This window comes from Agrobacterium sp. 10MFCol1.1 (assembly GCF_000381165.1).
Taxonomy (GTDB): domain Bacteria; phylum Pseudomonadota; class Alphaproteobacteria; order Rhizobiales; family Rhizobiaceae; genus Agrobacterium; species Agrobacterium tumefaciens.
The window spans coordinates 551,414-606,085 of the sequence record NZ_KB906072.1; the positions used below are offsets into that span (position 1 = coordinate 551,414).

Annotated in this window: 63 protein-coding genes, 1 tRNA gene and 1 pseudogene; 15 read left to right on the forward strand and 50 right to left on the reverse strand. The window is 57.2% G+C overall.

The features are described from left to right. Positions 1-19 precede the first annotated feature (19 nt). The gene (locus F617_RS28255; protein ID WP_019564348.1) at positions 20-247 is read left to right on the forward strand and encodes a hypothetical protein; all 228 of its coding nucleotides are present in this window, start codon (positions 20-22) and stop codon (positions 245-247) included. After that, a complete protein-coding gene (locus F617_RS0102830; RefSeq protein WP_019564349.1) occupies positions 247-999 on the forward strand; it encodes a hypothetical protein in 753 nt (250 codons plus the stop codon). The genes F617_RS28255 and F617_RS0102830 overlap by 1 nt, the downstream gene beginning before the upstream one ends. A gap of 60 nt (positions 1,000-1,059) precedes the next feature. Here F617_RS0102830 and F617_RS0102835 read toward each other — a convergent pair whose 3' ends face one another. Genes F617_RS0102835 through F617_RS28610 form a run of 6 tightly spaced genes read right to left on the reverse strand, consistent with a single transcriptional unit; the run spans position 1,060 to position 3,844 of the window. Beyond that, positions 1,060-1,347, reverse strand: a complete 288-nt coding sequence (locus tag F617_RS0102835) for a hypothetical protein (RefSeq protein ID WP_019564350.1) — start codon at positions 1,345-1,347, stop codon at positions 1,060-1,062. Continuing rightward, positions 1,344-1,910, reverse strand: a complete 567-nt coding sequence (locus F617_RS0102840; RefSeq protein WP_019564351.1) for a S24/S26 family peptidase — start codon at positions 1,908-1,910, stop codon at positions 1,344-1,346. Before F617_RS0102840 ends, F617_RS0102835 begins: the two co-directional genes overlap by 4 nt. Continuing rightward, positions 1,907-2,725, reverse strand: a complete 819-nt coding sequence (locus F617_RS26830) for a hypothetical protein (RefSeq protein WP_019564352.1) — start codon at positions 2,723-2,725, stop codon at positions 1,907-1,909. The genes F617_RS0102840 and F617_RS26830 overlap by 4 nt, the downstream gene beginning before the upstream one ends. Beyond that, complete coding sequence (locus F617_RS0102850) at positions 2,722-3,225, reverse strand: hypothetical protein (RefSeq protein WP_019564353.1); 504 nt, start codon at positions 3,223-3,225, stop codon at positions 2,722-2,724. Before F617_RS0102850 ends, F617_RS26830 begins: the two co-directional genes overlap by 4 nt. Before the next feature lie 31 nt (positions 3,226-3,256). Continuing rightward, positions 3,257-3,625 (reverse strand): hypothetical protein, encoded by a 369-nt coding sequence (locus F617_RS0102855; protein ID WP_019564354.1) that lies wholly within the window; start codon positions 3,623-3,625, stop codon positions 3,257-3,259. A 57-nt stretch (positions 3,626-3,682) separates the two neighbouring features. Continuing rightward, a complete protein-coding gene (locus F617_RS28610; protein WP_019564355.1) occupies positions 3,683-3,844 on the reverse strand; it encodes a hypothetical protein in 162 nt (53 codons plus the stop codon). Positions 3,845-3,951: 107 nt separating this feature from the next. Between F617_RS28610 and F617_RS26835 the strand changes: the two genes are divergently transcribed. From F617_RS26835 to F617_RS27505, 4 genes are all read left to right on the forward strand, one after another. Beyond that, the gene (locus F617_RS26835; protein ID WP_019564356.1) at positions 3,952-4,191 is read left to right on the forward strand and encodes a hypothetical protein; all 240 of its coding nucleotides are present in this window, start codon (positions 3,952-3,954) and stop codon (positions 4,189-4,191) included. 96 nt (positions 4,192-4,287) lie between these two features. Next, on the forward strand, positions 4,288-4,542 hold the full coding sequence (locus F617_RS0102870; protein WP_019564357.1) for a hypothetical protein: 255 nt from the start codon (positions 4,288-4,290) through the stop codon (positions 4,540-4,542). 135 nt (positions 4,543-4,677) lie between these two features. Beyond that, on the forward strand, positions 4,678-5,085 hold the full coding sequence (locus F617_RS27500; protein WP_019564358.1) for a site-specific integrase: 408 nt from the start codon (positions 4,678-4,680) through the stop codon (positions 5,083-5,085). After that, on the forward strand, positions 5,082-5,639 hold the full coding sequence (locus tag F617_RS27505) for a site-specific integrase (RefSeq protein WP_019564359.1): 558 nt from the start codon (positions 5,082-5,084) through the stop codon (positions 5,637-5,639). The genes F617_RS27500 and F617_RS27505 overlap by 4 nt, the downstream gene beginning before the upstream one ends. Here F617_RS27505 and F617_RS27510 read toward each other — a convergent pair whose 3' ends face one another. The 5 genes from F617_RS27510 to F617_RS0102905 all read right to left on the reverse strand — a co-directional run bounded on the left by F617_RS27510 (position 5,640) and on the right by F617_RS0102905 (position 8,745). Then, the gene (locus F617_RS27510; RefSeq protein WP_019564360.1) at positions 5,640-6,200 is read right to left on the reverse strand and encodes a hypothetical protein; all 561 of its coding nucleotides are present in this window, start codon (positions 6,198-6,200) and stop codon (positions 5,640-5,642) included. It lies immediately after the preceding gene. Further along, entirely contained in the window at positions 6,197-6,661 is a 465-nt protein-coding gene (locus tag F617_RS0102885) for a Panacea domain-containing protein (RefSeq protein WP_019564361.1), read from the reverse strand. Before F617_RS0102885 ends, F617_RS27510 begins: the two co-directional genes overlap by 4 nt. An 800-nt stretch (positions 6,662-7,461) precedes the next feature. Further along, positions 7,462-7,683 carry a hypothetical protein gene (locus tag F617_RS0102895; RefSeq protein ID WP_019564363.1) on the reverse strand — a complete coding sequence of 74 codons (222 nt, stop codon included), beginning with the start codon at positions 7,681-7,683 and terminating at the stop codon, positions 7,462-7,464. A 217-nt stretch (positions 7,684-7,900) separates the two neighbouring features. Beyond that, positions 7,901-8,191 (reverse strand): hypothetical protein, encoded by a 291-nt coding sequence (locus F617_RS0102900; protein WP_019564364.1) that lies wholly within the window; start codon positions 8,189-8,191, stop codon positions 7,901-7,903. Positions 8,192-8,241: 50 nt separating this feature from the next. Further along, positions 8,242-8,745 carry a DUF4145 domain-containing protein gene (locus F617_RS0102905; protein WP_236759201.1) on the reverse strand — a complete coding sequence of 168 codons (504 nt, stop codon included), beginning with the start codon at positions 8,743-8,745 and terminating at the stop codon, positions 8,242-8,244. A 307-nt stretch (positions 8,746-9,052) separates the two neighbouring features. Between F617_RS0102905 and F617_RS26850 the strand changes: the two genes are divergently transcribed. After that, complete coding sequence (locus F617_RS26850; RefSeq protein WP_245260753.1) at positions 9,053-9,241, forward strand: hypothetical protein; 189 nt, start codon at positions 9,053-9,055, stop codon at positions 9,239-9,241. Between the two features lie 3 nt (positions 9,242-9,244). Then, a pseudogene (locus F617_RS29130) lies at positions 9,245-9,517 on the forward strand (hypothetical protein); the annotation flags it as partial. Between the two features lie 296 nt (positions 9,518-9,813). Here F617_RS29130 and F617_RS26855 read toward each other — a convergent pair. After that, positions 9,814-10,638 carry a putative phage abortive infection protein gene (locus F617_RS26855; RefSeq protein ID WP_019564368.1) on the reverse strand — a complete coding sequence of 275 codons (825 nt, stop codon included), beginning with the start codon at positions 10,636-10,638 and terminating at the stop codon, positions 9,814-9,816. 48 nt (positions 10,639-10,686) lie between these two features. On the opposite strand from F617_RS26855, the gene F617_RS0102925 reads away from it, so the two are divergent. After that, positions 10,687-11,832 (forward strand): DUF2213 domain-containing protein, encoded by a 1,146-nt coding sequence (locus F617_RS0102925; RefSeq protein ID WP_019564369.1) that lies wholly within the window; start codon positions 10,687-10,689, stop codon positions 11,830-11,832. Next, positions 11,832-11,990: a hypothetical protein gene (locus F617_RS28620; protein ID WP_019564370.1), complete on the forward strand. Its 159-nt coding sequence runs from the start codon at positions 11,832-11,834 to the stop codon at positions 11,988-11,990. Before F617_RS0102925 ends, F617_RS28620 begins: the two co-directional genes overlap by 1 nt. 159 nt (positions 11,991-12,149) lie before the next feature. Here F617_RS28620 and F617_RS0102940 read toward each other — a convergent pair whose 3' ends face one another. The 16 genes from F617_RS0102940 to F617_RS0103025 form a co-directional block, all read right to left on the reverse strand. Next, on the reverse strand, positions 12,150-12,734 hold the full coding sequence (locus tag F617_RS0102940) for a hypothetical protein (protein ID WP_019564372.1): 585 nt from the start codon (positions 12,732-12,734) through the stop codon (positions 12,150-12,152). A gap of 79 nt (positions 12,735-12,813) precedes the next feature. After that, the gene (locus F617_RS0102945) at positions 12,814-13,251 is read right to left on the reverse strand and encodes a DUF3102 domain-containing protein (RefSeq protein WP_245260754.1); all 438 of its coding nucleotides are present in this window, start codon (positions 13,249-13,251) and stop codon (positions 12,814-12,816) included. Between the two features lie 261 nt (positions 13,252-13,512). Continuing rightward, positions 13,513-14,355 (reverse strand): hypothetical protein, encoded by an 843-nt coding sequence (locus F617_RS0102950; protein ID WP_019564374.1) that lies wholly within the window; start codon positions 14,353-14,355, stop codon positions 13,513-13,515. Further along, complete coding sequence (locus tag F617_RS0102955; RefSeq protein WP_155846252.1) at positions 14,348-15,103, reverse strand: hypothetical protein; 756 nt, start codon at positions 15,101-15,103, stop codon at positions 14,348-14,350. Before F617_RS0102955 ends, F617_RS0102950 begins: the two co-directional genes overlap by 8 nt. A gap of 210 nt (positions 15,104-15,313) precedes the next feature. After that, positions 15,314-17,470, reverse strand: a complete 2,157-nt coding sequence (locus F617_RS0102965) for a phage tail length tape measure family protein (RefSeq protein ID WP_019564377.1) — start codon at positions 17,468-17,470, stop codon at positions 15,314-15,316. Continuing rightward, positions 17,463-17,906 carry a hypothetical protein gene (locus F617_RS0102970; RefSeq protein ID WP_019564378.1) on the reverse strand — a complete coding sequence of 148 codons (444 nt, stop codon included), beginning with the start codon at positions 17,904-17,906 and terminating at the stop codon, positions 17,463-17,465. Before F617_RS0102970 ends, F617_RS0102965 begins: the two co-directional genes overlap by 8 nt. A gap of 448 nt (positions 17,907-18,354) precedes the next feature. After that, positions 18,355-18,594 (reverse strand): hypothetical protein, encoded by a 240-nt coding sequence (locus F617_RS0102985; protein ID WP_019564381.1) that lies wholly within the window; start codon positions 18,592-18,594, stop codon positions 18,355-18,357. A gap of 83 nt (positions 18,595-18,677) precedes the next feature. After that, on the reverse strand, positions 18,678-19,187 hold the full coding sequence (locus F617_RS0102990) for a hypothetical protein (protein ID WP_155846253.1): 510 nt from the start codon (positions 19,185-19,187) through the stop codon (positions 18,678-18,680). Between the two features lie 375 nt (positions 19,188-19,562). Continuing rightward, entirely contained in the window at positions 19,563-19,745 is a 183-nt protein-coding gene (locus tag F617_RS0103000) for a hypothetical protein (protein WP_019564384.1), read from the reverse strand. A 28-nt stretch (positions 19,746-19,773) separates the two neighbouring features. Continuing rightward, positions 19,774-19,965 carry a hypothetical protein gene (locus tag F617_RS0103005; RefSeq protein ID WP_019564385.1) on the reverse strand — a complete coding sequence of 64 codons (192 nt, stop codon included), beginning with the start codon at positions 19,963-19,965 and terminating at the stop codon, positions 19,774-19,776. Then, a complete protein-coding gene (locus F617_RS28260; protein ID WP_019564386.1) occupies positions 19,962-20,132 on the reverse strand; it encodes a hypothetical protein in 171 nt (56 codons plus the stop codon). The genes F617_RS0103005 and F617_RS28260 overlap by 4 nt, the downstream gene beginning before the upstream one ends. After that, entirely contained in the window at positions 20,129-21,034 is a 906-nt protein-coding gene (locus F617_RS0103015) for a hypothetical protein (RefSeq protein WP_196811683.1), read from the reverse strand. Before F617_RS0103015 ends, F617_RS28260 begins: the two co-directional genes overlap by 4 nt. Positions 21,035-21,057: 23 nt before the next feature. Beyond that, positions 21,058-21,246: a hypothetical protein gene (locus F617_RS27645; RefSeq protein WP_081626640.1), complete on the reverse strand. Its 189-nt coding sequence runs from the start codon at positions 21,244-21,246 to the stop codon at positions 21,058-21,060. After that, positions 21,243-21,458, reverse strand: a complete 216-nt coding sequence (locus F617_RS27650) for an AlpA family transcriptional regulator (protein ID WP_081626641.1) — start codon at positions 21,456-21,458, stop codon at positions 21,243-21,245. Before F617_RS27650 ends, F617_RS27645 begins: the two co-directional genes overlap by 4 nt. Before the next feature lie 79 nt (positions 21,459-21,537). Beyond that, positions 21,538-22,263: a hypothetical protein gene (locus F617_RS0103020; RefSeq protein WP_019564388.1), complete on the reverse strand. Its 726-nt coding sequence runs from the start codon at positions 22,261-22,263 to the stop codon at positions 21,538-21,540. After that, complete coding sequence (locus tag F617_RS0103025; RefSeq protein WP_019564389.1) at positions 22,263-23,459, reverse strand: site-specific integrase; 1,197 nt, start codon at positions 23,457-23,459, stop codon at positions 22,263-22,265. The genes F617_RS0103020 and F617_RS0103025 overlap by 1 nt, the downstream gene beginning before the upstream one ends. Before the next feature lie 338 nt (positions 23,460-23,797). On the opposite strand from F617_RS0103025, the gene F617_RS26860 reads away from it, so the two are divergent. After that, positions 23,798-23,956, forward strand: coding sequence for a YqaE/Pmp3 family membrane protein (locus F617_RS26860; protein WP_003514897.1), 159 nt, complete (start codon positions 23,798-23,800; stop codon positions 23,954-23,956). Between the two features lie 327 nt (positions 23,957-24,283). Continuing rightward, entirely contained in the window at positions 24,284-24,526 is a 243-nt protein-coding gene (locus tag F617_RS0103040) for a DUF982 domain-containing protein (protein ID WP_003514896.1), read from the forward strand. Between the two features lie 66 nt (positions 24,527-24,592). Here the strand turns inward: F617_RS0103040 and F617_RS0103045 are convergent, their stop codons facing one another. The 6 genes from F617_RS0103045 to F617_RS0103070 all read right to left on the reverse strand — a co-directional run bounded on the left by F617_RS0103045 (position 24,593) and on the right by F617_RS0103070 (position 32,428). Then, complete coding sequence (locus tag F617_RS0103045) at positions 24,593-24,985, reverse strand: PRC-barrel domain-containing protein (RefSeq protein WP_003514894.1); 393 nt, start codon at positions 24,983-24,985, stop codon at positions 24,593-24,595. Between the two features lie 127 nt (positions 24,986-25,112). Beyond that, positions 25,113-25,994, reverse strand: a complete 882-nt coding sequence (locus F617_RS0103050) for an AraC family transcriptional regulator (protein ID WP_019564391.1) — start codon at positions 25,992-25,994, stop codon at positions 25,113-25,115. A 102-nt stretch (positions 25,995-26,096) separates the two neighbouring features. Continuing rightward, positions 26,097-28,286, reverse strand: a complete 2,190-nt coding sequence (locus F617_RS0103055; RefSeq protein WP_081626642.1) for a TonB-dependent siderophore receptor — start codon at positions 28,284-28,286, stop codon at positions 26,097-26,099. Between the two features lie 172 nt (positions 28,287-28,458). After that, positions 28,459-30,135, reverse strand: a complete 1,677-nt coding sequence (locus F617_RS0103060; RefSeq protein ID WP_026330643.1) for an iron ABC transporter permease — start codon at positions 30,133-30,135, stop codon at positions 28,459-28,461. A gap of 72 nt (positions 30,136-30,207) precedes the next feature. Next, positions 30,208-31,224, reverse strand: coding sequence for an extracellular solute-binding protein (locus tag F617_RS0103065; protein WP_019564394.1), 1,017 nt, complete (start codon positions 31,222-31,224; stop codon positions 30,208-30,210). A gap of 154 nt (positions 31,225-31,378) precedes the next feature. Next, on the reverse strand, positions 31,379-32,428 hold the full coding sequence (locus F617_RS0103070; protein WP_003514885.1) for an ABC transporter ATP-binding protein: 1,050 nt from the start codon (positions 32,426-32,428) through the stop codon (positions 31,379-31,381). A 353-nt stretch (positions 32,429-32,781) separates the two neighbouring features. Here F617_RS0103070 and F617_RS0103075 point away from each other — a divergent pair, with 353 nt between their 5' ends. The 3 genes from F617_RS0103075 (at position 32,782) to F617_RS0103085 (ending at position 37,207) form a co-directional block, all read left to right on the forward strand. Beyond that, complete coding sequence (locus F617_RS0103075) at positions 32,782-34,494, forward strand: long-chain fatty acid--CoA ligase (RefSeq protein WP_003514883.1); 1,713 nt, start codon at positions 32,782-32,784, stop codon at positions 34,492-34,494. A gap of 127 nt (positions 34,495-34,621) precedes the next feature. Beyond that, positions 34,622-36,247, forward strand: a complete 1,626-nt coding sequence (gene pgi, locus F617_RS0103080; RefSeq protein ID WP_019564395.1) for a glucose-6-phosphate isomerase — start codon at positions 34,622-34,624, stop codon at positions 36,245-36,247. A 90-nt stretch (positions 36,248-36,337) separates the two neighbouring features. After that, a complete protein-coding gene (locus F617_RS0103085; RefSeq protein WP_019564396.1) occupies positions 36,338-37,207 on the forward strand; it encodes an ornithine carbamoyltransferase in 870 nt (289 codons plus the stop codon). 16 nt (positions 37,208-37,223) lie between these two features. Here F617_RS0103085 and F617_RS0103090 read toward each other — a convergent pair whose 3' ends face one another. The 16 genes from F617_RS0103090 to F617_RS0103170 all read right to left on the reverse strand — a co-directional run bounded on the left by F617_RS0103090 (position 37,224) and on the right by F617_RS0103170 (position 54,437). Further along, positions 37,224-37,952, reverse strand: coding sequence for an esterase family protein (locus F617_RS0103090; RefSeq protein WP_026330644.1), 729 nt, complete (start codon positions 37,950-37,952; stop codon positions 37,224-37,226). Then, positions 37,949-38,914: an acetylxylan esterase gene (locus F617_RS0103095; RefSeq protein ID WP_026330645.1), complete on the reverse strand. Its 966-nt coding sequence runs from the start codon at positions 38,912-38,914 to the stop codon at positions 37,949-37,951. The genes F617_RS0103090 and F617_RS0103095 overlap by 4 nt, the downstream gene beginning before the upstream one ends. Before the next feature lie 124 nt (positions 38,915-39,038). Continuing rightward, the gene (locus tag F617_RS0103100) at positions 39,039-39,965 is read right to left on the reverse strand and encodes a carbohydrate kinase (protein WP_003514875.1); all 927 of its coding nucleotides are present in this window, start codon (positions 39,963-39,965) and stop codon (positions 39,039-39,041) included. Positions 39,966-40,062: 97 nt separating this feature from the next. Continuing rightward, the gene (locus F617_RS0103105) at positions 40,063-40,761 is read right to left on the reverse strand and encodes an orotate phosphoribosyltransferase (RefSeq protein ID WP_019564399.1); all 699 of its coding nucleotides are present in this window, start codon (positions 40,759-40,761) and stop codon (positions 40,063-40,065) included. Between the two features lie 65 nt (positions 40,762-40,826). Then, positions 40,827-41,864 (reverse strand): dihydroorotase, encoded by a 1,038-nt coding sequence (pyrC, locus tag F617_RS0103110; protein WP_003514871.1) that lies wholly within the window; start codon positions 41,862-41,864, stop codon positions 40,827-40,829. Between the two features lie 113 nt (positions 41,865-41,977). Then, positions 41,978-43,015 carry a 4-hydroxyproline epimerase gene (locus F617_RS0103115; RefSeq protein ID WP_013635403.1) on the reverse strand — a complete coding sequence of 346 codons (1,038 nt, stop codon included), beginning with the start codon at positions 43,013-43,015 and terminating at the stop codon, positions 41,978-41,980. 128 nt (positions 43,016-43,143) lie between these two features. Continuing rightward, positions 43,144-44,466, reverse strand: coding sequence for an alpha/beta hydrolase (locus F617_RS0103120; protein WP_013635402.1), 1,323 nt, complete (start codon positions 44,464-44,466; stop codon positions 43,144-43,146). 189 nt (positions 44,467-44,655) lie between these two features. Next, positions 44,656-46,152 (reverse strand): acetyl-CoA hydrolase/transferase family protein, encoded by a 1,497-nt coding sequence (locus tag F617_RS0103125; protein WP_019564400.1) that lies wholly within the window; start codon positions 46,150-46,152, stop codon positions 44,656-44,658. A 277-nt stretch (positions 46,153-46,429) separates the two neighbouring features. Further along, positions 46,430-47,230 carry a phosphodiesterase gene (locus F617_RS0103130; RefSeq protein WP_026330646.1) on the reverse strand — a complete coding sequence of 267 codons (801 nt, stop codon included), beginning with the start codon at positions 47,228-47,230 and terminating at the stop codon, positions 46,430-46,432. Between the two features lie 65 nt (positions 47,231-47,295). Further along, on the reverse strand, positions 47,296-48,588 hold the full coding sequence (locus F617_RS0103135; RefSeq protein ID WP_019564402.1) for an ABC transporter substrate-binding protein: 1,293 nt from the start codon (positions 48,586-48,588) through the stop codon (positions 47,296-47,298). A gap of 42 nt (positions 48,589-48,630) precedes the next feature. Next, positions 48,631-49,452, reverse strand: a complete 822-nt coding sequence (locus F617_RS0103140) for a carbohydrate ABC transporter permease (protein ID WP_003514860.1) — start codon at positions 49,450-49,452, stop codon at positions 48,631-48,633. Beyond that, positions 49,452-50,378 carry a carbohydrate ABC transporter permease gene (locus tag F617_RS0103145; RefSeq protein WP_003514858.1) on the reverse strand — a complete coding sequence of 309 codons (927 nt, stop codon included), beginning with the start codon at positions 50,376-50,378 and terminating at the stop codon, positions 49,452-49,454. Before F617_RS0103145 ends, F617_RS0103140 begins: the two co-directional genes overlap by 1 nt. Next, a complete protein-coding gene (locus F617_RS0103150) occupies positions 50,375-51,520 on the reverse strand; it encodes an ABC transporter ATP-binding protein (RefSeq protein ID WP_019564403.1) in 1,146 nt (381 codons plus the stop codon). Before F617_RS0103150 ends, F617_RS0103145 begins: the two co-directional genes overlap by 4 nt. A 217-nt stretch (positions 51,521-51,737) precedes the next feature. Continuing rightward, positions 51,738-52,550 carry a class I SAM-dependent methyltransferase gene (locus tag F617_RS0103155; RefSeq protein ID WP_019564404.1) on the reverse strand — a complete coding sequence of 271 codons (813 nt, stop codon included), beginning with the start codon at positions 52,548-52,550 and terminating at the stop codon, positions 51,738-51,740. A gap of 174 nt (positions 52,551-52,724) precedes the next feature. Continuing rightward, positions 52,725-52,801 (reverse strand) — tRNA-Arg (locus F617_RS0103160). A 217-nt stretch (positions 52,802-53,018) separates the two neighbouring features. Further along, a complete protein-coding gene (locus tag F617_RS0103170; protein ID WP_034501842.1) occupies positions 53,019-54,437 on the reverse strand; it encodes a HAMP domain-containing sensor histidine kinase in 1,419 nt (472 codons plus the stop codon). Positions 54,438-54,672: the final 235 nt, after the last annotated feature.

The window sequence follows — 54,672 nt, forward strand, 5'->3', positions numbered from 1 at the left end:
CGGTACTGCCTGAAGGAGGATGGCGGAAAAAGTTACCTTAGGAAGTGACCTCGCCAAGCGACGGTTGGCGGATGAATATGATGCCGCCCAAGAGCGCGGCGAGGTGAAATCGATCGGTGCAGCACGAAGCTTCCACTCTCTTGCTGCTGAGCTGTCGTCGCAACAATTCGGTTGCGACAGTAATCAAATTCTAAGAACTTTTTACCAAAAATCACTCGAACTAAACAGCAGGATTCCGAAGCCCTAATGAAATTCGATCGTGAACTACTGGAAACAGGAATAGCTTCGGCATTTGAGAGATATTCAAAAAATCCTTGGATAAAAATCGGGAGCACAGTTGCAGCTCTCAGCGCGGCGTTCATTGCTGGCGTTCTTTACAGAATAGGGCCAGATCTACTTCCTCTTGTTGATCGAGGGGAACTGATAGGATCAATTGCTATTTCGACGGCTACGGCCGTGGTGATATTTAAGCTTGTGTCCGCACTAATTTCTTCATTGTATTCGTCAGATGGCGGCATTAATAGACTAAGGCGTAGAGGTTATGATTTCTTTGCGCTTCTAATGGATATGAGCACAAAGCAACAGATAGCATGCTTTGCCGCGACACTAATCCTGTCTATTTTCTTTCTGTTTCGTGCCTTAGTTTATGGGGAAATTCTTTCCCTGTTTGCGGCTGCTATAGTTGTATTCTTATCAGTGGCATACACTCAGGCTCGTCAGCATCATTGGCACAAGATGCTTAGCTCACTCGCATTACTCTGCCTTGTGGTCGCCTTTCTTTCGGGTAGCCTGTGGGTAGAAAGCAATAGGTACCTTAGCCCTGTATCAATAAAAATCGGCGATCAAGTGGAGACAAAGGCCCATCTCGTGCTGCGCGGTCAAAGTGGGCTGTTTCTGTTTATCAGAGACGAGAAATCAGTGACATTCGTACCGTGGGACGAAGTTAAGCTAATTAAGAGCAACGAAACCCCCTTACGCATTTTGGCGTCGCCGATTTAGGTCGTGAACCCATAAACGGGCGGCGAGGCGATTAAGGGCGGTCAGCCTTTAAATACCAAATTAACACATGCGGTCGCGGGCGTTGCCACCCGCGTCACGAGCACCTCCATTCCACGAAGAACACACATGTTCATCACGAGAGCATTCATGCTCGTCGCCGCTCTCCTCCAGTTCTTCCGGTTCCCGCTCGTCCTCGTCTTCCCGGTCCTCGTCGTTGGGGTCGGTGCCAGCAAGATAGGGCTCTAGGTTCTCGTCGCCGTCGAGAAGATCGAGGAGCGCGATAAGTTCCTCAATCCGCGCTTCCAGTTCAGCGCGGCGCATATTCAGTTCAGTCAGGGCTCTCGTCATGGCTGACTCCCATTAATGCGAATGATGATGGCGGCCAATCGCGCCTGCGCTGCTTCAGTGTCCTGCAACAGGGAGAGCTCTTCCTCGACAAATGTCGATGCAGGCGTCTCGCGGCTTGGCTTGTAGAGACCAATCACGGCGCCGACGAGCTTGCTTTCCAAATAGTCACGGTCGAACGGTCCTTCAGCCCATCCACCGCACCATTGAGGCGTCAAGCCTTTACGGGTCGCTTCATTTGAGGCAGCAAGCCATTCTTCGAACTCGGCGGGTGTGGTGGTCCGCATAGAGCCGACATGCCAGCGCGGCTCCTGTGCATCCCTCTGCCACGGTATGGCGCTGTGGCGGGCCTGACAGACATTGCGCCGTCCGCCAATCCATTCAATCACGTAGATATCGCCTACGCGCGGCGTGCGGTCTTCGGTATCGACCACCACCACCTCCCCGGGCTCGATAAAGGGGAGGCTGTGTCGGTCAGTGACTTCGAAGGCGATGCAGTGCGGCGGCAAGGTCCGGTAGACGTTCAGCGTGTTGTGCTGCAGGGGGCGGTTGATGAGAGCGCTCATACAGACACCCTCCCGCCCATATCGATTACTTGCTGGATGAAGCGGGCCATCTCGGCAACAATGCCTTCGCTTCGAGTGAAGCCGTCCATATAGCCGATCGCCTTGATGGCCTCTGCTTTGATAAGCAATCCTTCTGGACCGAATGCGGGTATCTTTGAGACATCACTGCATGCGGCAAAGAACTCTTCCTTTGCATCCTCGATACGGCGTTTTGCAGCATCGACGCCGGCGGCTTTACGCAGCCGGGCGGTTTCCTTCTCATAGGCGCGAGCAAGTTCAACGCGCTGGCTGTATTTCCGAATATTGCGGTCGATTACTTCCTGAGAGTGCGCAAGAGCTTCGGGCGTCCGGCCCCTTGGCTTACGCTGCTGAAAATCTTCCAGCCAGCTTTGGGCCTCCGTCGTAGTGATGATTGAAAAGCAGTCGTACCGGTCAATCTTTCGGAACTGTGGTGAAAGACGCGTGGTGAGGGTTGCGCAATCGCGAAGGATGAAATTGCCGACAATGTCCGTTTCGCCTACTGCGTGCCCCATATGGCGGTCGGCACCAGCAGGGCCAAGCAATTCCTCGGGAGCGAGCGGCCACAGGTGCCGCCACTCGTCAGCGATCCACTCCAACGCGTCCTTTGCTTCACGCAATTCGGCTTTAGCATCCTGCAGGCGAGCATATGCCACCAACAGATCGGGGTTTTCAGCGATGGGCGCAGGCGCGGCGGCCTCGCCCTGAATTGCTGTTACAGCAACGCAGGCGCCAGCAGCGACCGGCAGAGAGGCGACGGCAGCGCCGCCGAGAAAGGTGCGACGGGTCGTCTTCATGCCTTTGCCCTCAGATCGAACACGCCGACCTTGGTCAGCATGACTGTGTGACCGGCCGAGACGGAAGGAAGAACCACCGCTTGAAAGGCACCGTTCTGATACCGGCTCAAGGCGTCGGAAAGCTCCCACGACAGGCGCTCGACATGATCAACAGGCAATTCGTCGCGAGTCTCCCTCATAGGAAATGAAGCAAACCCATTGAAGGAGGCTGGAATCGGCGGCATTACGTGAGCCGACCACTTCGCGTTGTCGCAGTCAGCGAGGGTTTCCGAAAGTTCCTTCATCAAACGACGCGCCTTGACCCACGGATGTTCCTCGGTACCGGGAATGGTCAGGTTCGTGTAAATGCCATGCTTGTTGGCGCTGACGGACTCAATCATCAGATCGGGGTTATCGCGGATGATTTTCACTGCAGCTTCAAGAAGCGCGTCAAGCTGCTTTTTCGGGGATCTCATTTCGATGGCCATAGCTTCGCCAGCGGCCGGAATCGTGTTCGGCATGATGGTGTCTCCTGATTTTTGGTTGGTGCAGTCAGTGCGCCGTGAGGACGGCTATCTCGGATTTGATCGCAGCGCGGCGAGCGGCGGCGCTGTATCGGAGTGACAGGTAATTGGTATCGGCCAGAGCGGACTGGAGGGCGCGGAGACGTTCACCGGCAAGGGTTTCCATCACCTTGGCCACCTTCGCAGCCTGGCGGGCTTCCTCGCGGCGCTGCTTGGCAACGCGCCATGCGGTCTTAAGACAGGCCGAGAAAGAGGCGTCCACAATGCCGCGCTCGATCTGTTTGGCGGAGTATTGACGACGGATGTAACGGTAACGCTCCCATGCATCTGCCATGATGGCCTTGCGGTCGAATTTGGGCATGCCTTCGGCGCTGGCCGGAACTGTGCTGTTCGGCATTGTCATTCTCCAAATTGTCGAGAGGTTTTTGTCACTCCCTAAAAAGGGAGGCGGTCTTTATGCGAGTTCGAGAGCAGCGCCACCGGTTAGCTGCGGATCGCGAGGAGCCGGGACAACCAGAGCCGCGCCATTGTCGCGCTCTGTGCGTTCGAAGGCTGCCTTCAAAGCCGGGTTAGTGAAGAGGCTGGAGAGGCGGACGTTAACTGTGTTGCGTGTCATTGTTTGATTTCCCTTGTTATGATTTGCTTACAGGTGTATTCATAACTACAAGCGTAGTGAACGTCAAGCATTTAAATACAAGTGTATTCATTTTGGGAGAAAACAGCATGGCTGAACTGACACCAGAGGCTAATAGGGCGGCTCGGGCGATCCTGAAGTGGTCTGTCCGAGAACTGGCAGACAATGCCGGTATCGCTTTCTCGACCGTGCACAGGTTCGAGACCTCTGGCACCGCGACAGAGGCGACAAAGGATAAGATCAAGGCCGCCTACGCGGCGCATGGCGTCGAGATTACCAACGGGGAATATACCGGTGCGCGCCTGAAGCTGAACCGCTCAACAGAGTAACGGGAAACCCGATTATCGCTACTAATCGAAGCGCCAGGATGCTCCATGAGTGTGCGTAGACCGCCGACTTTCCCACCTGATACGTGGCCGCCTCGAATGATGGCCGACATGGCAGCTGCTTATTGCGGCGAACGGCACGTCGAGGATTTTCTTGAGCGGGTCGGGACGTCTTATCCGCCGCCGAGAGTCACCGAAACATCACGCCGGAAATTCTGGTACCGGGATGATTTGGACCGAGCCATGAATATTGGCGCTATTGATGCCGGCCCTAGTATGGGAGCGATCTTCCGCGCGAAGATGCAGGAGAAAAAGCGTTCGGCGGCGAAGGCAAAGCTTAAGGGCGAGGCTTGACGCCATCGTTCAGGGTATTCGTGTCACGCGAATACCTCTCGCACGTGCATAATACACATACCTCGGGGCGCCTGCGCCACACAGGCACCCAAGGTATGGTTGTCATGACCACACCTTTCGACAGGAGAGCATTGAATGTCCGCATTGACGTTGATCTCCTCGCAGCCGGGAATAGAGGCTGCCTCCGATCTCTCCGACGCTGCCCTCGACTATGGCCGCGCCGCGCTGTCCAGCAACACCATGCGGGCTTACAGAGGCGATTGGCAGGACTTTGCCGACTGGTGTGCTGATCGAGGTAGATCGCATCTGCCGGCGAACGCTGCGACCGTGGCGAATTATGCCTCCTCTCTTGCCGACGCCGGCAAGAAGGTTCCCACAATCGCCCGCAAGCTGGCTGCTATCCGCTTCTTTCACCGCGGCGCTGGTCTTGATAACCCGACCGACAATGCGGGCGTGGCGGCCATCCTGAAGGGTATAAGCCGTACAGTGGGGACAGCGGCCCGCCAAAAGGCTCCAGCGACGGTTGACGTTATCATGCCATGATGGCGAGGATCAACGCTGACAGCCTCAAGGGCAAGCGTGACAGGGCTTTGCTCTTGCTCGGGTTCGCTGGTGCGTTCCGTCGATCGGAGCTTGTGGCGATCACTGTTGAGGATCTGACTTTCAGCGATGAGGGCGTTGACGTGTTCCTGCCCAAGTCCAAGACCGACCAAGAGGCGAAAGGCCAATCGGTTGCAATCCTGAACGGCAAGGCCCTGAAACCCGCTGACAGGCTCAAGGAGTGGCTTCAGGCGTCCGGTATAACCTCGGGACCAATCTTCCGTCGCTTCAATCGTGGTGACCGCCTGACGGCCGAGACGCTGACTGATCAAGCCGTGACGCTTATTGTCAAGAAGTATGCCGACGCCGCCGGCCTCGATGTTGCAAACCTATCCGGTCACTCGTTGCGCGCGGGCTTTGTTACCTCGGCTGCAGAGAACAGAGCGAGCATATCCCGAATCATGGAAGTGACCAGACACCGCGACCCGCGCACCGTGGAAACCTATGTGCGCCGAGCTGACCGGTTCAAAGACCATGCAGGGGATGGATTTCTTTGATCAGTCGACGGGATAAATCTTATGCTCAGCATCCCACCAAACCATATTGAAAACGTGCCCGGTGCGGAAACCCCAAATACGCTGCTTGCCACCCGTTCGAAACCGGAAGAGCTCCTCTTCGACACGTTCAATCTCCATCCACCGCTCTTGGGCTTCAGGGCACAAGGTGTCCCAACTTTGTGCATGATGCTTCTTGTGACGGTCGTTCCCACCGGTCGTCTGGCTCATGATTTCATGCCAGTGGAGGCCGCTCATCGCAATCATGGTCGCCCGAACAACGCAGGCATTATCGGGTCCATATGAAGAGTGGCACCAGTTTCTTTGCTCACCCCAAGACCAGGCGCCTTCCCGGTCCGCATGTTCATGGATCCTGTATTCCATTCGCATCTGCATGATGCTGACGGGGTCTCTCTCTGATCGTGGTAGCTTCTCCGTTATCGGATTAGCTTCAGCGCGCGGAACTTGCTGCGACTCTACCTGCACTTTTAAGCGAGCAGATTTTTCTTGTTCTTTCAGCTGCTTGGCAAGCTTGCGTTCGATGCGAGCTTCCTTTTTGCTCATGGGTTTTGAGCATTCCCCGGCTGAATTCCAGAATAATACTCATGCATGTCGGAGAGGAGTATTTCTTCTTCGGAAGGCTCGCCGTCCTTTACGCCGGCCCGCTCCCGCGCAAGCAGCCAAGGTGCTTCCAGGTGTGTTAGATCACTCAACCATTGTGCTGACTGCTTCCCATAGAAATCCAGAACCGCATCAATGGTCGCGCGTGCGCGCTCATCGAGGTTCGGCTCAGCGGTCGGCGGTAGGATGCTGTTTGGAACCACGCTGAACTGCCGATGATGCCAAGAATAAAGGGAGCGACAAACCGGTCCATTCGCCCATGCCTGTATGGTCTCGTTGAACAGGGGGCGTTCGTCCCAAACGAGCGACCACGCCTGAGAGTAGTAGACCAGTTTCTGCAGCTTCATGGCGGTCATTTCGCCGTGCGACCGCAGTATGTACTCTGCGACGTCTCTTACGGACATGACGGTTCTCCAATGCGCGTTTAACGACAGCATAACACAGCGCGGCGCAATTCGTTTCGTATAATGCATGCTATACGTGATTTGCGAATGACATGTAAATAGATGCGACAACGTGCGGAAATAAGACATTCGGCGCATAAAGCCTTCGCGTTATGCATGTACATACGTGCGCTGGCAACTGAACAATAACTCACGATAAATGGTCTTCTCGCTACTCATCCCAAGCCGCCTCGAGGTGTCCACCGAGCGCCTTGACGCCTCGCTGGATGGCCTTGAAGTTCGGGTATTTGCTTCTGCAACCGCGAGATCGGAAGTAACGGCCTGTGCCAGCCTCGTCATCGACGTCTGGCATGTACCAACCGATTTCGTAAGCTCGCGACCGTAACTGGTCGAGAGATTGGACGCCGGTGATCTTGTAAGGCTTTCGCTTTCGACGGTAGCCGTAATAGTGGGCGACCTTCCGGATGCGCTCGATCTCAATCCCAGGAAACGCAGCGCAAAGCTCGTGGTGGCTAGCTTCAGGGTACAGTTTGCGTAACCGCTGCTTGTCGAGTGGGCCCCAGGTTCTTCTGGGTGAAGTCAGGCCGAGCTTCCTGCATCTGCTCCTGATGGCACATTCGGTCCTGTTGTAAAGGATCTGGCGAAGGGCGAACAGATCAGGGTGGAAAAGACGGCAGATGAAATCTTCGTCCTCGGTCCATAACTTCTGCCCGAAAAGCGTGAAGCCAGATCGCATCATCCTTTCACGGATACGCTCCGCAGACGCTGCGCCTCTGACAAACTGCGCGAGCGACATCACATCAAGCCGGCTTTTTCACTCTCAGAGTGCGATACGCGTTGAAGGTGCCGGCCTTGTCTGTGAACAGATCGACAAGCGAGGATGGCAGGGAATTGAGTTCCCGCAACTGCGTGGCTAGGTCAACAAACTGAAGCTTCAGGCGCTCGACCTCTGACGCCTTCACTTCCTCAATCTTCGCTTCGATCTCGGCTTTCGCTCTCAGCAATTCCTGCAGCTCACTCATGGCTCAGTCTCCGATTCTCGTGGGAATGGAATGACCTTAGTGAGGGCTGCGGAGCCTTGTCCACGCCTTCTCTATCGTACGCTTTCTGACAGGCTAACGGCGAGGATTTACTGTTTCGATATGGGCGCTATCGGCGCTTTTTGCGCTGACGATAACGGTCATCATCGCTTGAACAAAGTCGATGACCAGCACGGTGCAAGAGCGGGAGAGCGGGCAGTCACTTGAGGACTGATACGATTTGAACGACCAAGGCCACGGCCGCGATTATTGCCGTCACTAGAACGGCTATGGCAGATAACTTGGTCCAGTACGCCGTGTTGATCGTGGCGTCAGATGCTCTGATTTGAGCTTCGGCCGCCTGAATATTTGCCTCTGATGTCTTCTTGGCAAGAAGGTAATCGCGGCGCTTCATCTCGACTTCTCGCCAGTATGAGGCTTGAGAGCCTGGCTGCTCGCCCGCCCCTGAATAGACCTCCTCGTCCGATTTAGTCGTCCAATTCTCCGCCATCTCATCCCCCCAAGGTTACCCATGCCAGTACTCAAGAATGCACGATACGATTATTGCTTTTTCAAAGCTTGAAGACGAGCAACAAGGCTGGTGTACTGATAGACTGCTTTGAGTAGCTCTTTGGCCAATTCGATTGCTATCGCGCATTCATCGGCTCCGATTTGATCATAAGTTTTAGCCTCAATATGAGCTGCGTCGTTTCCAAGAAGTCTGAGTTCATCGGCGGCTGCCAACAGCTCGCCAGGGATTATGACTGTCCCTCCGAGCGCCTGCAGCCTTTGCATTAGGTTGCCGCCAGTGGCGTTCTTGTCCTCGCATAGTTCTTCCAGAACTCTACGCACCATAAGCGCGGAAGCTCTGTAGCATCCCGCCGCATGAGACTTTATTGCCTCTTCTAGTGATGAGAGAATTCTTGGGGGTAGGTTGGTAGCATCGAAGTCTATCACCTCAGGGGGGTATACGGCTTTGCCAGAGCGAATAGATTCTATAACGAAAACAAGAGCATGACATTCTACGTTCGGGCATTTCCTCATACTTGCCTTGTGGGGGTCCATGATTGGCGCTCCCCTGTCTTCGCCTAACTGGTTGCTCCAAGCCAAATCTGTCCCTGGGTGGACGTTTGAGAAGGCGCCAATGTGCCTACATGCTGGGCAGCGGAGATTGATGGGGTTGAAGTTATATGGTGCGACCTGCCCTTTTACGAAATGCATGATGTAGATATTCTCGCTCTTATTGATTGAATTGAATCAAAGGAAATCAAATTTGACGCGAGGTGGCAAGAGGACTGGTGCTGGTAGGCCCAAGGGAGCCGCTACGCGCAAAACTAAGGAAATTGCTGACAGGGCCGCATCAGCGGAAGGCGTGACCCCGCTAGAGGTCATGCTGAAGGCAATGCGAGAACATTACGGCAAGCGAGAATACGATGCGGCGGCGGCCATCGCAAAGGATGCGGCGCCGTACATGCACCCGAAGCTCGCGTCGGTTGAACATTCGGGGCTGGGTGGCAGCCCTATCGCCATCAGCATATCCGCAGAGGACGCCGAATTGTGACGCATGGTAATAGCAACGCTGACGGAGAAACAAAGACAGGCTAACCGGCTCTTTGCTAGCCCTGCGCGCAATATCATGCCGCGCGGCGGGTCTCGATCCGGAAAGACATTCTTGCTCGTCAGAGCGGTCATCCAGAGGGCTATCAATGCCCCAGGTTCTCGGCATGTCATATTCAGGTTCCGCTTCAATCACGCCAAGACATCGGTATGGTCGGACACTATCCCGAAGGTTCTATCGCTCTGCTTCCCCTCGCTGCGGGTGAAGACCTTTGACGAGATCGCTATCCGGTCAGCAACTGGGAGCCGTGATCCGAAGATCTATTACGAGTGGGCACCGCTCTACAGCCAGACCGAGAAGGAACGTGCCGAGGTGTTCAAGCTGAACGCTGAAGCTGCCCGCGCAATCGTAGGCACTGGGGCGGGCCAGGAGCTTATCACTCGTGAGGCCGTGTCGAAGGCGCTCATCTCGCGCATCGAGAAAGATGGAAATCTGCCTGGTCTCGCTGCTGCTGTGGATGCGTTCGGCTCGATTGATGAAAATGAGCCTTCCGAAGAGGAATCGCTTGCGGCTGCTCAAGGGTTTTCGTCGCGCCCCGAAAATAGCTTTGGGTCGTAAACTCTCTTGAGATCAACTTTACCGAAGTGTTCGGGTAGGTACTTGCCGATACGAAATTCTAACAGAAGTTGTTTAAAACTTCCTGATACTGCTGACAAACCGTTGTAACAACATAGAGCGACTTCATGACTGGTTAGCTGACTACGGAGAAGGTTCCCGAACCGATGCTTCTCCTTGTCGATGAGAACGCTATCTTCATGAATTCGCAGAAGAATAGTATATAGTAGGCGGTAGTACGGGGCAAAACTGCTCTCATACCTGAGATGAACTGCAGTCATGTACGTTTCCGCTAGTTGCTCGGCTAACTCTGCTTGTGTGGCAGGGTTCAATTTTCCGATGCAGTATATCATCTCGAAATTTGCATGGGCAAACGCTTCGGCACCTTGGAACTCTGAAGCCGAGTTTGGCATAGGCCCAGAAAATAGGGCCTTGTACTGATCGGTATGGCTAAAGCGGACATCCGAGCGGGCTTCCCTAAGAAGGCGAAGAAGTTCGTAAAACGTTTGCTCAAACCTTTGCACGTGCTGGTCTCTCTCGGCCGCCAGGATCTGTTTTTGCTGGCGCCCAAGTTCGTCCCGCTGCTGTTTGAGGGTGAATAGAACTGCGATAAACGCGAACGCAGAAAAAAGAGCGTTGAGTGCGCCGAAGGTGTCTCCCCAGGCGCCTAGATTTGTAACGCTCCAGTCCGCGCCAAACATCGCAAATATCCACTTCTGAGCTACCCATGCGGCCCATATCAGTGCAGCGGTGGTACCGAGAAGTATTACCCAAGATTTCTTCATATCTGCCCCCAAAACCTTGCGACCCCAAGTAGCAGGATAGTTAAAGCCATGCAATTCACCGACGCTGTAACGGTGTCCGGCACTCGTCGGACGGCCGACGGATACCTTATTGCCGACGCAAAGTCGGTTCGCACCGGCATCCAGCTTTATTCTGGCGATGAGGTGGGCAAGCCAGAGATGCAGGTGGTGCGAGTCTATCGCCCCGCTGAAGAAGTCTTCTCAAGAGACAGTTTGCAGAGCTTTTCTCACGCGCCAGTGACAATGGGCCACCCAGACGAACCAGTCACTGCGGACAACTGGAAAGAACTCTCTGTTGGCGAGGTCAGCACTGCGGCAAAGCCCAACGGCGTCTGGGTGGAACTGCCTCTGATCCTAAAGGACACGGCGGCTATTAAGGGCGTCGAGACTGATACTCGGGAACTTTCCGCCGGGTACACCTGCGAACTCGTTTGGGGTGATGGCGTAACGCCCGACGGCCAGCAGTTCAACGCCACACAGACCAACATCAAAATCAATCATCTCGCGATCGTGGATCGGGCGCGGGCTGGTTCTCAAGCTCGCATCGGTGACGGTGCGTCATGGGGCGCTGCCCCTTTCATCCCTGATCACAATCCAAAGAAGGAAACGATCATGACCCTGAAGACGGTTACCGTCGATGGCATCCCGGTTGAAGTAACCGATCAGGGTGCCGTGGTTATCAGCACCCTGCAGACGCGGCTCGCTGATGCCAATGCAAAGGCTGAAAAGGCCGAGGCAGCCCACACCGCGGCACTCGCGGCCAAGGACGCCGAACTGGCGAAGAAGGATGCTGAACTCGATGCCATCAAGGGCAAGGTTCTGTCCGACGCCGATCTCGACAAGCGTGTGCAGGAACGCGCCGATCTCATCACCGCGGCAAAAGCAATCGCCAAGGACGTGAAGACGGAAGGTCTCTCCGACGCGGCAATCCGCAAGGCTGTTGTCGTCGCCAAGATCGGTGATGCGGCAATCGCCGGCAAATCGGAAGCCTACATCGATGCGCGCTTCGATCATCTGGTCGAGGAAGCCGCCAAGGGTGCTCCAGATCCTTTTGCTGCCGTCGTCAAGGATGGCGTCAAGCAGAACGACACCAATTCCATCAGCACGGCCCACAAGGCCATGACCGATCATCTGACGTCGGCGTGGATGGGCTCTAACCAGAAGGGGGCCGCATAATGCCTGCGATCCAGACCACCTATACGGCCACTCACGCCCGCTGGGTTGAGGGCATGATCCCCAACATGGAGCCGAACGACATCGTCACCCGCATCGCGGAAGACGTTGAAGGCATCGGCTTCGGCAACGTCTGCGTGCAGGGCACGCTGGACAACTAGGTTGTGGACTCGGAAGCGACCGTCAAGTTTGCCGGCATCGCTGTTCTCGACACCACCCGGCCGACCGGCAAATACGAGCAGTATGACAATGTTGCCGTCATCAAGAAGGGCTGACATCGAATTTCAGGTCAGGAAAACTCACGATAAGGGTCATTATCATTACTGGATTGTGACCGTCTTTAGCAGCCATTCGGGATAGACGATCTTGTTCATCGTCCCGAGCATGGCGCTTGTGTCACCCATCAAAGATCCTGTGAAGGGCGGCGCCACCCTAGAGCCATCAGCGTAGTACGTCAGACTGTCGGCAAGCTCGCGCAAAAGGTGGATAGGGTTTTGTCCTCCTTCCGCACCCCAGACGAACTGGCAGCCAATGGCATGGATATCCTGATAGCTGACTTGGAACAGACCTTTGTCACCGTCAGCAAGTACCAGCTTGTCGTATCCAGGTTTCACCACTCGACCAAGCACTAGGAGCGAACGAAGAGACGCGATCACTGAGACTTGAGGCGGATATTGCACGATATCGAGCCAAACTTCCTTCCCGTTTATGGTCACGTCGAACTTGATTCCGTCTACCGCCGGCGATGTGTCGAGAAAGCTCTGAATGCCAGAAACCGGGATCTGGTCGATGGAATGTTCCGACCCGGTTCCTGCCCAATACTTTTCACCGCATGAGTTATCAGCGGCCATGGCAGGTGCGACACTGAGAAAGCCAGCGAAGACAGTTTGAACGAGTGTTTTCATGAAAGCCCCCAACGTATGCGCGTAGATGATCCGGTGGGGGATTGTGTGTCAACTATCGCTAAAGGACGCTTTCCGTCTTTTAGGCTACCACCTGAACCTTGGCCGCGCTCATGTACCGTTGCGCTTGGCTGTATGTGATGCCGCTCTTATCTTCTACCCATCGCCGGAAGTGACCATGCGGCAGCGAGGCTTTGACGTTTAGCAGCTGCCGCCCATAGCTTGCCTTCTCGGCCTCTGACAGCCTCTGCCATTCGCGTGGAGGCTTGCCGCCTGTTCCGTCGTCGGGGCTGCTGGGCGCGCCAGCACCAGGCGCTGTGAGGCGATTGTGAGCATCCCAGATTAGGCGCTGCTGATCGGCGCTGAGTTTCTTGAAATCCTGCACAGTCAATCCGATGCCAAATGCTGCCATTGCGATGGCCCGGTTTTTCCTGTCGGCAATGCGCAATGCTCTCCGCATCTGGAAAGCGTTCATGTGCCGCATGGTGCCGATGCCTTCGACTTCGATCTCTGTAATCATGATGGGAAACTCCAGACGCAAAGAAAGGCCGTTACCTCGGGAGGCCGGCCAATCCCTTGCGCCAGTTCATCCGTGGTCGCTGGCGAATATATAACAGGCGCTGATGGGTTGATACAATATCATCAGATTTTGTTTTGAATTGCTTTGCACATGCTTTATCGGCCGCGACCGGATAGATGCGCCATCATGTCGCGATGCTGACGCCCGATCTCGGCAATCTCCCTGCGGACTTCGATCATTTCGCATGTGAAACGACCGTGCTTATATGCGCCGTTCTTTTTCCCCTTTGGCGCTCCGGCGCGGGCTCCGTGGAACCGGCAGACTGTCTTTCCGCGCTCCGCCGGCGCCTGGCATTGGCACTTTGTCCGCTTCGACATAGCCGAGCACCGCGGCGCGAGCTGGTATGGATAAATCTTCTTGTCCATGGGATTGCGTACCTTTCTTATTTCCACCCCGCCCCCCGTGGGTGACGTTGCCGACGATGGCTTGGCCTCCGCTGTGGACGTGAACGTGTTCAACAACCACCTTCTGATTGCCGCCGTTGCGATGCTTGCGAAGGGCCTCCATCTGGATTGTGAAGGTCCGCATGAGCTTGTTGACTGTCCGTTCGTGGATATCGAGCTGCTCAAAGGTGTCTGAAGTCAGCATTGACCGCGAATGCCGCATCGCTGCCATGTGGACGGTTGCCATTTGGGTAGCAAGAAGAGCTTCGAGGTTATCTCGGGGCTCAATACTTGCAACGGTGGATATGGCCGCGTTGAGCTCTGCAAAGTCCGCACTCTGATCCTTCGAGACGGCGTTCGTAAGCTGACGGATTATCCCGTAGAAGAGTGTTTCATCACTGATCCCCATAGCTCGCATCAGGACAGCCATACCGACCTCCTGCCGAGGGTGATCAATCACCATCTTCATTATACCGCCAGCGGCCTTGTATTTCGGCAATGAAACGGCCTCAATAAACGCCTCTGCTGCCTCGACTTCATGCGGCTTCAGCTCGTAACTCTGCGCCAACTCGGCATCAATCTGCTCAGGCTTCATGCCCTGCGACATCCGTATGATGCGCTCAATTTTCTCCTGTCGAGAATTCCCGTTATCGCTAGCCATCTGTCCGGTTCTCCCTCAGTCTTTCCTTCCAGCCAGGGCCAGCGATCATCATGCCGTCATCGTCACGCTTGGGGTTGATGACCTTGCCGATGCGATCCGGCCATGTCTTGAGGTTCCGAGTATGGATGCCGTCGGCTGTAACAACCGTTTGCTGGCAGAAGCCCCCCACGTAGTGACCTCTCCACGCTGGATTGACGATTGCCTGAAGCTCCATGCGCCGCTGCGCTTCCATCAGCGCCAAGCCGTCGCGTTCGGCATGCTGTGGATCGAAAGGGAGCCCATCTGCGACAGGGTGTCGGAAATCCGTAATGTCTCTTGGGATGAAAGCTTTGCCGTTTTCGCTGTCGTACACGTCAACGATGGTGGCGGCTGGTCGACTGGACTTTTCCGACCAACCCATGAGAACCATGCTAGTCGAGCCCCAATCGCGCATCTGGGGTTGCTCGGCACTACGAATGACGGTCTCTCGCACCTGGCCTGCGAACGCTTCTCTCAGGTCGTCAAAGCATGAGAAGCGCTTCTCTCCGAGGTGCACATACAGCATGACGTTCGACCAGCCCACACCGACGAAGCCGACCACCGCGTTGTACTGAGGCAGGGCGAACACCTTGCTGCCGACGCCCATCACATGGCCGCCGGTGCTTTCGTCATAGGTCGCGCCGTCCGTATACAGGTAGCCGGCGCTGTCCGTGATGAAGCAGTTCAGCGCGCTCAACGTTTGCTGCCCTTCTTCTCGACTGGCTTGCATGCCGTGCCACCAAAGAGCGCGGCTCCGGCCAAACCTATAAGACTGAAAATCGCCATCGTCTTTTCTCCTCTATCGTTCCATCGCGATGGCTATCTGCCGCCGCTGCTTCCGTGCCGCATGCTTGACCCAGGCTTTCCGGCCGATTCCCTTGCCTCGCTTCGGTCCATTATGCTCTGTGGAGCGACTTTTTCGCGCCATATCTGTCTCTCCTTAAGCCACGTTCTCTCCGCCGTTGTAGCGGTCCTGTCTGCTACGCTGGTACTGCTTGAGGCCGGTTGCGGTGGCCTGCGCAGCTTCTCCTCGGGCCACGTCCTTGACGTAAGCCTGCAGGTTGCCGTTCTGGTCGACAGATACGCCGACCGTGACATGAACGTTCTGATTTGCAGCCTGCCCGGTTCCCTGCGCGGTGCTGCCCGAGAACGGCGTGACATAGCCGCCAGATTGATACCCCTTCTTGGCGCCCATGTGCATGCGATCGAGGTTGCCGACGCCAAGCCGCTTTGTTGCTGCCGCACTGAAAACGTATTCGCCAGCATGGACAATTCCGGCCGCTTTTGAAGCCGCGCCATCACCAGTATAGCCACCGGAGGCAAATAGGCCTGCACCGGGCATAGTCGGGAATAAGCCCTTGCCACCTCCGAAAAGCCCGCCAAACAGGCTCGACAGCAAGCCGCCGCCACCGGCGCCAGATCCCGCCCCGCCCACTTGGAACAGCGCATCCAACACATCGTTCAACAGTTTGTCTGTAATCCGGTCGAGCACCGACAGAGCGGCATTCCCAAAGGATTCCCAGAAGGATTCACCATTGCGCAGCCCATTGCGAAGCTCGTTCAGAAAACCGGCCGTCGCCTGCTTTGCGAAAGCCACAGCCTCTTGCGCTCTTTTCGTCGCCTCCGTGGCCTGGTTCTGGGCAACGACCTGAGCCGCATAGCCTTCAGCCATTGCGTTGATATCTGAGATCAACTGCGGGGTTATTGCGCGCTTGTCTCGTTCGGCTGCCAGCAGCAAATCAGTCGCCACCTTCACGCGCGCTTGCGAGTAGCCAAAATCTTCGACAAGCGGGTTCAATGCCGCCTGTGCTTGGGTCTGAGCCTGCAAGGCCCGTGTTTGTTCCTTGATCGACAGCGTGGCAGATTCGTAAGCCTTCTGCTTGGATGAGCTGCTCGTCTTGCTGGCGCCGGGAAGGCCTTCAAGCTCGATCAGTGGCCGGCTGGAAGGCGTTGGCGCATCACGCGGAGTGAAGTCCTCGCCAGAATAGAATTTACCGTTCTCAGAGAAGAGCGGCGATAGGCTGCCAAGCTGTGGACCGTTCTTTCCCACCAACAGCGCTTGAAGAGCGGCTTGCGTGTAGGTTTCAGCCTGTCTGGTTGCGCCGGCCATGGTCTGTGTGAGATCCGCAAACGCGGCCTGGAATGAAACCAGCGCCGGCACACCGGTTTGCGTTATCGCCGAAGCGAGCGTGTCTTGAACCTGCTTTACGGCGCTCAGGTTCTGTTCGCCTTTCGACACCGAAGCGGAGACGTCCTCCCACGCGGCGTGGAAAGCTTGAACAGTCGTGCTTTCGGTACCAGCCTGGTTCATGAGGCTGATCGTGTTGCTCAGTTCCACATTGAGATTGGCAACCTGTTGGCGGGCCAACTCCCATTGTTTGTCGGCCACGGATCGAGTGGATGTCAAAAGCTCCTCATTGCTTTTGGAAGCCTTGAGTGCTGCGACATAGGACTGAAGAGCTGGAACGGCTTTACCCCATTCTTCAGCAACTCGCTCGATCATATCGGCATGGTCTTTCAACGTCTTATCAGTCTCGACCCCGCTGCTCATCCACTCACTGAAGTAAGAAACCGCCGCGCTGCCAATAAGGACAAACGCGGTTGTTGCCAACCCGAGAGGGCTTATAAGACCGCTAATCGTCTGCTTCATTGCTGCGAAAACGCCATTCAGTTGCCCGCCGTTCTGGGTGACCTGCGGCAACTGCTGAGCAAGAAGCATGAAGGGAGCCTGCCCAGAGATGAGCATCGTGATGATGTCCTGCATCTGATACGACAGGTTCTGCACCTGCGCGCGCGCCGCACCGGATGCTTGACCTAGTGCCTTCACACCGGATGAACCAACAGAGCCAGCGCGCTGCGCAGCTAGAGAGGCAGCGGCTAGCGCCTTCCCAGCAGCCGTCGAGGCGCGCTCTACACCACCCATGGCAGCTTCCATGGCTTTAATTTCGGCCGAGGAAAACTTGCTCGAGGTATTCGACAGACCGGACGCTGCCCGCTCCGCAACCTTCGCAGCGTTCGAGAACTGCACGAATTCGTTCTTGGCCGACTTGAGATCCCTGGTGTCAACCGAAATCCCGAGAGCTGCTATGTCAGTCATGAGCTTGCTCCTCCTCGCTACGGGTCACTTGAATGCCGGCTGCTTGGATGAGCTTGGCGTGCTGCTCGGCCGATACGATGGTGCTGCCGCTTCCGGTCTCTGTGGCGGGGCATGCCTGGAAATACAAAGCCCTGCAGAAATCCTCAGTATCGATCACAGTCGAAGGATCGGTCTTGATCATCATCCGATGGAACTGGTTTCTCTCGACCATCACCCGCACAAGCACAAGCGTATAACCCTTGTGTTCATCAGCCACCCAGCCATCCCCCTCGAAAGGAATAGGCTTGCGCAAGAAGAAGCGGCGTTCCGGCTCCTTGCGAAGCATTACCAGCTCGCGCCGCTCGGCCTCGCGCTGCGCCCTCCTGATCCGCCATGCGTGCTGGGGATCGGAAACGCCGTATTCCGCGGGATCGATGCCAAGGGATGATTTAGTCATGAGTTCTCTTCCGAGAAAGACGGTTATCACTAGCGATGGCGCCGGGGTCGAAAGACGAAAACTCCCCCGGCGCCATTATTCTCAGCTATCGACCCGATAGCCTTGAACTCCGAAACCGACCTGATGCTGGCTCTCGGCCGCTGCAAGACGATCAACGATATCGTGGTGTGCATGAGGGGCCAAGGGTGCTGGTCCACCTTGTCGCGGGTGAGGGTTTCTCCCTCGCGCTTTTTCGCGAGAGGCAAATCAGCCTCAAGGGCTTGCCGTTCGACACGGAGGCGTCGGGCCACCGCGCCGCCGACCGCAGAGCCCACGGTTTCCGGTATGGTGATGGTGTGGCTCATGAGCTTTTACTGATTTTCAGTCAGCCGTCTGACCAGATCGAACAGTTGCTCAACCTGATACTCCAAGGTTCGGATGTCGTTGCGGATGGCGCGGCTCTTCTTGCTCATGCGGCGCTCTGGACGTTATGCGGGATATCACCCGGCTCGAAGACACCAGAGAACCGGCTGCCAGAAGCACAGAGCTTTTCAGCAGCAGCAGTGAGTACGAATTCATTCACGGAGACGCCGGCGCGGCTGGCAGCGGCGAACAGGGCTGTTCTGAAGCCCGAAGTGACCCGGCCGCCATTCAACATGACGTTGACGATCGGGTCTTTCTGCTTTCGCTGTTTGGCGACGATGGACATAACCGTAACCTCCTGATCTCGTGTTCGAGATGCATTAGGCCACGGTTTTCACCTATTTGGCATTGGAAGGGTGCGGCAACCTTTTACGCTTTTGCCCTTGGCGGAAGAGGGAATATGAGGAAAGGATCGGCTTTGGGGTTGTTGCGATCTTTTTCATCTAACCACAGCCGCCATCGATTAGTCGCAGGGGCATCATATGGATGAGATGCAGGTGAGTTCTTCACCAGATCAAGCCACATGCCAGTGAAGCCAGCTCGGTGATCGCCGGCAAAGCGCATTACCGGACCAGACTTCGATAAATGAATGGACCCAGCCGATTCCGCTACTTCTTGGGATCGGCTGAAGCTGTTCACGCGATCGACTTCGATCAGCCAAGAAACCCCATAGGAAAGGCACTCAGCCTCACCCTGCACTTTTGTCGCGTAAGGCGAACCAGATTCTGCCGACTTCAAAACAGCGAGGAAAGAATACCCGTATTCATCCTGGCCGCATTTGATCGCTAGCTCTCCCCCTAGCTCATCAGGAAACATAACGAGCTCGCCATTTACGGCTTCGCGGATCGTCTTTACCGAGAAAGGTGTAAGCACTGCCATTTCAACCCCCTGTTTTATATTTGGCAAAATGCAGCATACACAGTTGCATTCCTTTTCAAAGGGGGAGGCCTAGGTGATCGAATATGCGCTTGACCCGCGGGTGCTGTCGGTTCCCCTGACGGAGAAGTTCGAGCGCAGCGAAATCGCCATGTTTGACCATCTCAAGGGCTGGCGCGGATATTTGCAGGGGTGAGCCTGGGCAGGCCTTTACCCCGATTCCAAAGTCTCTGCACCAGTCCCTGATCGTGCGCTCGCTCCGGCCGGTCACATGGACGGCCATCTTCAGGTTGATAATCTCGTCATGGCGCATGAGGATGGGCGCAAGGCCTAAGCCCTCGCATCCATCAAGATCCGTCTGGGTGAAAAGCTCTCCGCTCAACCGGCATCACCGATGATGTTCTCGCGCGCCCACGCGACATATCGATCAAGGATAGCGCCGGCATCCTCACCGGTGCATTTCCGATAGGCTTCCTGCGTCGGTTTGTCGGTCACCGCCCATCCGAGAATGTCGAGCGTGCGATAATCCGTTACTGGCGCTTCATCAGCGATAATTGGCATTCTCGTTACCTGATCAGCGGTGGATTGATTACCTTGGCTCATGATTGATCACCTCAGTGGAATAGGGAACGCAAACGGCTAGATCGGGCTTGGGATAGTCGAAGCCACCATCGAACAAAATTGAACGTGCATGCTCACATGCGGCCTTGTCGCCAAACTCCGCGGTGGCCGGCCCCCCAGGTTTGCTGTAAGCCATGAAGAAGATGAGCACGTATTTCATGCCACGCTCCTTTTGCGCTCGAATGCCGGGCGAATGACCTTGGCGGGCTCGGGGTACTGCTGATCCACATCAGGTATGTTCCGCACGATGATGGGCACGAGATCGATGATCTGCGCTGACGGCCGAGCATCGGCCCAGGCGAAAAGGTCAAGCTGATCTTTCTTCATGCTGCCAGCCTCCGAAGAACTTCGGGTGTCATCTTCCGCTCACGCAGCAGCCGATATGCCTCCCGGTGATTGGCACGGTCGGGAATGTTCCGTGTGATCCACGAGTTGAATTCCGATTCCTGATCTGGGATTACCACGGTCGGCGCGGTCAACCTTTCGGCCATGGCTGGCGTGAGAATGCCGAGCATGAGGAACTGGAGCAGCTTCTCCTGGATGACTTCCGGAACGCCGCGACCGTCGACAATTACCAAAACCGTCTGCCGACCGATCAACTCGTCTGCCGGGATTGCAAAGGGGACGTTCCTTGCTGCCGATGGCCTTACGTCTGCGCTGCTTTGATCATTGTCCCTATAGAGAGACTCACTCCCCTCAGAGCAAGAATTGAAAGGTGTTTCTATAAGGTGGTTATATTGAAGGTGTTTGGGTTGCTCGCCTGCAACTTCGCTAGATTGCACCTGTGCAACCTCATGAAAATGCACCGCTGCAACTTCGCGAGGTTGCTTAGGTGCAACTTCGAGGCGGTTGCGCTTCTTCTCTTTTGCCTTCTCTTTTGCCTGTTCCTCTCGCTCGATTTTTGCATCGAGGACGATGTTCACGCGGTCAGAGATGAACTGATAGCTGTAGGATTCCGTTCGGCTGGATCGACTGCGGGTCATCCAGAGCCTGCCCCCTTTTGGGTCGCAAAGACGATCCAGACTGCGTCTGACAGTATCGCGATGGACGTCGAGTTGAGCGGCGATCCTAGTCAGGGAGGGATTGGCATCTTTCGTTCTCATGTTGATGTGCTGCATCACTCGAAACGCAACGCACTTATCTATCGCTTCCAGCGCCGTGTCGCAGGACATGGCGTCGAGGATATCCAGCTTCCATGACGTGAAGCTTTTCACCTCGATCTCTTTCATGTCGTCTTTTTCGTGAGGGGCCGTCATCCGTGCGCGCGCCTCCATACCCGATATTTATTCGACAGGGCGGCAGCTTCGCATGCTTCCAATGCCGAGAGGCCGAAGCGCTCACGTAGCGCCGGCACCATCGGCGTCGGCACAGGGTTTTGTTCGGCCAGCCATTGTGCGGCCTGAACAACTGCTTCGCTGTGTTGGTGGTCGGCGCCAGTCATACTGCAACACTCCGAGCACGTGCTGCATCAATGACCGCCCTGATGTCCGACTGCTGCCACCGAGACAGCGAACCGATTTTTAGTGGTCTGGGGATTGTGCCGTCTTTAACGCGCCGCCAAAAGGTAGGGACGCTGACACCCAACTGGGCAGCCACTTCCTTGTCACGAAGCAAGGTATCGGCGGACCCTGTTTCTGTCTGTTTGATATTCATTGCATCGCCTCGATATCAGTTGATATGAGGTGATTGTTCATGAACGGATCAGGAACAAATAGTCTGCACGATTAAAAAATTAATCGTTTCGGGTGCTGAGATTAAGCCCACGTCGCCCAGGTCTTGAAATATCGGGCCGGAGCGAAGCTGCGCGGTCCCATGCGCGTAAGAATGCCCGCGCTGATCGGGCCTTAGGCGCGATGATTTCCTTCGCGTCTTCCTTTCTGCCGAACACGCCGTTGTCAAAGCCGCTGATAATCTCCAGCGCTAAAACATCCTCCTCACTCCCCTGCACTATCGGCTCTTCTTCAGGACCTGCTTCAGGTGGAAAGAAAAATGTTTCGACATCCTCTTTAGAGAACATGACAGATGCACCCCAAAACGGACCGAGCCACTGTTTCGCAAATCTCCTCGCGATGATTAATTCGTAGGAGTCGAGCAATGCTCCGAGAGGCGGTATCCACTGCGAAAGCCATCTGGTCAGCCGAAAAGACGAGATGTAAGCGGATTCACCTGAAACGAAGCCGCCGAGGCGACCTGTCGTCAAGGATAAGAAGTGTCCGCAAGAGCCTTTAGATTCCATCTTGGGGCTGATCAATCCGAAGCTACCCTTAACCACCTCTCCCGATGGCAGGAGAACAAAAACAGCTGGGTTGCTCATTACGAAGGCCCAGAACTGTGAGTATCTGAGTTCGTTGTACTGTTCATCTGACCAATCGAGAGCGGAGCGATCCTTTTTCACCGCAGATCTAAAGGCGTATCCCATAACATCATCGCAAGAGAGATAGTCATCTTTGGAAAACATCAGGCACCTTTTATCAGTTGAAGCACCTGGCCGTTTTGCCCGGTGACGTGTTTCGCCCAGCGCTGCAAAAGCTTGCGCCGTTGTTCCAGAAAATCAGTCCGGCGATATGCGCGCTCGACCTTTCCACCGACGATATGGCCCAGCGTCGTCTCCGCTACATCGTGTGGCGTGTCGGTTGCCTCTGCGATCCAGTCTCGAAGCGACGAGCGGAACCCATGGGGCCGATAGGACATCTCGGCGCGTTCCATGTGCCTCGACATGGTTGCGTCGGAAATAACGCCCTTCTTGATGCTTGGAAACAGGAAGCCATCGCGAGATATCGGCATTGCTGCCTTGATGATTTCGAGCGCTTCAGGCGTAAGAGGCACGCGGAAATCTGGCGTCTTGCCCTTTCGCCCTTTCATGTCTTCACCGGGTATCGTCCACACGTCGCCGTCGATCTGGTCGACATGAAGGAATCGCAGCGGCCGGGATCGGACGCCGGTAAGGATCAGTAGGCGAAGTGCAAGATGAGTTATCGAACCTTCGGACAGGCCTTGATAGAACGCCGGCACCTCCGCCCACGGCATGGCCGGGATGTTGGTTGCTTCATGTCGTTGCTGCCCGAGGAGCGCCCTTGCCTTATCGGTTGCCTGGATATCAACATCCAAGCCCAAAGCAGCAGCATGGCGAAAGCATATGGCGAGGCGGTTGAGAGCCTTACGAGCCGTCTCTGCCTTGGAATGCCATATGGGGGAAAGCGTGTCGCGGATCATGGTTTGATCTACCTCCGCGACTGGCACCTTGCCGAGCTTCGGAATGATGTGCAGTTCAAGCGGGCTATACCATCGGCCAGCCTTGCCGTCGCCCTTGAGTTCGGCCTTGCGGCTCTCATATGCATCTTCCGCAATGTCTTTGAGCAGATGGAGGCGTTTGGCCGATTCCCGCTTTGATCGCTCACGTTCTTTGATGGGGTCTCGACCAGCGCGGACAACAGCCCGCCAGCGTTCCGCCTCTTCCCTCGCCTCTTTGAGAGAAACCTCAGATATCGCGCCCAGTCCCATCTCACGGCGCCTGCCATGAACCGTGATCCTGAGAACCCATTGGCCGCCTCCATCCTCACGCTTGAACAGCCACAAGCCGCCGCCATCGGAATACTTTCCGGCCATGGAGTGCTTTACTGCTGCGGCTGACAGTTTGTTGAGAGAACGAGCCATTTTTCAATCCACCTTCCAATCCACCTTTTGTTTTGAGGATTGGTGATAACGATTGATAATGCATGATGGTGAACGAAACAAGAATAAAGGCCGATATCTGGCACTTTTGACACGCAGTGATCATCAACGATAGCCGGTGATATCAGAGTTCAATGCACGTAAGCGGCACCATTTCTTCCTAAAAAATTCATTTCCGACACTGAGTTGCCTTTGGCGCGGCGTTGTCCACTGGCGGAAATCGTCATATGGCGATGCTGCTGCAATCATAAAACCTTTGAAACCAAACGGGCCTCCGCACGTTGAGCAGCAAGTCGCAATCAAATGGAAAGCCTGCCATCGTGGATGTCCTTCGTATTCTTATCGCCATCATTCTTCCGCCGGTTGGCGTGTTTCTCCAGGTCGGACTTGGCCTGCATTTCTGGTTGAATATCCTGCTCACGCTTTGCGGTTACATTCCCGGCATCATTCACGCGATCTGGGTGATCCTGCGCAAATGAGATTTGCGCGGCATATGACGGGACAACCATCAGATGCGCACAATATTTTAGTACGTGATTAAATTCGTAACACCGACTGGAACCTCATCTTCTCCCTCACGTTATGGTGATGACACCAGCTAAGGAGAAAATCATGAACCAGATCATCTACATCGTGGGCCTCGTCGTCATCGTTCTGGCGATTCTGTCGTTTTTCGGCTTTCGTTGATCACCGTTGTCAATTCGATCGCTTGCGCTTATTCTAATCAGCGGTAACACACGGCTGCGTTCATGGGTTGCTTTGCTGTCGGGTGTATTTCGGGATCGCGTTGCTCTGGGAGGTGCACGATGAAGAACGAGAGATGGACAGAGCCTGTCGAGGTCAATCTCGAGGCGAAGGGCAAAAGCGTTATCGCCGGCCCGTTCGAGGCACTGATGTTATTGACGGAAGGCTGGCCCAAAATTCGCGGATTGAGTTTCGTGAGAGCCAGAAGCGCCTGCCGCGCTGCGCTTGATGGACGCAAATCGCCGGAGGAAGCGCGCAAGTGCTTTACCGATGCGGTTTCCGAGATGCAGAAAAATCCGCACTAACCATATTCAGACGACAAATGGCCCCTCGAAAGGGGCCATTTTCATGCGTGCAGTATTTCGTTCGATCTACATCCAGTAAGGTGCGACGCCGTAGTAGTCGTAAACCTTACGGTCTCGCGCATGCAGCAGGTCATCATCGTCCAGGTTGGCGAAGTGAGGCGCATTTTCGATCTGTTCTTTGGTGAGATCGATGCGATAGCCATCAAGCTCTTCGTCATAATGGAGCTTTTCCCACGGCAGCGGATAATAGTCGTCGCCGATTCCGAAAAAGCCACCGAAGCTCAAAACCGCATAGGCGACACGGCCGCCGCGTTTTTCCAGAATGATCCGCTGGATCGAGCCGATATGCTTACCATCGGCGCCATAGACGCGCGTGCCTTCAACCTTGTCGCTGGCGATCAGGCTCGGTGTATCCTTGACGTAAGGGTCCTGCCCGGCACGGGGTTCTTGATGCAACATAACGTCTTTCCTCCTTGGTTTTTCCTCGTGAGTATTACGCCTGGTAAACCCCTCCACCGGAAATTCGTTCCGAAGCTTTTCGCGCGCTGCGGACTGAAGACGCGGATCAGGAGGCGCGGAAAAAGCTCTATTGGCGGATTTTTTGCCAGACGGAAGGAGAAACGCCGACCATTTTACGGAAGACGCGGGAAAAATGCGCCTGATCCGAAAACCCGGCTGCGATGGCGATGTCGGTCAGCGCCATGTCGGTTCGCATCATCAGGTCCTTGACCCGATCGATACGCGCCTGCATCTGCCATTGATGCGGCGGTACGCCTGTCGACGCCTTGAAGGCGTGGCTGAAATGGGATTGCGACAGGTTGGTGAGTTCTGCCAGTTCCTCCAGCCTTATCGACCGCAGGCAATGTTCGCGAATGTAATCGGTCGCCGCTCTCAACTGCCAGGAGGCCAGCTTGCTGCGTTTTTTGACCGGCTCCCGCTTCACCTTGAGGAAATCCGTCAACAGCGCCAGCACGAGGCTTTCGCCGTATAGATCGTGCAAAGGGTCTGGATTATCACATTCGGCGGCGATCAGCCGCGCAAGCACCAGCAGGCGCTCATCCTCGAACATCAGGCGCGGATCGAGCAATCCGTGCGGATCGAACCCCTGCACCAGCCGCGCCCCCAGCAATCCCGCATCGAAGTGCAGATCGAGATGGCGCACGAAGGAAACATTGCTGAGTTCCGCATGTACGTCCAGGTCGGCCGGTACGAAGGAAATGCGGTTCGCTTCGGATGACGCGTAATTGTCGCGGCGGCTACGATTCATCATGAACCGCCCATCATCCGTCCCATCCATATCAAGCAGGAAAACGAAACGCGGGTCCTTGCCGACATAGCGGCCACCCGCCTTCGATGCGCAACGCACGTCCCACAGATCGGCGACGATGCCGTTCCACACCCGCGAGCGTGGGCCGCCGATAACGGCAAAGCCCTCGATCTCATTTTCCATCCGAACGCGGAAAGCCATGGCCTCTCGATCCCGCAAGGCGCAAAGGCGCCCCTATAAACATGATAAGATTATTCATGTTTATAGGGGCAAACTATTTTTCCCGCAACTGCCAGCTACCCGTTACCACTTCTTGGAAAGCTTGAAGGTAATGGTGCGGCTGTCACCCCAGCCGCAAACCGAGACGCCGGCGCAACTCTTGACGTATTCCTTGTCGAAGACATTCGCGACGTTGACGGATGCCGTCCAGTCGTTCTTCTCGTAGCGGATCGCGGCATCGAAGACCGCAGCATCCGGAACACGCAGCGTGTTTGCCGCATCTGCCCAGGACTTGCCCTGATAACGCACGCCGCCGCCAATACTGAGACCTTCAAACGTATCATCGGTGAAGGCGTAATCCACCCAAAGCGACGCGGTGTGAGCAGGCACAATCCACGGAGATTTGCCGATCAGGTTAGGATTGGCGTCCTTGGTGATATCGAGATCGGTATAGGAATAGGAGGCAATGGTTTTCCAGTTGTCAGTGAGATTGGCCTTCGCCTCCAGCTCGAAGCCGGTGGACTCCACCTGTCCGAACTGGCCGCTCGTCGTTACGCCGCCAGCGGTATAGGAAACGATGGCGTTGTCCTTCACAAGCTTGAAGACAGAGGCGGTGATGCTGCCATCGAAGAAGGTCGGCTCGTATTTGATACCGGCCTCAAACTGATGTCCTTCCTCGGGTACGGCGGAGCTGCCATCCGCAAGTGTATCGATGAGCGGATTGAAGAAGGTGGCCGCCGACACATAGGGCGTCAGGCCATTGTCGAATTCATAGGCAAGACCGGCGCGACCGCTCAGCGCATCGTCATTTGAGCGGCGAGACACACCCGCTGGCAGCCTGTTGTTCAGTTCGGTATCGACGTAATCGTAGCGCCCGTTCAGCGTTACCAGCCAGCCATCGCCGAAACGCAGCTGGTCCTGTGCATAGATGCCGATCTGCTGCTGCGTCACGACGTTATTGGCGTAGACGAAATTCGTTCCCTGCGTCGAACCATAGACCGGGTTGAGCGCACCGATCGCATTCGATCCGCAGCACGCCTGCACCTGATCCAGCTTGTAGTATTTATAATCGAGACCGAAGAGCAACGAATGGCTGACAGCACCGGTATCGAACTGGCCTTCGACGCGGTTGTCGACGCCGAAACTGTCGACCTTCGACAGGCCGTCATAACCAAAGCGGGTCAGCATATAGTCATTGGTGGTGGCATCGAGGATTGGCTGGCCATTGGCGTCGGTACTGGCCCAGCCGCCCGCATAGGGTCCGGATTCGTGCTTGTAGAGGTGGCCGTAGCGGGCATTCTGGCTGATCTTCCAGCCATTGTCGAATTCGTGGCTGACTTCGTAACCCACCATGGACTGGTAGACGCGACCATTGTCGATATCCGGTTCGCCATAAAAGGCCTTGCGGTCGAGCTTGCCGAAGGGTGCGTCAACCACAGTGCCGACATAGGGCAGGAAGCCATTGCCGACATGGACCTGATCCAGCGCCGAGAAATAGCCGTAGAGCGTGGCACTGGTCTGAGCATCCGGCTCGAAGGTGATCTGCGGCATGATGAAGCCACGCAAATCCTCGGAGTAGTCGGTGTAATTATCGCCGCCCGAGACCTTGCCGGTGACGCGGTATTTCCACGCGCCCTCACCGTCAATCTTGTCGCCGAGATCGAAACCGAAGAAGGCATTGCCGAAATTGTTGATGCCGATTTCCGTTTCGCGGACCGGCTCATCCTGCGGGCGCTTGCGAACCATCTGCACGATGCCGCCGGGATTTGCGCCGCCGTAGAGCACCGAAGCCGGTCCCTTCAGCACCTCCACCCGCTCCAAACCATAGGCATCCATCTGGAAACCGCCGAAACCGTAGCTGAACAGGTTCAGCCCATCCAGAAACACGCCGGTCTGGGTTGCCTGGAAACCGCGAATGTAAAACCAGTCCGTATCCGGATCGGTGCCGAAAGGCTCCGCCGTAACGCCGGGCGTGTAGCGCAGTACCTCGTCGATCTTGGTCACGACACCGCGGTCATCCATTTCCTTGCGGCCGACGACCGATACGGACTGGGGAATGTCCTTCGTTTCCATCTCAGTTTTCGAACCCGTCGCGCTTTTCTTCGCAACGTACCCCGGGACCGGACCAGTGGCGTTTTCCGCGCCCTGCCCCTCGACGGTGATCTCCCGCAGGACGGTCGTCTGCTGTGCGTGACCTACCAATGGCGCCATCAAAACAATGGCAGCCGTTCCCAAAGCCAGGCGGCCCAAAAACATCTCATGCAAATTTTTCAAGATATGCCCCGAAACAGATCACGACCGACGTTTATATACGGCAGGCCGCAGCACCTCAATTAAGCTGAGTATTTACATCAGGATTAAGGCCGGATGCTTGTCGTTTTCTGGGCAGATTTGAAGCTTATTGGCTTCTCGCACAGTTTTGCGCCTGTCATTTATGGTGCAGGCGTCAGCTCTTGCGCCGCCCGATCCTTGCAAGCTGCATGACCGGCAGGATGCCGATGACGACAATCGCCAGTGCCGCAATCGACGCTTCCTCGTAGGTGCCACGCGCCGCCTCACCGTAAAGATGGGTTGCGAAAGTCTCGAAATTCAGCGGCCGTAACAGGAGTGTGGCGGGAAGTTCCTTGACGCAATCGACGAAGATCAGCAAGGCGGCGGCGGCCAGCGATGCCTTTGAAAGCGGCAGATGGATCTGTCTGAATGTCTGTGTTGCGGATCGTCCCAGCGTTCGCGAGGCGTGATCGAAGGATTGCGGGATACGGCTCAGGCCGGCATCGACGCCGCCAGCCGCAATGGTGAGGAACCGCGCCGAATAGGCGTAAATCAGGGCCGCACCGCTGCCGATGAAAATGAGGCCGGTTGATATGCCGAACCAGTCGCGCATGGTCTGGTCGACAAACCGGTCGAAGCCGCCAAGCGCAATCAGCACACCTATGGCGATGACCGTGCCGGGGGCCGCGTAACCTACCGTGGAAAGCCGGTAGGACCAGAGCGAGAGGCGTCCCGGAGCAAGGCGCATCGCGTAAGCGACCGCAAGGCCGAGGACGAGAGTGATCGCCGTAGCCAGTCCGGCAAAGAGGATGGTATTCAGAGCCTCATCGGCAAAACGGGACGACAGTCCGCTGAACCGGAAACGCTTCCATGCCTCGGTGACGAGATAGCTTGCCGGCGCCACGAAGCCGATCAGAACCGGCAGGCTGCCGAGCGCAAAGGCACCGCAAGCTTTAAGACCGGTGAGACGCACAGGCTCCAGTTCCCTGCTTTTCTGCGCCGACACGGTATAACGCTGCTTACGCCGCGCCCATCGTTCAAATGCCACGAGGGCCACCACGATGAATAACATGGAAAGCGCGATCTGCGCCGCACCGGGCAGGTCGGATTTCGTGACCCATGTGGTATAGACCGAAACGGTGAGTGTTCGGACACCAAGGAATTCCGATGCGCCGATATCGTTCAGCGCTTCCATCAGGGCAAGGCTGATGCCGACCGCGACGGCCGGGCGCGCCAAAGGCACCGCAACCTTGAAGAAAGCCGCGCGTCTGGAAACGCCAAGCGTGCGTGCCGCTTCAAGCAGGTTGCCCGCCTGCGTGAGGAACATGGCGCGCACGGGAATATAGACATAGGGAAACAGCACGAAACCGAGCAGGATGATGCAGCCCGTCATGGACCTTATGTCCGGCAGGCGGAATTCACGCGGGCTGGAATAGCCCAGCAGCCAGCGGATCGCCCCCTGCACCGGCCCGATCGGATGCAGGATATCGAGATAGGCGTAAGCGACGATATAGGTGGGCATGGCGAGCGGCAGCAGCAGCGCCCATTCCAGTATTTTGCGGCCGGGAAAATCATAGGCCGTAACCAGCCAGGCGGCAAATGTGCCGATAACACCGGCCAGCAACCCGACGCCGAGCATCAGAACGGCGGTATCCGGCAAAGCCGTCAAAATCACGCTGGAACCGAGATGGGACCAAAGGCCATCAGACCCCTGCACCGCCTGTGAGACGAGTGCCAGAACCGGCAGCATGGCGCCACAGACCGCTGCCAGAGACAGGCTCAGCCACCAGAAGGAGGATGAAAACCTTGGTCTTGCGCGGGGCATCAATGGCTGGACGGCGTCTGGATTCATGAGCTTCTTGAAAATACAGGGAAGGCGCCCGCGGATGCGAACGCCTTCCAACTTGTTGTCGCCAATTGGCCTTTACTTGTCGAAACCGACCTTGTCGACCAGCTCGCTCGCCTGTTTGCGATGAGAGACGATCTCCGTCAGCGACTTGTTGTCAACCTTCAGAGCGCCGAAGGAGGCAACGATGTCGTTGAGTGCTGCGCCCTGCCTGACCGGATATTCGAAGTTGGCTTCGGCATAGATCTTCTGGGCTTCGTCCGAAACAAGGTATTCCAGAAGCTTGACGGCTTCGGCCTTGTTCGGAGCGTTCTTGGCAACAGCCGCACCGCTGATGTTGACCTGCGTGCCACCATTCTTGAATGTCGGCAGAACGACCTTGATCGCTTCGCCCCACTTCACCTGCTCCTCGCCGCCCTTGCCCGAGCGCATCAGGCCGACATAATAGGAGTTGGCGATGCCGATATCGCAAATGCCGCCGAGGATATCCTTGGCAACGTCACGGTCGCCGCCGCCTGCCTTGCGGGCCAGGTTTTCCTTGACGCCGGCAAGCCACTTTTCGGTGTCCGCTGCGCCATAGTGAGCGATGTAGTCGGCAAAGAGAGCCGTATTATAGGGATGCTGGCCGGCGCGAATGCAGATCTTGCCCTTCCATTTCGCATCTGCCAGGTCTTCATAGTTGAAGGAGGCAAGGTCGAGATCCTTCGCCGCATAGAGAACGCGGGCACGCATGGAAAGTGCGAACCAGTGGCCCTTGGCGTCGCGAAGTTCCGCCGGAATAGCCTTGTTCAGGGTTTCGGATTCAACCGGCTGGGTAACACCCTTTTCCGCGAGATCGACGAGATTGCCGGCATCCACCGTCATCAGCACGTCGGCAGGTGAGCTTGCGCCCTCGCTCAGAACGCGCTCTGCAAGGCCATCCTTGAGGAATACGGTGTTGACCTTTACACTGCTGGAGGCCGTGAAGGATTCCAGCAAGGGCTGGATCAGGGCCGGCTCTCTCGTGGTGTAGATGTTCAGTTCAGCAGCGCTGACTGATCCCGCTGCAAAAGTGACCGTGCTGGCAAGCAGGGCAAGTTTGGCAAATTTCGTCATGGTGTGTCTCCCTCTTCGATGGCGCAATATAGGGGGAGCAAACATCATACATGACGTATCAAATCAAGTTTTATTTGGCCGTTTTCAGACGGGTTTCGATCACCAACAGTTGAAAATAGAGCGGAAATAAACATGCAAATCCGCTCATTCAACTTCAGGTAAATATCAGGACACCCTTCGGATCGATGCCGAAGCGCACGGCCTTGGTCTTGGCGGGTGTGCGCTGCATCGTCCTGACGCGCAGGTCGGCTGGAAGGCCGGGAACGGCTATGCCGAGTTGTTCGATCTCGCCGAGGAACACACGACTTGATATTTCGCCGGCAATCCCGTCTTTCGCTGCGCTGTCCTCGATGATCGAAATCGCATTGGGGCGAACATAGGCGGTGGCGGCAAGACCTTCCGCCAGACCGGACGCATCGCCCAGAGGCCCGAGCGGCGTTTCCACCCGCCCCTCCCTCACCCTGCCCTCGATCTTGTTGAAGGCGCAGAAAAAATCGGCGGCGTAGCGGCTTTTGGGATGATCGTGGATTTCGTAGCCCGTGCCGCTCTGGACGATACGACCGCGCTGCATCAGCACCACACGATCGCCGGCGGAAAGCGCTTCTTCCGGATCATGGGTGACCATGATCGCCGTCGTGCCCAGTTGCCGCAGGACGCCCAGCGTTTCCTCGCGCACAGTGTCGCGCAATCCCCGGTCCAGATTGGAAAAGGGCTCATCCATCAACAGCAGGCCGGGTTGCGGGGCAAGGGCGCGGGCGAGGGCTACGCGCTGCTGCTCACCGCCCGAAAGCGTGTGGGGATAGCGCTTGGCCAACTCCTGCAGATGAACGTGCTCGATCATCTCCGCAGCCCGGCGGCGGGCCTCGGCCTTTGGCAATGACCTGAGACCAAACATCACATTCTGTTCGACGGTGAGATGCGGGAAGAGCGCATAATCCTGAAAGACGAAACCGATATTGCGCTTTTCCGGTTCCACGAAACCAGCCGGACCAGCAACGACTGCGCCATTCACACAAACGCTGCCATGATCCGGCGTTTCCACACCCGCTATAATGCGCAGCAGGGTCGATTTTCCACAGCCGGAACGTCCCACCAGACAAATGATTTCGCCGCGTTCGACGGCCAGATCGATATCGGACAATACATCCGTATCGCCGAATCTTTTTCCGACCGATTTCAGTTCAAGCGCTGCGTTGCCTGCCATTTCCAATCCTGCCCTGCTTTGCGAATTATGTTGATCGCTCAAATCAGGATTAAAGTCAAAAGGCGGGGAAAATAGGTTTCCATTCACGAGGTTGCGAGATGTTCGGCAGGAATATTGACGTTTACGTTAGAGTTAAATAGGCTTTGCCGATACGATGGACGTCAAGTGATTAGACGTCTATCATTCGTCATCGGGGAGCGGAGGAGCAGTCGATCCGGTGACGCCACATGCGGTTCCCTCAATCCGGCCATTACGCCGGTTGATTGGGGGTCTCATGATGATCAGGCAGCTTATGGCGCCTTTCATGCGTTCCATCGAACGCACGGCGCGACAGAGACTCTGGGAGGAGAAGCATGAGTGAATTGTCCCTGGGACATCCGGAAAATGTCAGCGCAGAGAAGCGCTGGCTGGCATCCTACCCGCCGGGCGTACCTTCCGAAATCCCCGCATCCGCCAATACCTCCCTTGTCGAACTTCTCGAAAAGAGCTGCGCGAAATTTGCCGACAGGAAGGCCTTTTCCAGCATGGGAAAGTCCCTGACCTACCGGGATTTGGATATTGAAACCCGCGCGGTGGCCGCATGGCTGCAATCCAGAGGGCTGGAAAAAGGCGACCGGGTTGCGGTGATGATGCCGAATATCCTGCAGAACCCCGTCGCCGTATACGGAATTTTGCGGGCAGGCATGATCGTGGTCAACGTCAATCCGCTCTATACGCCGCGCGAGCTGGAACACCAGCTGAAGGATTCCGGCTCAAAAGCACTTTTCGTACTGGAGAATTTCGCCCATGTGGCGCAGCAGGCGGTGCCGAAAACCGCCGTCAGACATGTGGTCGTTGCGGCCATGGGTGATCTCCTCGGCCTCAAGGGACATATCGTCAATCTTGTGGTTCGCAAGGTGAAGAAACTGGTGCCGGCCTACGCTATTCCCGGCTCCATCAGCTTCAAGGCCGTGTTGAAGGAAGGTCAGGGTTTTTCCCTGAAGGCGGTCCGCCTCCTGCCGCAGGATATCGCATTCCTGCAATATACCGGCGGAACGACGGGCATTTCCAAAGGTGCGATCCTCACCCACGCCAATCTTCTGGCCAACAAGGCCCAGATAAGCCTGTGGCTAGATGCCGCTTTCACCCAACGCAAGGACCGTCCAGAAGTCCTCAACTTCATCTGCGCGCTGCCCCTGTGCCACATCTTTGCGCTGACAGTGAATTCGCTGATGGGCATCGCGCTTGGCGGCCATAACCTGCTGATCGCCAATCCACGCGATATTCCCGGCTTCGTGAAGGAGTTGTCGCATTATCGACCGCATATTTTTCCGGGTATCAATACGCTGTTCAATGCGCTGATGAACAATGAGGATTTCCGCAAGCTCGATCTGTCCTCGCTCATTCTCGTCCTCGGCGGCGGCATGGCGGTGCAGCGGCCGGTGGCCGAGCGTTGGCTTTCCATGGTCGGCTGCCCAATCGCCGAAGGTTACGGGCTATCGGAAACATCGCCCGTTGCCACCGTTAACAGACTCGATGCCACGGAATTCAGCGGCACCATCGGCCTGCCTATTTCCTCTACGGAAATCGACATTCGCGACGAGGAAGGCAAAAGCCTGCCGACCGGCGAGGTCGGCGAGATCTGCATTCGCGGGCCGCAGGTCATGGCCGGTTACTGGCAGAGGCCGGATGAAACCGCGAAAGCAATGACCGAAGACGGCTTCTTCCGTTCAGGCGATATGGGCTTCATGGACGAGCGCGGCTACACCAAGATCGTCGACCGCAAGAAGGACATGATCCTCGTTTCCGGTTTCAACGTCTATCCGAACGAGATCGAGGAAGTGGCCGCCAGCCATCCCGGCGTGCTGGAATGCGCGGCCATCGGGGTTCCCGACGAACATTCCGGCGAGACCGTCAAGCTTTTCGTCGTCAAGAAGGATCAGTCGCTGACGGAAGCAGAACTCAAGGCCTTCTGCGCCAAAAGCCTGACAAACTACAAACGGCCGAAAATCATCGAGTTCCGAACGGAGCTGCCGAAATCGAACGTCGGCAAGATCTTGCGGCGTGAGTTGCGCAATCTGAACTGAAGGACGAGAGCCGGGTAACCGGCTCTTTTCTTTTCTCCCAGTCCATTTCTTTTACCGAAGTCGCCTTGATTTGGTCGCCTGAAAAAGAATAGTTTCCTCATCCTTCCAGGAAGCCGAGGAGCACGAGATGCAGGCCACCATCGAAAAACTGAAAGCAACGGCAAGCAGCACAGCCGCAACCGATCTGCGCGCTGCTTTTGCGGCCGACGACAAACGATTCAGCCGTTTCAGCGCCAAATTCGATGACCTGCTGATGGACTATTCCAAATGCGCTGTTAATGACGAAATCGTCACGCTTCTCGAACAGCTGGCGCGCGACGGTGGCGTCGAGGCAAAGCGCGAGGAGATGTTCTCCGGCAAGGCGATCAATTTCACCGAAGATCGTGCCGTGTTGCACACCGCACTGCGCAATCGCTCCAACACGCCGGTTCTCGTTGACGGCAAGGATGTGATGCCGGATGTGAACGCCGTTCTTACCGCCATGGGCAAGTTTGCCGACGCCATTCGCTCCGGTTCCCTGAAAGGTGCGACCGGCAAGAAGATCACCGACATCATCAATATCGGTATCGGCGGCTCCGATCTCGGCCCCGTCATGGCGACGCTGGCGCTTGCGCCTTTCCATGATGGTACGCGTGCGCATTTCGTCTCCAATATTGATGGCGCGCATATTGCCGACACGCTGAAGCTCGTTGATCCCGAGACCTCGCTCTTCATCGTCGCCTCCAAAACCTTCACCACAATCGAAACGATGACGAATGCCGCGACCGCGCGCCGTTTCATTGCCGAAAAGCTGGGTGAAGAGGCTGTGAAGCACCATTTCGCCGCCGTTTCGACAGCATTGGAAAAGGTTGCCGCCTTCGGCATCGAGAGCGATCGCATCTTCGGTTTCTGGGACTGGGTTGGCGGACGTTATTCGATCTGGTCGGCTATCGGCCTGCCGCTGATGATCGCCATCGGGCCGGAGAATTTCGGAAAGTTTCTGGATGGCGCGCATGCCATGGACAAGCATTTCCGCGAGGCACCGATCCGTGAAAACCTACCGATGCTGCTCGGTCTCATCGGATTTTATCACCGCAACGTGCTAAACTATTCCACACGGGCGATCCTGCCCTATGACCAGCGCCTGTCGCGTTTCCCTGCCTATCTGCAGCAACTCGACATGGAATCGAACGGCAAGGGCGTGACGATCGACGGGACACCTGTCGAAGGCCAGTCCGGCCCGGTCGTCTGGGGCGAACCCGGCACCAACGGCCAGCACGCCTTCTACCAGCTCATCCACCAGGGCACGAGCGTCATTCCGGCGGAATTCATGATCGCCGCCAACGGTTTCGAACCGGAACTGCGCCATCAGCACCAGCTTCTCATCGCCAATTGCCTGGCGCAGTCGGAAGCCCTGATGAAGGGCCGCACGCTGGCCGAAGCGAAAGCCCAGCTCACCTCCAAGGGCATGGAAGACAGCCAAGCCGATTTCATCGCGCCGCACCGCGTTTTCACCGGCAACCGCCCGTCCATTACCTTCGTCTACGACAAGCTGACGCCATTTGCGCTTGGCCGTCTGATCGCGCTCTACGAACACCGCGTCTTCGTGGAAGGCGTGCTGTTCCGCATCAACTCCTTCGACCAGTGGGGTGTGGAGCTTGGCAAGGAACTGGCAACCGGCCTGCTTCCCGTCGTTGAAGGCAAGGAAAGTGCAGCCGGCCATGACAGCTCGACACAGGGTCTGGTGAAAGCGCTGTCGGGACTGGCGGGGTAAAATCCTTGCTCCCTTGATAATTACGAAAGCCGGAAGGAAACTTCCGGCTTTTTCAATTCAGCATCGATGGAACGCCGATTGGAGGCACATATGGCACTGCGGCAAGGCAAGGATTTTCTGGCGTTTCATGACCTGCCTGAAGATGCGGTGCTGTCGATCATAGACCGTGCAGGCAGTCTGGCGCAGGACTGGTCAAAGGGCACGATGCCACAGCTGCTCAAGGGAAAACGCATCGGGCTGATCGTCGACGACACCGGTTGGCGCAACACCGCTGCCTTCGATCTCGGCATTCAGGCCATGGGCGGTATTTGTGTCACCGTCCCGATCAGCTTTAATGGTCGCGAAGAAATTGCCGACCTGGCGGGCTATCTCGACAACTGGTTCGATCTAGTCATTATCCGCACGAAAGAACTCTCGACCCTCCGGGCGCTTGCGGGCGAAATGCGCGCACCCGTCATCAACGCGCGGACCAAGTCCAATCATCCCTGCGAGACGCTTGGCGATCTTGCCCACATCAAAAGCTTGAGAGGCCGGGTCGACGGTCTCAAGATCGTCGGCGTCGCGCCGGATGCCAATATTTTGCGCTCGTGGGTCGAGGCCTCGATTTCCCTGCCAATTCAGGTCGCACAAGTTTACCCCGAACAATGGCACGTCACCGATGCTGCGCTCATCAACCCGAATTTCCGGGCCAGCTCTGATATGGCGGAGTTGCTCGACGCGGATGTGGTCATTACCGATTCCTGGCCCGCCGGTTCGGATCATATCCTGATCGACTACCGCATATCCGCATCCCTTCTCGACAGGATGCAGCCCGAGGTGATCTTTTTACCCTGCCCACCGGTCGCCCGTGGTCAGGAAGTGACGGCAGATGCAATGACCCATCCGGCCTGTCAAAGCCGGCCCGCAAAGGCATTTCTTCTGCACGCGCAGAATGCTCTGATGGAATTTCTCCTCGCCTGAGACGGCGCCGGTCGCCTCAGATATACAGCGCCGCCATCTTGCGCCAGGGGCCTGCCCGATGGGCACGTCCCTCCCAGACATGCAACTGATGCCCTATCTGCTTGTCGTTAAGAACCCGGCTCAGGTGATGATTGTTGTCCAAAAACGGATCGGCATCGCCGATGGTGAAAACCATGTCGATGCGGCGGAGGTTTTCAAGCCGCCAGCCGCAGGCGAGGTCCGGCAGAAAGTGGCTCGGCATGTGGAAATAGACATCGTCATCGTAGTAACCGTCGAACAGATCGCCGAAGGATTCCACCTTCATCGTCAGATCGTAGCGGCCGGAAAAGGCGACGAGCTTGCGGAAAAGATGTGGGTGACGAAAGACGAGGCTGGCGGCCTGGAACGCGCCGAGACTGCAGCCCTGCACGATGGTATCGCCATGCGGGTTTTTCTCAGCCATCAGCGGCAGCACTTCATTGAGAATATAATCTTCGAAGGCGGCATGGCGGCGAATGCGCTCGGACGGGTGATTATGGGCCGCATAAAAGGTCTCTTTGGCCAGCCCCTCGATACAATAGAGCTGAAGATGACCGGCCTCCACTTTATCGGCCAGACTGTCGACAAGGCCAATTTCCTCATATTCGAAGAAGCGCCCGTCGCGTGTGGGAAACATCAGCACCTTGGCGCCAGAATGACCGAATATCAACAGCTCCATATCACGATGAAGCCTTTGACTATACCAGCGGAGATATTCGCGTTTCATGGCACCTTGAAAAACTGTCTGACCTTGTCCCTGTGGACCGCATCTTGGGATGCACTGTCAGCGTATTCGAAATGTCCCGCGTCTAGGATGAAGATTTCATTAAATTTTGAGAACGGCAGGGCATTGGCAACCGCAAACTGGCACGGCGGCGCCACCGCCGGATCGAACAGGGCGGGCGCGACCAGCATCGGCACTTTTATGCGGGAAGCCGCAGAAGCGGCATCGAACAGACGCAGCATTTCCAGCACATTGGCATGGGTCTTCTGATAGGTCTGGACCGCATCCGCGCTGCCGACGGTCGGCAGCGTCAGCCAGAACGGCCGGTGTCCGAATGTCGGTACGACCAGATGGCCCCGGTCGATGCGCGCATCATATGGTATCGCCAAAGCCCCAATCCCGCCCCCGAAGCTGATGCCGCTGTAACCCACCTGCCCTTCCAGCCATGGATAGAGCGTGACGAGCGTGGAGACGGCGATCCACAGATCATCGACACAGCCACCGATGATGTAGTCGTCTTTTCTTTCGATGTTGTAGAGGACATGAAGGGCCGGGTCGGACGAAATCGGCGGACAGGCGCTTAGCGAAAGCCCGCGAAAACAGGGAAACAGCACGGCCGTTTCTTCTACCGGCACATCGAAATCGGGCTCTCCCCGCCCGCCATAACCATGGCCGACAACAAGTCCGCGCCGCACCTGTCCTTTGCGCGGCAGAAGCATCCATCCACCGATGCGGAAGCCGCCGGTGGATGTGTATGAGATATCGACAACATGCCAGCGGGGATGGCTGAGTTTGCTCTTGCGCAGCACCGGTCGCGGATCCGTGGCCAGCGCGCGGCGATAACGCTTCTTCCAGAAATCATCAAAGCCCGGCGGCGCCTCAGGCGGGATAACGGCCTGCAACTGCTCGCGCCGCATGCCATAGGTCGGGTCGAAATCGAAAGGATGGGTTGTTGGAACGCTCATGCGATGCTTGTTTCGTGAAAGACCGGCCGACACAAGCTTCTTGATATCCAAATATCGGTTTTTTACGACCCTGGCCCAGGCAGGAGTGGTGAACCGCCTTTTCAAAACGGTTCAACCATATCCTTTACAATCCGATTTCATGCGCGAAGGGCGGATTTGCGCCAGCTCGCGAGACGGTCACCGCAGCAGCCTTTGCGCCGAGCGCCAAAGCCTTTCTGATCTGCTCTTCCGTCAGCGAAGCGACCTGCGCCTTCGTCAGAAGTCCCTGCATTTTCAGCGAGGCGAGAATGCCGGCGTCGAAGGTGTCGCCCGCGCCGACGGTATCGACGACCTCCACCCGCTCGGAAGCCACTTCCACCTTGAAATTGGCGGTGTAACCGACCGCACCTTTGGCGCCACGGGTGACGACGACCAATTTCGCGCCGTGATGCAGCCAGTGGCGAGCGAGCGTGTCCTCGTCACCTTCCAGACCGAACCACTCGAGGTCTTCGTCAGAGAATTTCACGATATCAGACATGGCAGCCATACGGCGGATGCGGGCCATATGCGACTGCTTGTCCTTGATGAAACCGGGGCGGATATTCGGATCGAGGGAGATGACTCGGCTTTGATGTTCGCGCACCATAAGCGCCTCATAGGTGCTGCCGCAGGGTTCCGGAATGAGGCTGATCGCGCCGAAATGCAGCGCCTCGCAATCGGCGCCCAAGGCCGGAAGCTCGGCCTCGGTGATCATCCGGCCGGCGGTGTTTTCGTCATAAAAGGCGTAGGTGGCATGGCCATCGACGAGCTTGACAAAGGCGATGGTGGTCGGCCGCGAAAGTGTTGCGCAATAGCTGAAATCCACGTTGCTCGCCCGCAGAGTTGTCCGCAGGATATCGCCCATCATGTCATCGGAAAGACCCGTGAAGAAAGCGGACGGGACACCGAGACGCCCGAGCGCAATGGCCGTGTTGAAGACCGCTCCGCCTGCATAGGGGGCAAAACCCGCCTCACCCAGCGTCGTCTGCCGGGGCAGCATGTCGATCAGGGCTTCACCACAACACAGGATCATTACGGTCCTCCTCAAACAGCAAATCAAATGGACTTAAATCGATTTAGACGAAGATCGATCGGAAGGCCAGCCACAAGCTGGCTGGCCGCATCCGAAATTAAGATTGCGGCAATTCGCTGACGCCGCCGCGCTTTGCAGACCAAGGCAGCGGGCTATCGAGGAAGGCCTCGACCTCCGACAGGGTCTTTTCGTCGAACAGCTTTTCAGCCCGGGCAACAGCCAGAACATCGCGCCAGGTCGTGAGATAATGCAGCTTGACATTGCCATTGGCGAAGCGCGCTTCGGCCTGTTCGAAAATGCCGTAATAGAAGAGCGCAATACCGTGATCGACAATGCCGCCTGCCGCGCGGATGGCGTCGATGAAGGTGAACATCGAGCCGCCGGCCGTCGTCAGGTCCTCGATGACGAGAACGCGGGCGCCTTCCGGCATATGGCCTTCGATCTGGGCGTTGCGGCCATGGCCCTTTGGCTTCTTGCGGCAATAGATCATCGGCAGGCCAAGACGCTCGGCAAGGAAAGCCGCGAAGGGAATGCCCGCCGTTTCACCGCCTGCGACACAGTCGAACTTCTCGAAACCGGCCTCGCGCATCACCGCCGCCGCCGCAAAATCCATCGCCGCCGAGCGAATGCGCGGGAAGGAGATGAGCTTGCGCATGTCGATATAAACGGGACTCTTCATGCCCGAAGCGAAGGTGTACGGGCTTTCCGAATTGAAGTGGACCGCCTTGATTTCCCACAACATCTTCGCAACCAGTTCTGCAACGACAGTGCGGTCAGTGAATGTGAAATGGTTCATAGGCGTTCTCCTTTTTCGGCCTTCATAACAAAACCGCCGGCAGTGCCGGCGGTCATTAAAAAAAATCAGCTCACGTCCCAATGAAGCGGGAACATCGGATCGAATACGGTCACCGGCCCGGCGCCCGTCTCGATCTTGGCGGGAAACGACACCGGCTCCTCGCGCTTCACCAGCGTGATCGTCTCCTCATTTGGCGCCAACCCGTACCAGGCTGGGCCGTTGAGGGAAGCGAAGGCTTCCAGCTTGTCGAGAGCGTTTTCCTGCTCGAAGACATGCGCAAGACAGCTCATGGTGTTGATCGAGGTATAGATGCCGGCGCAGCCGCAGGCGCATTCCTTCAGCGGATCGACATGCGGGGCGGAATCGGTGCCGAGGAAGAAGCGGGCATCACCCGAAATCGCGGCCGCACGGAGTGCCAACCGGTGCTCCTCGCGCTTTGCGACGGGCAGGCAGTAATAATGCGGCTTGATACCGCCGACCAGAATGGCGTTGCGGTTGATGATGAGATGGTGAGTGGTGATGGAACCGGCGAGATTGGCCTTGGACGACTTGATGTAGTCCACGCCATCGCGGGTGGTAATGTGCTCCATCGTCACCTTGAGCTCAGGCAGGCGCTGGCGCAGCGGCTCCAGAACCGTGTCGATGAAGGCTTTCTCGCGGTCGAAAATATCGACCTCCGGCGTCGTCACCTCGCCATGCACGCAAAGCGGCAGGCCGATCTTCGCCATGCGTTCCAGAACCGGCATCGCCTTGTTGAAGTCGCGCACGCCGCCGTGGGAATTGGTGGTCGCGCCGGCCGGATAGAGCTTCACGGCGGTGATAAGGCCGCTTTTCTTGCCCTCTTCCACGTCGTCGGCCTGCGTGTCCTCGGTGAGATAAAGCGTCATCAGCGGCTCGAAACGGTCGCCCGCCGGAATGGCCTTGACGATGCGTTCGCGATAGGCGCGGGCATCGGCGCAGGTGACCACCGGTGGCACCAGGTTCGGCATGATGATTGCGCGGGCGAAATGGCGGCTCGTATCCCCGATCACGCCTTCCAGCATGGCGCCATCGCGCAGATGCAGATGCCAGTCATCAGGGCGGCGAAGGGTGAGCGACTTCATCGGGATACCTCGGAGCATGACGGAATTGGCGCCCGCTTAGCATCTTTCGTCACAGGAAAACAGCCGCCGAGAGGCATCGGGCGGCTGTAAATGTCATTTTTTTGAAGCGAGCCTCAGATGCCGCCCGCTTCGGGACCCCACACATCCGTCATAGCAAAGCCGTCCGCAAAGGGATCGAAGGGGTCAAGGCCGACCTGGTGCAGCCCGAAGGTGAAACCGCGCCCGGCAATGGTGGGAATGACCGCCGGACGACCTGCCACTTCGGTGACGGCGGAAAGGCCGACATCGAATTCCGAACCGATGATCGAACGGGATTTGTATTCGTCTCCCACCTTCACCTTGCCGCGTGCATAAAGCGTGGCGAGATTGGCGGAATTGCCGGTACCGCAGGGCGAGCGATCCGCCCGGCCCGGCCACATGGTGGTGCAGGTGCGGATGGAACCATCGGCATCCACATCGCGGAACATCACATAGGCCACGCCTGATATGGCGGGGATTTCGGGATGCACGACCGTGATTTCACTGTTGACGAGGTCCTTGAGGATCATGCCCGCAGCAACCAGTTTCGCTGCATTGGCCTTTTCGATGGTCAGGCCGATCTGGCGCACATCGACCAGCGCGTAAAAGATACCGCCATAGGAAATATCCATCGTCACCTTGCCCCATTCGGGCGTGTCGATGGTCACATCCAGCTCATGCACGAAGGACGGCACCATGGTCAGCTTGACCTTTTCGCAGCGCCCGTCGCGGCATGTGGCGGTGGCCTTGACCAGACCGGCGGCCGTTTCCAGAATGACGACCGTTTCCGGTTCCTGCATCTCCACCATGCCGCTTTCCAGAAGTGCTGTCGTCGCGCAGATGGAATTGGAGCCGGAACTGGCATGCGCCTGATCCGGCTGGAGAATGACGAAGGCTGTATGGGCATCCGGGTGCTTCGGCGGTAGCAGAAGATTGACTGACCCCATGGGCGTGCCACGCGGCTCCAGAGTCAGAAAGCGGCGCAGGGCTTCCCCTTTTGGATCGGTATTCATCCAGTTAAGCTGCTCGGCCACGGTGTTGCCGGGAATTTTCGGCGCGCCGCCGGTGACGACACGGCCGATTTCGCCTTCGCAATGAACATCGAGAAGCTGCAGGGTGCGTTTCCAACGCATGGGATCTTACTCCGGAAGTTGAGCTGTTGACCCGACCATATAGGTAAAAATACAAGCTGTATACAAATCTGCGCGAGCTGGATGGCGAAAATCGCTTATGGTTTTCGCCATCCAGTTCTCATCATGATCTAGCGATTTCGGCACTCCGCCCGGTTACGATTGGCGGCGGCGTCGCAATTCACTCGCGAAGACTGAACTGCCTGATCGTCCACCACGGAGCCGGCCGTATCACCAACCGATCCGACGGTGTTTTCAACAGAGCGGCCGAGCCTCTCCACCTGCCTGCCGTAATTTTCACGCGTGCGCGGATCGAAAACCGCAATGGGCGCGCTGACCACGACGCTTGCCGCCGTTCCAACCGTTTGCGCGGCACCGATGCTGACCGCGCCCAGCGCCTCCCCCAGACCGACATCGGAATCCGTCACAGTCTGGCCGGCAATGAGGCGGTCGCCAATCAAGCGCACGACTTCAGGGCTTTCTGCAAATTTGCCGTGGTTCAACCGGTCACCGGATTGCAGCTTGGTCAGATCAAGAACAGTGATACCGGCCTTTTCCAGCTGGCTGCGATAGGGTTCGACGGAAGGGTCGATCTGGCCCAGACGGTCGACATTGCCGGAAATGCGGCGCGACAGGCTGAGCGCACGGTCATCCTGCGAGACGAACAGGGTGAATTTCGGCGGTGCCTTGCCGAAGCTGGCGAACTGCCGGCTGAACACGTCCACATCGAGATCTGGTGCTGCCAGAATGACATTGCTTATCTTCGGATCGACGCGGCCGTTGCGGATGGCCATCTGGCGCAGCGCCTCCACGGCAAGCCATGTGCCCATGGAATGCGCCATGACCGTGACCTCGCCGATCGACTTGTCCTTTGCCAGACGGGTCAGCATTTCCTCAAGCGCATCGCGCGAGTAATTGGTGCTTTCCTTGTCGTAATTATAGTCGAAAATACTCGCCCGTGACGGCCATGTGAAAACCACAGGCACGACATCCGAGCCGGAATCATAGACGATCTGCGCAAAGCGATAGACCGATTCCTCGTAACGATTGTTGAAACCGTGCACGAAGACCAGAACGCGGCGGTCCTTATGGATATGTTTGCTGATCCAGCTTTTCGTCTCCGCTTCGGAACGAACAGGCTCAACCGCCACCGTGGTGAAGTCCTTCAGAGGGTTAGGCGGCAGCTTCTTCGGCCACTGCACCTGCCCGACCTTGCGGTTGGCCTTGGGCGGAATGGAGATGGTGACGGCATCGACCTTCAAGCCGGTTCCGCGTTCGCCGCCGAAAAGCACGGCGGCATTGTCCGAGGGCGCTCGCGTGGTGGCGACTAGGAGATTGACGGGCGTGGTTCCAGCCACGGTCTGCCCTGTTGGCGTCATGACCCCGATGGGACGCCCCCCGCAGCCAGCGAGCAGGGCAACAATCGCGATTATGGCTACGAAGCGGATGGGCATCACATCATTCTCCTGCAACCCAAAGGCAGCCGGATAGCGGCCAGAGGACAGGAATTTCTACCGGAGGCGGAACTGCCGCGCCAGCAACCATCGCGCAAGCGCGGAGATTTCCGCGCCGGTGTGTCCAAACAGACCCAATTTTTCCGCCTTGCGAAGCCGCGAGACGTGATTGTGGCGTGCAGGCGAGTTCTATCGCTGCGGCAGCATCGTGCCCCTTTCGCGAAGGGCATTGTGCCAGGACAGCGCCTCTTCAATGAGGTGCGGCGTATGTCCGCCGCGTGCCACCGCTCGCTGGAAATAGTCCGTCAGGGCATCGCGATAGTGGGGGTGCACGCAATTTGCGATAACGACCGCAGCGCGCTCACGCGGGGCAAGGCCGCGCAGATCGGCCAGCCCGATTTCCGTGACCAGAATATCCACATCATGTTCGGTATGGTCGACATGGCTGACCATCGGCACGACGCTGGAGATGGCGCCGCCCTTGGCAATCGACTTGGTGACGAAGATGGACATATAGGCGTTGCGGGCAAAATCCCCCGAGCCGCCAATGCCGTTCATCATGTGAGTGCCACCGACATGGGTAGAATTGACGTTCCCGTAAATATCGAACTCCAGCGCGGTGTTGATGCCGATGATGCCGAGGCGGCGGATGACCTCCGGGTGATTGCTGACCTCCTGCGGACGCAGGATCAGCCTGCTCTTGTAATCGGCCAGTCGCGGCATGACCCGTTCGTTCATGGCAGAGGAGAGCGTGATCGATGAACCGGAAGCGAAAGTCAGCTTGCCCGCATCGAAAAGCTCGAAGGTCGAATCCTGCAGAACTTCCGAATACATTTTGAGATCGTGAAACGGCGTATCGATGAAACCGTGCATGACGGCATTGGCGATGGTACCGATACCGGCCTGCAACGGCTGGAGTTCGTGGGTCATGCGGCCATGACGGACCTCATTCAGCAGGAATTCGGTGAGATGGCCGGCAATCGCCTTGGTCTCGTCATCAGGTGGCAGCACCGTCGAAAAACTGTCGCTCTTGTCGCTCAGGACGATTGCGGCGATTTTTTCCGGCGGCACCGGAATGAACGGCAGACCGACGCGGCTGTCCGTTGCCACCACCGGAATGGGCATGCGGGTAGGGCGTTTTGCGGGGATGAAAATATCATGCAACCCCTCGAGAACGTCGGGTTGCGACAGATTGATCTCAACGATGACCTTTTCAGCAAGAATGGCAAAGCTCGCCGAATTACCGACGGATGTGGTGGGCACGATACCGCCGTCCGCCGTAATCGCCACCGCCTCGATGATGGCCACATCCACACCGTGGATCTGGCCGCCGCGCAATTGCTCGACCGTTTCAGAAAGGTGCTGGTCGATGAACATCACCTTGCCGTCATTGATCGCCTTGCGCAAAGCGGGGTCGGACTGAAACGGCATACGGCGCGCCAGCATGCCCGCCTCCACCATGGTCTTGTCGAGATCATTGCCAAGCGATGCACCGGTCATCAGGGTGATCTTCATCGGGTGTGTCTTCGCACGCTCGGCCAGCGCCAGCGGTACCGCCTTTGCTTCGCCGGCCCGCGTAAAGCCGCTCATGCCCACCGTCATGCCATCCTGAATGAGGCCAGCGGCCTCTTCGGCGCTGACTATCCTGTTCAAGAGGGACGCGTTGCGGATACGCTTTTCAAGCATGCACTTCTCCATGATCTGCATTCCAGATGGCGCGTCACGTGGCTGGCCACCTCACCAGTGACTATGGCGCGGAGTTTCAACGATGAAACTGACATAGATCAAGGGTGTGAACGGGACCATGGCTTTGATCCATCAAATCTGATCGACAGACCGCAAGTGGCGCATCGGCGCGACAGGCTGCGGGGCGATCGCAGCATCGCAGCCGACCGCAACCGCTGATGAGGCGTATGGATCGCCTCGTCACATACCGGAGGGTTGCCTCAGCTATTGCCTGCAATCAGGGGCCTTCGCATGCGGAGGCCTGCCCCAGCACGACCTGCCCCACCTCGACATCATAGGCACGCAGGCCGAATGTACCGAGGCTGATCACCCGGTAACAGGGGTTGCCGCCGGTCCACAAGGGATCGACAACCTCGATATCTGTGATGAAGCGATGCGCGCAGGCCTGGCCGGAACTATAGGCGATGCCTTCGGCGCTGGTGCCCGCCATCGGAACGTGGATATGGCCAAAAACAATATGGCGCACGCCGGCCGGATGTCTGCCTAGACGCTGCATAACCGCGCCGTCATCATGCATGCCGATGTTTTCGAAATGCCGGATACCGCAATCCATTGGCGGGTGGTGAACGAAAACCGTCACGGGAAGGTCGCCAGCGCCTTCAAGCGCCTTGTCCAGCCATGTCAGGCGATCCGCACCGTACATGCCGCCGATGACATCGGCCTCGTGGCTGTCGAGAAACAGCAGCCGGCCGAATTCGGTATCGATAAAGGACTGGATATAGCCGTTTTCATCCCGTGGCTGTTCGGGAAAAGCCGCCACGAATTCCGGACGGCGGTCGTGATTGCCGAGCATCAGCCGCACGGGCAATGACACGGGCGCCAAAATGTCGCGAAGGAGTTCATAAGCCTCCGGCTCGCCGTAATTGCAAAGATCGCCCGTCATCACCAGAAGGTCGGCGTCGGGATGTTTTTCGACAATATCTGATATCGCCGCGCGCAACTGCTTCTCGGGATCCACGCCGTTTATCGCAATGCCTGGCGGCAAAAGATGGGTGTCTGTAATCTGGATGATCTTCATTGTCGGTCTCTCTGCATAAAATGGCTGCGGGAATGTGGTTCCCGCAGCCTTTTCCATGGTGTCGCTTACTTCAGCAGGGCGTTGGTCTGCTCGACGATCTGCTTGAGACCGGCTTCGGGCGACACTTCACCGCGCATGACGGTGCCGATGATATCGCGCTGGGTGCGCCAGATGCGGACGGAATCACCACCGGGATAACCGGCCCACGGCAGAGAACGATCAGCCTGCAGCGAAGCTGTCTTCACATTCGGGTTCTCGGCGTAATAGGGAGCCAGGAAGTCAGCGCCGGTTGCCAGCTTGTTGGTCGGCAGGTAGCCGGTGATGCGCACGATGGTGTTCTGCGCCTCGGGGCCGGTGATCCACTTCAGGTACTTCCACGCCGCGTCCTGCTTGGCTTTTTCCTGCGTCAGGATAACGGCAGAGTTGCCGCCCGTCGGCACGCCGCCCTTTTCCTTGTTGTCGAGCGGGAAGGTTGCCGTCTTCAGCTTGAAGCGGTCACCAACCAGGCCGGTGATGGTCTGAACGTGGGCGGGCGTCGAGAAGATGAAGCCGGTAAGGCCTGCACCGAACTGCTGGCGCGACTGGTCCCAGTCGAGCAGGTTCTGGCCACCTTCGGTGACGAACTGGCGGGTCATCTTCAGGGCGTTGAGGCCGATCTCGTTGTCGAACGCAACGGTCTTGGTCGTTTCGTCAACGAGCTTGCCGCCCTGTTCAAAAACAAGCGCCTGCCACAACCAGTCATCCGGCCAGCCATTGATGTCGTAGCTCATGCCCGCAAACTTCGGGTCGAGTGCCTTGATCTTCTTGGCGAGAGCGATCAGCTCCGGGAAGGTCGTCGGCATCTTGTCCGGGTCGCCGCCAGCCTTGGTGACGAGGTCGGAGTTGATGTAGATGATCGGCGAGGAAGCGTTGACCGGCAGGCCGTACTGCTTGCCGTCGATTTGGCCGAGAGCTGCCATCTTCGGGCTGTAGTTCTTGTCGAGAAAGGCCTGACCGCCTTCAGCCTGGATGAATGGGCTAAGATCGGTGATCTGGTTGCGCGGTGCGAGCGTGTGCACCAGTTCCGCCGTCAGGTTGTAACCCGAGAAATAAACATCGGGCAGATTGCCGGTGACGGCGGAGCGCAGAACCTGCTGCTGGCCTTCATTGTAGCCTGCGGCCGGAGCGAGGAAGTTGATCTTCACATCCGGGTTCTTCTTCATGAATTCATCGGCCAGCGGCTGATGGAATTTCGTGAAACCCGGCAGGTTGTAGAGAACGTTCAGCGTGATTTCGTTGGCAAGAACCGGCGTTGCGAGGCCTGCAAAGGCCACGCCGAGTGCCAGACCGCCCATCAGAGCGCGTCGGTTGATTTTCATGTCATTCTCCAAAATGGGTTGGGAGGAGGAGTTCGAACGACGTCACTTGACGCCGGTCATGGTAATACCGGCGATGAAATGCCGCCGTGCGAGGAGGAAGCACAGCACCATTGGCGCGGTAATCAGTGTTGCGCCCGCCATCAGGGCACCGTAATTGGCGCCGGATTCGACATCCGCAAAAAGCATCATGCCGAGCGGCGGCGGGGCGAGATTGGTGTCGGAGACCACGATCATCGGCCAATAAAGGTCGTTCCAGTGGGCGACGAGCGAGAAGATCGAGAAAGCCGCGAGCGAAGGCAGCGAGCCGCGCAGCACCAGTCCCCAACAAATCTCCATTTCCGAAAAACCATCCATGCGGGCCGCTTCGATGATTTCATCCGGGTAGCTGCGGAAGGACTGGTTGAACAGGAAGATGGCGAAGACCGACAGGAAGAACGGCATCATCATCGCGAAATAGGTGTTCAGCAGTTCCGTCTTCGCCAGACCGACGAAAAGCGGCAGGGCAAGTGCCTGAATTGGCACGCAGAGTGCCGCGATGATGAGACCCAGCAGCAGCTTGCGGCCCGGAAACCTGAGCTTCGCCAGCGCATAGGCCGCCGGCACCGATGTCAGGACCTGTACGACGAGGATACCGACGCAGACGATGACGCCGTTCAGCATGAAACGTGCCATCGGCACCTGGCTCGCTGCGCGGGTATAGTTTTCGACGGCATCGAATTTCGCCGGGATCGGCCAGAGCGAGACGTCGAATATTTCCGCAGGCGAGCGGATCGACGTCAACATCATCCAGTAGAACGGCAGGAGCATCACGAAAGCGCCGAGTGCCAGCACGAGATGCGGGAAGTATTTGCGGAGCGCGGCCATCAGTAGTGCACCTTCCGGTCCATATGCAGCGTCTGGCCGATCGAGAGGATCAACACGATAGCGAGGAAGATCACCGTCAGCGCGGCGGCATAACCGGTGTTGGAATATTCGAACCCTTCAAGATAGAGATCGAAAAGCAGGGTTTCGGAACCGAAGCGGCCCTTGGTCAGCACGGCAACCGTCTCGAACACCTTGAAGGCCGAGATTGAGGTGGTGACCACCACGAACATCGTCGTCGGCCCCAGCATCGGCCAAGTCACCGTCAGAAACCGGTCAATCGGGTTTTTCGCGCCGTCTAGTCTCGATGCCTCGTGCAGATCCTTCGAAATGGCGGTGAGGCCGGCGAGGAACAGCACCATGTTGAAGCCCAGAACCTGCCAGACACCCATCAGCGCCATGGTGGGAATGAGCAGAACCGGGTTGGAGAGGAACGCGACGGGCTCGAAGCCGAACCACTTGATCGCCGCATTCACCGGGCCAAGCGAAGGATGCAGCAGAAATTGCCACACGGTCGCCATGGCGACGAGCGTTGCGGTGACGGGCAGGAAATAAGCGACTTCCCAGAAGGCACGGCTACGCTTGCGATTATAAACGAGCAAAGCCACGCCGAGCGCCAGGAAAACGCCGAAGGGAATGACGATGACCGCATAAATGGCCGTATTCGCCAGCGCGCGCAGGAAGACCGGGTCGTGGAAAGCCTTCACGAAATTGTCGAGACCCACAAAGCGGGTGGAGAGTGCGCCGAGCTTGTAATCTGTGACGGAAAAACCGGCCAGAACGAATATGGGAACGATATAGATCGCCAAAAGCAGCAGACTTGCCGGTGCCGCGAACATCAGGCCACGCCAGATCATCCGCCGGTCCGCCTTCGAGAGGCGCGGGCGAGACTTTGCGCGCGTGGCCGAGGAAAAATCAACCGCCGTCATGCCGGCACCATTTCACGCACCGTCGTCTTGCGACGCAGGCCGTCTGCGGCAAAAAGATGCACGCGCTCCGGCGCAAAGCCGAGGTTCATCACGCCGTTCTCATCGGCGCCCAACACCTCGCCCGCGGCCTGACGCAGGGTAATGGCGACGGTCTCATCGCTCAGAAGACGGCAGTTCACGAAACGGTCCGCACCGTGGGTTTCGCTGCGGGTCACCCGCACCGCGAAGCCTTCGGCACCCGGGCGCAAATCCTCGGCGCGAAGACCAAGCGTCGCCGGGCCGGCATCACGACCAGAGGCCTCGACGCCAAGATCGCGGCCGAAAGCCGTGACCTTACCTTCAGCATCGATTTCCACCGGCAGCAGGTTGATCGACGGCGTGCCAATGAAGCGCGCAACCGTCAGTGTCGCCGGTTTCCGGTAAAGCTCGTCCGGCGTGCCCAGTTGCTCGATACGACCTTCCGACATCAGCGCGATGCGGTCCGACATTGTCATCGCTTCGATCTGGTCATGGGTGACGTAGATAAACGTCGCGCCCAACCGCCGGTGCAGCCCGGCAAGCTCCTCGCGCATGTGGGCGCGAAGCTTTGCATCTAGGTTGGAGAGTGGTTCGTCCATGAGGAATGCGGCAGGCGAGCGCACCAGTGCCCGGGCCAGAGCCACGCGCTGGCGTTGGCCACCTGAAAGCTGGGCCGGCTTGCGGTCCAGCAGATGCGCGATCTGCAGGGTCTCGGCCGCCTGCTCGACGGCAGCATCGATCTGGCGCAAAGTTTCGGCAGGCGCCGCAAATCTTCCGATCAGCGGCAAGCGTGCAGCAAGCGGCAGACGTCGCATCCGAAGCGGCGTCGCGATGTTCTGGCGCACGCTCATATGCGGATAAAGCGCGTAGGATTGAAACACCATCGCCAGATTGCGGTCACTTGGATCGATCTCCGTCACATCCTGACCGCCGATCGTCACCGAACCGCGATCCGGCGTTTCCAGCCCCGCGATGATGCGCAGCAGCGTTGACTTGCCGCAGCCGGACATGCCGACGAGGGACAAAAATTCTCCGGGACGGATCGAGAGATCGATTTCTTTCAGAACATCGTCAGCTCCAAAGCCTTTTCCGATACCCGAAAGTTCAAGTGATTGTGGCGTCATTCTGCGCTCCTTTTCTGGAGCGCATATGCTTATATTGCATGACAATATGACGAAGGTTTGCAGAAAGTTCCGTGACACTGAAAAGCCCGGCAATCCCGGCTCATCGCCACGCCTTGAGATATCGACCTTCACAAAAAACCGCTAATATCAGGGGGCAGTTCGACTATCCGAGCTCGACGCTTGTTCACCGGCCCTGCGAGCCTCGCGGGCCCGGTTTCTAAACGGCTGCAAGAATCACATGAGCCTGAATTTTGGTGACGACTTCGTCGCTGCCATAGCGCGCTTCAATTGCGGATGCGGCGCAGTCCGTCGCGGCTTCAAGTTTTCCCGGCGCTCTGGCTTCGATTTCGGTCTGGAGAACGGTTCCCTGACAATAGGCGATGGCAGGAATGCGCGGTGACGATGCACGGCTTTGCGCCGCTATCGTCTCGATCACCACCCGAGAGAAGCCGGCACTTTCCAGCTCACCACGAATCAATGTCGTATGGTGGTAGCCGTGCGGGGTACGGACCATGAAGCGCGGCGGATCGTCGGGAAACAGGCTTGCAAGGGCGTTCGTCACCTCATTCGCGAGATGATTCTCCTCGATGCGGTCCCATACGTTGAATAAATAATGGCCGCCGGGCTTCAGCACCCTCTTCGCTTCGCGATAGGCAGACGGGCGGTCGGGAAAAAACATCGCACCGAACTGGCAGATAACGAGATCGAAAGCAGCATTTTCGAACGGCAGCGCCTGAGCGTCGGCTTGGCGCCACTGGATGCGATTGTCGGGCACCTGGCGCGACGCCGCAAAGTCGAGCATCGGCTGGTTGAGGTCTGTCACGACATAGTTTGCCGCGGGCGGTAATCCTGGTGCCAGTTCACGCGTGACAACCCCGGTACCTGCGGCGATTTCCAGAACATTGATCGGCGTCAACGCCGCCGCCCGCCGTGCCAGATCGCGGGCGAATGGCTCGAAAATCAACGGCACCATATAGCGGTCGTAGTTTTCCGGGATAGAGCCGGCAAAAACCTTGTCCGTTTCCAACATGGCTTTCACCCTGCGGTCAGCTGATGACCCCGGAACTTTAGCACATATACGGGAAATTCGGAATCTGTTCGGCCACGTGGGTTTTACGGATATGCCAACGGTGCCGATATTCTATCGACACGACAAACAGCTTTAAGCAAAGGCCGTATCATAGTATTTTTGTGGGAAGAGAAATGGCGCACCCGAAGAGATTCGAACTCCTGACCCCCAGATTCGTAGTCTGGTGCTCTATCCAGCTGAGCTACGGGTGCGTGCCGTTCCGGTCATTTCCGGTGGCGTGGCGATCCTCTAAAACGTCCTCATTCCGATTGCAAGCGATTTCGTTTCGAAATTGTCATTTTTCCGCAGCAATTCATGTATCTTATTGATTATACTAGAAATTCCATCAAGGGCATTTTTGAGTGGCCATATGGGGCGCATATTCCGGGAGGTGCGGCGATTGTGCAGGAACTTCTTCAGGCGAAGTGATCAGGCGGTCCGAGCGGCGTGTACGGAGGCGGCGCGGTCGGCGATCTCGATGCGAAACTGCGTGCCGGGACCGGGTTTTTCGACAAGCGCTATCGTGCCGCCATGGGCAAGCACAAGTTCCCGCGCAATCACGAGGCCGAGACCGGTGCCGCCGGATCGGGCCGATCCCCTGAAGGCGGAAAACAGGTTCTCTTTCGCCTTGCGCGGCATTCCCGGCCCGTTGTCGTCTATTACGATGCTGACGACGTTGCCGGCCCTCTGGGCTGCAATCGACAGATGCCGAGGTGACGCGTTCGCCGTGTCGGATTGCAGTGCCTGAACGGCGTTGCGACAGAGATTGTGGATCACCCGGAAAAGCTGCTCGGCATCCGCATCGACGGTGAGATCGGGCGGCACGCTATCGTGAAACTCGATGCCGCTTTCCGGATCGAGCGCCAGAATGTCACGCACATCCCGCACCAGAAGACTTAACTGCACCGTCTTGCGTTTCGGCGCGCCTTCCGTCGCCTGCCCGTAGGCCAGAACCTCGGTTGTATAGGCCACGGCGCGGTCGATCGTGCGCAGCAGTTTCGGCGCAAAGCTCCTGACCATCGGATCCTTGGCGTCCACCAGCCGGTCCGACATAAGCTGTGCGGATGACAGGATATTGCGCATGTCGTGATTGATCTTCGAAACCGCCAGACCGAGATCCACGAGGTTTTTCTGTTGCCGCAGGGTTTTCTGCAACTCCGTCTGCATGTCGGCCAGGTGACGGCCCGCGACGGACAGCTCGTCGCTTCCCTCCTCCGGCACGAAAATCCGCTCGGGATTGCCCGGTTCCTCGGAAAAACGCTGCATGCCGAGCGTCAGGCGACGTATGGGCCGGATCATGATGCGGTTGATGGAAACGAAGATGAGACCGGCGGTGACAAGCGACAGGACGATGGAGATCAGGAAAACATTGCGGGCATAAGCCAGCATCGCCGCCCGTAGTTTGTTTTCACCCAGCACGAGTTCAATGATGGTGTCGCTGTCTCCGACCACATCGAAAACACGGATGACGCGATTGCCGCCAAACAGCAATGTGGAGAAGGCATCCCGCACCGCTGCCAGTTGCGAGACATCGGAAAGATCATATTGCTCATCGACCCCGGGTGGCGTTTCCGCCACGGCAAGCAGGCGCGATGTGCCATCCTTGCGCAGCGCAATCAGCTTCGCCCCGGTGGCCATCAGCGTGTCGTTCTGCACGCTCCGCGGCAATTCGGCCTGCAAGCCATCGATCACCGCGCCGGCTGCTGCCGCCGTGTTCAGACGGTCCCGCAGCCATGAAAGGCGCATATTGGCGACCGAAGGCACGAAGATCAGCACTTCGGCAATCATAACGAAAATAACGGTGAGCAACAGCAGGCGCCCGGAAAGCCCCCCGGTCAATCCCGGCATGCAGTGCACCGGATTGTCTTCCGTGCCGTCCAAGCTGTCTACGCCTTTAGAAAACACCGGGCCCTGATCCTGTATGCGCGCCGCCGCTTCGGTGGAACGGCTCGGTTTATATGCAAGCACGATAATAGGACCTAACAGATATTTTTCAAATGCGTTGCAAAACAAACGTTTCCATCGCCTGAAAAACAAAACGCCGCCCGGGAGGGCGGCGTTTGACTTAGAACCCGTCTCAAGC

Excerpts from the sequence above, each read along its gene's own strand:
- F617_RS28255 (WP_019564348.1), top strand. The coding sequence starts at position 20 with ATGGCGGAAAAAGTTACCTTAGGAAGTGACCTCGCCAAGCGACGGTTG.
- F617_RS0102830 (WP_019564349.1), top strand. The coding sequence starts at position 247 with ATGAAATTCGATCGTGAACTACTGGAAACAGGAATAGCTTCGGCATTT.
- F617_RS0102835 (WP_019564350.1), bottom strand. The coding sequence starts at position 1,347 with ATGACGAGAGCCCTGACTGAACTGAATATGCGCCGCGCTGAACTGGAA.
- F617_RS0102840 (WP_019564351.1), bottom strand. The coding sequence starts at position 1,910 with ATGAGCGCTCTCATCAACCGCCCCCTGCAGCACAACACGCTGAACGTC.
- F617_RS26830 (WP_019564352.1), bottom strand. The coding sequence starts at position 2,725 with ATGAAGACGACCCGTCGCACCTTTCTCGGCGGCGCTGCCGTCGCCTCT.
- F617_RS0102850 (WP_019564353.1), bottom strand. The coding sequence starts at position 3,225 with ATGCCGAACACGATTCCGGCCGCTGGCGAAGCTATGGCCATCGAAATG.
- F617_RS0102855 (WP_019564354.1), bottom strand. The coding sequence starts at position 3,625 with ATGCCGAACAGCACAGTTCCGGCCAGCGCCGAAGGCATGCCCAAATTC.
- F617_RS28610 (WP_019564355.1), bottom strand. The coding sequence starts at position 3,844 with ATGACACGCAACACAGTTAACGTCCGCCTCTCCAGCCTCTTCACTAAC.
- F617_RS26835 (WP_019564356.1), top strand. The coding sequence starts at position 3,952 with ATGGCTGAACTGACACCAGAGGCTAATAGGGCGGCTCGGGCGATCCTG.
- F617_RS0102870 (WP_019564357.1), top strand. The coding sequence starts at position 4,288 with ATGATGGCCGACATGGCAGCTGCTTATTGCGGCGAACGGCACGTCGAG.
- F617_RS27500 (WP_019564358.1), top strand. The coding sequence starts at position 4,678 with ATGTCCGCATTGACGTTGATCTCCTCGCAGCCGGGAATAGAGGCTGCC.
- F617_RS27505 (WP_019564359.1), top strand. The coding sequence starts at position 5,082 with ATGATGGCGAGGATCAACGCTGACAGCCTCAAGGGCAAGCGTGACAGG.
- F617_RS27510 (WP_019564360.1), bottom strand. The coding sequence starts at position 6,200 with ATGAGCAAAAAGGAAGCTCGCATCGAACGCAAGCTTGCCAAGCAGCTG.
- F617_RS0102885 (WP_019564361.1), bottom strand. The coding sequence starts at position 6,661 with ATGTCCGTAAGAGACGTCGCAGAGTACATACTGCGGTCGCACGGCGAA.
- F617_RS0102895 (WP_019564363.1), bottom strand. The coding sequence starts at position 7,683 with ATGAGTGAGCTGCAGGAATTGCTGAGAGCGAAAGCCGAGATCGAAGCG.
- F617_RS0102900 (WP_019564364.1), bottom strand. The coding sequence starts at position 8,191 with ATGGCGGAGAATTGGACGACTAAATCGGACGAGGAGGTCTATTCAGGG.
- F617_RS0102905 (WP_236759201.1), bottom strand. The coding sequence starts at position 8,745 with ATGGACCCCCACAAGGCAAGTATGAGGAAATGCCCGAACGTAGAATGT.
- F617_RS26855 (WP_019564368.1), bottom strand. The coding sequence starts at position 10,638 with ATGAAGAAATCTTGGGTAATACTTCTCGGTACCACCGCTGCACTGATA.
- F617_RS0102925 (WP_019564369.1), top strand. The coding sequence starts at position 10,687 with ATGCAATTCACCGACGCTGTAACGGTGTCCGGCACTCGTCGGACGGCC.
- F617_RS28620 (WP_019564370.1), top strand. The coding sequence starts at position 11,832 with ATGCCTGCGATCCAGACCACCTATACGGCCACTCACGCCCGCTGGGTT.
- F617_RS0102940 (WP_019564372.1), bottom strand. The coding sequence starts at position 12,734 with ATGAAAACACTCGTTCAAACTGTCTTCGCTGGCTTTCTCAGTGTCGCA.
- F617_RS0102945 (WP_245260754.1), bottom strand. The coding sequence starts at position 13,251 with ATGATTACAGAGATCGAAGTCGAAGGCATCGGCACCATGCGGCACATG.
- F617_RS0102950 (WP_019564374.1), bottom strand. The coding sequence starts at position 14,355 with ATGGCTAGCGATAACGGGAATTCTCGACAGGAGAAAATTGAGCGCATC.
- F617_RS0102955 (WP_155846252.1), bottom strand. The coding sequence starts at position 15,103 with ATGCAAGCCAGTCGAGAAGAAGGGCAGCAAACGTTGAGCGCGCTGAAC.
- F617_RS0102965 (WP_019564377.1), bottom strand. The coding sequence starts at position 17,470 with ATGACTGACATAGCAGCTCTCGGGATTTCGGTTGACACCAGGGATCTC.
- F617_RS0102970 (WP_019564378.1), bottom strand. The coding sequence starts at position 17,906 with ATGACTAAATCATCCCTTGGCATCGATCCCGCGGAATACGGCGTTTCC.
- F617_RS0102985 (WP_019564381.1), bottom strand. The coding sequence starts at position 18,594 with ATGTCCATCGTCGCCAAACAGCGAAAGCAGAAAGACCCGATCGTCAAC.
- F617_RS0102990 (WP_155846253.1), bottom strand. The coding sequence starts at position 19,187 with ATGGCAGTGCTTACACCTTTCTCGGTAAAGACGATCCGCGAAGCCGTA.
- F617_RS0103000 (WP_019564384.1), bottom strand. The coding sequence starts at position 19,745 with ATGCCAATTATCGCTGATGAAGCGCCAGTAACGGATTATCGCACGCTC.
- F617_RS0103005 (WP_019564385.1), bottom strand. The coding sequence starts at position 19,965 with ATGAAATACGTGCTCATCTTCTTCATGGCTTACAGCAAACCTGGGGGG.
- F617_RS28260 (WP_019564386.1), bottom strand. The coding sequence starts at position 20,132 with ATGAAGAAAGATCAGCTTGACCTTTTCGCCTGGGCCGATGCTCGGCCG.
- F617_RS0103015 (WP_196811683.1), bottom strand. The coding sequence starts at position 21,034 with ATGAAAGAGATCGAGGTGAAAAGCTTCACGTCATGGAAGCTGGATATC.
- F617_RS27645 (WP_081626640.1), bottom strand. The coding sequence starts at position 21,246 with ATGACTGGCGCCGACCACCAACACAGCGAAGCAGTTGTTCAGGCCGCA.
- F617_RS27650 (WP_081626641.1), bottom strand. The coding sequence starts at position 21,458 with ATGAATATCAAACAGACAGAAACAGGGTCCGCCGATACCTTGCTTCGT.
- F617_RS0103020 (WP_019564388.1), bottom strand. The coding sequence starts at position 22,263 with ATGTTTTCCAAAGATGACTATCTCTCTTGCGATGATGTTATGGGATAC.
- F617_RS0103025 (WP_019564389.1), bottom strand. The coding sequence starts at position 23,459 with ATGGCTCGTTCTCTCAACAAACTGTCAGCCGCAGCAGTAAAGCACTCC.
- F617_RS0103040 (WP_003514896.1), top strand. The coding sequence starts at position 24,284 with ATGAAGAACGAGAGATGGACAGAGCCTGTCGAGGTCAATCTCGAGGCG.
- F617_RS0103045 (WP_003514894.1), bottom strand. The coding sequence starts at position 24,985 with ATGTTGCATCAAGAACCCCGTGCCGGGCAGGACCCTTACGTCAAGGAT.
- F617_RS0103050 (WP_019564391.1), bottom strand. The coding sequence starts at position 25,994 with ATGGCTTTCCGCGTTCGGATGGAAAATGAGATCGAGGGCTTTGCCGTT.
- F617_RS0103060 (WP_026330643.1), bottom strand. The coding sequence starts at position 30,135 with ATGAATCCAGACGCCGTCCAGCCATTGATGCCCCGCGCAAGACCAAGG.
- F617_RS0103065 (WP_019564394.1), bottom strand. The coding sequence starts at position 31,224 with ATGACGAAATTTGCCAAACTTGCCCTGCTTGCCAGCACGGTCACTTTT.
- F617_RS0103070 (WP_003514885.1), bottom strand. The coding sequence starts at position 32,428 with ATGGCAGGCAACGCAGCGCTTGAACTGAAATCGGTCGGAAAAAGATTC.
- F617_RS0103075 (WP_003514883.1), top strand. The coding sequence starts at position 32,782 with ATGAGTGAATTGTCCCTGGGACATCCGGAAAATGTCAGCGCAGAGAAG.
- pgi (WP_019564395.1), top strand. The coding sequence starts at position 34,622 with ATGCAGGCCACCATCGAAAAACTGAAAGCAACGGCAAGCAGCACAGCC.
- F617_RS0103085 (WP_019564396.1), top strand. The coding sequence starts at position 36,338 with ATGGCACTGCGGCAAGGCAAGGATTTTCTGGCGTTTCATGACCTGCCT.
- F617_RS0103090 (WP_026330644.1), bottom strand. The coding sequence starts at position 37,952 with ATGAAACGCGAATATCTCCGCTGGTATAGTCAAAGGCTTCATCGTGAT.
- F617_RS0103095 (WP_026330645.1), bottom strand. The coding sequence starts at position 38,914 with ATGAGCGTTCCAACAACCCATCCTTTCGATTTCGACCCGACCTATGGC.
- F617_RS0103100 (WP_003514875.1), bottom strand. The coding sequence starts at position 39,965 with ATGATCCTGTGTTGTGGTGAAGCCCTGATCGACATGCTGCCCCGGCAG.
- F617_RS0103105 (WP_019564399.1), bottom strand. The coding sequence starts at position 40,761 with ATGAACCATTTCACATTCACTGACCGCACTGTCGTTGCAGAACTGGTT.
- pyrC (WP_003514871.1), bottom strand. The coding sequence starts at position 41,864 with ATGAAGTCGCTCACCCTTCGCCGCCCTGATGACTGGCATCTGCATCTG.
- F617_RS0103115 (WP_013635403.1), bottom strand. The coding sequence starts at position 43,015 with ATGCGTTGGAAACGCACCCTGCAGCTTCTCGATGTTCATTGCGAAGGC.
- F617_RS0103120 (WP_013635402.1), bottom strand. The coding sequence starts at position 44,466 with ATGCCCATCCGCTTCGTAGCCATAATCGCGATTGTTGCCCTGCTCGCT.
- F617_RS0103125 (WP_019564400.1), bottom strand. The coding sequence starts at position 46,152 with ATGCTTGAAAAGCGTATCCGCAACGCGTCCCTCTTGAACAGGATAGTC.
- F617_RS0103130 (WP_026330646.1), bottom strand. The coding sequence starts at position 47,230 with ATGAAGATCATCCAGATTACAGACACCCATCTTTTGCCGCCAGGCATT.
- F617_RS0103135 (WP_019564402.1), bottom strand. The coding sequence starts at position 48,588 with ATGAAAATCAACCGACGCGCTCTGATGGGCGGTCTGGCACTCGGCGTG.
- F617_RS0103140 (WP_003514860.1), bottom strand. The coding sequence starts at position 49,452 with ATGGCCGCGCTCCGCAAATACTTCCCGCATCTCGTGCTGGCACTCGGC.
- F617_RS0103145 (WP_003514858.1), bottom strand. The coding sequence starts at position 50,378 with ATGACGGCGGTTGATTTTTCCTCGGCCACGCGCGCAAAGTCTCGCCCG.
- F617_RS0103150 (WP_019564403.1), bottom strand. The coding sequence starts at position 51,520 with ATGACGCCACAATCACTTGAACTTTCGGGTATCGGAAAAGGCTTTGGA.
- F617_RS0103155 (WP_019564404.1), bottom strand. The coding sequence starts at position 52,550 with ATGTTGGAAACGGACAAGGTTTTTGCCGGCTCTATCCCGGAAAACTAC.
- F617_RS0103170 (WP_034501842.1), bottom strand. The coding sequence starts at position 54,437 with ATGCCGGGATTGACCGGGGGGCTTTCCGGGCGCCTGCTGTTGCTCACC.